Here is a 57,671-nt window from a genome sequence, read left to right on the forward strand (position 1 = left end):
ATCGTTGAACTGATTTTTCCATTCGATAATAAAGCACCTGTTTCTTTTGAGGAACACCTTCTGTAAAGCTCCAACTATGTGCGGTAAAAACAGTTGGGATACGCAGTAAACTTCCCACTATACGACCTATCACACCTGCCTTGGAGGAATGTGTGGCAACCACATCAGGTTGTATGCTTTTGAAGACGGTTCTTACTTGTAAAAATGCTTGGAAATCCTTTGTTAGATGAATAGCACGTTGCATAGCTGGAATAGGAATAACTGAAATTTTTTCCTCTTGTAAGCGCCAAAGGGATGGCTGATAGGAGCCTGTCACGACAGTCACTTCATGACCATCTTGCTTGAGCTGGATCGCTAAAGATTCCACATGCTTTTGCGCTCCACCGATTTTATCCATTCGTGTAATGAGCTGAACAATTTTCAGTACGGCCACTCCCCATCATTTAATAGGCACCCGTTCTTGCTACTACTACATAAAGAGTTTTCAAAACAATTTGGACATCCATCCAAAAGGAGTAATGATCCACATATTCAATGTCATATGAAATTTTTTGTCCATGGGAAATATTAGAACGGCCGTTAATCTGGGCAAGACCTGTTAAACCTGGTTTTACCTCTAGTCTCCTGGCCTGTAAATTGTTATAGGCATTTGTTATGGTTGGAACCTCCGGACGAGGCCCCACAATGCTCATTTCTCCTTTTAATACATTTAACAACTGAGGAATTTCATCAATACTTAGCTTTCGAAGGACAGCACCTACTTTGGTAATCCGTGTATCCTGCTCTACTTTAAAAAAATAGTCGTCGGGAATACCATTGGTACATATAGCTGGCATATTGACTGGAACTGCCTGTATACACATTGTGCGTAGCTTCCAAATAACAAAGCGGTGATGATCGAGGCCAGTTCGTATTTGTTTAAAAAAAATGGGGCGACCCGTTGAGATGAGTAAAATGAGGAATACAGCTAGCATTAGAGGAATTGTCATAAAAAGTAATAATAATGCCCCGATAATATCAAATATTCTTTTGCCATACTGACCATAGAATGTGAGATTCTTAGTTGTCGGAACGTGCACTTCACCATCCTTTGCATTTTTTTACTACTTAACACTATATATTCATTTTGAACATTTCTAGAACTATTTTAAGAAAAGTGCTTCTAGATGAAAAAAAGGAGTTATAACAGCGGCACTTGCTGAATAACTCCTTTTTTCTTATTATATGCACGCTCCTAAAATTTGGGCATCACATTCGATTACTACATTGCCTTTTAATGCCTTGCTAATCATACATGTTTGTTCCGCTTTTTGTGCGAAGCGAGCAATTTTCGTTTCAAGTTTTTCTGTTAAATTGTCCAATACTATTGTAGGCTTATGAACAATTTTTTCGTACGTAAAAACACCATTTACTACACTGACATACCCTTCAGACTGTAGGAATAAATCGTGTACAGCCACATCAGATCTTTCGAGAAGAGCAGCTAATGTAATTAAATAACAAGTCGCTGAAGCCCCTAATAACATTTCATCTGGATTGGTACCAATGCCTGGTCCATCCATCTCCTGAGGAATAGAAATTTGCGTTTTCAGATTGCTAGCATTGATCGTTCCCGTACCATTTCTTCCATCCGACCAAGTTAAGTCCATTGTAAATTTATGCTGAACCATTTTATATCCTCCTTTACGTACATATGACCATGAAAGAAGACGAGCCGTTATCCGTCAATAAAGATAAGCAAAACGCTAGAACGATAATAGCACATCCACTTTCGATACGGCTGTCTCTAACTCTACCACATTCTAAAGAGTATGCTCGAATAAGCGTACCGTTTTAAAATAGGAATATTTTACTTTACCAAACAAAAACTAACTATTATTTTACAAAAAACAATGTGACAAATTTTATGGTAGAATAGAATAAATAATTCTTTAGGAGATTTTAAAATGATTTTAACAAAGCAAGAAGCAATACAGGCACTTAAAAAGAACAAGTTTATCGGTTTTACTACTACAACAGGTAATATTATTATGAAAAAGATGAATAAAACCGATTATAATATTTTTGTTTTTGAAGAAGGAAAAGAGAAGCCATTACGTTATGTTGGTTCTATTATGAACGTTATGGCAACTATGAGTGATAAAGCATCGAATAAGGATTTTGTCATTGTAGAACAGCTTCCAACTCAAAACAACGTTGCCGAAACGCAAGCATCTGAAAACGAAGTGTCAGTCGAAGAGAAAGCTGTAGCATCAGAGGTAAAAGAAGTAGTCGTTGATGAGACAGAAAAAGTAGCAGTAGTCGTTGATGAAACAGAAGAAGTAGTCGTGGCCGTTGATGAAACAGAAGAGAGCCGTGCGATTGCAGGCTATGAAGATCTATATAAAATGACAGTAAGTGGTCGCATTATTACGGTACGTGAAAATCGTCCTTTAGCTCGTTGTAATGATGAATACGGCTTCCATATTGCGCGACTTACAAAGGACGGAAAAGCTTCCAGTCATAATGTCTTTGAACTGTGGAAACAAACATTCCCTGAGTTAGAGCAAACTCAATTCAAAGGTGCTTTAAAAGCAAAATACGGGACAGGTTGTAAGCTAATCGATAAACCTGGTATCCATTTTTAACCTCATTCACTAAAATGTCTAAACTACAACCCTCAGTTGAAAACACTGAGGGTTTACTGTTTATAAATGAAATTCTTTTCGCCAATTGAACAACTTCACGATGTTAATTTGAGCCACTTTATGAAATCCTGCATGCTTCAGCTTTCGTCGTCTGCGCCGCTCATACCATGGAACTAACGTACAGACGGATCGCCCTTCACGCTGCACTTCCACAACTATTGCCTCTAATAGCTGAGTGTCATATTCTCGAATAAAAGACATATTGGCAGATAGCTCATACGTATAGCCACTCTCTTCTTCGCGTGCTATTTGATCGTGCCTTCTATAGACGATTTGATCTCCATCACCAAAAAATTGATCTCCCTTATAAAAATGCGCTATATAAGCAGGCCGCTCATTCATCGTCATAATATCCTTCATTTGTAGCTCTTGAAAGGGCCTATATCCTTGATCTTGTTTTTGCTCCGCGATATAGATGTCTACTATATGAATAGCTAAGAATCGATGAAGGGCTCCTTTTATTACTCGGAACCATTGTCTTATTCGAGCATGCTTTAGAAAATACAATAATTCCCCTAACCTGTCTCTCTTCCATTTCACAAGCTGGTGATTGCTTGTTAATTTCCCTTTTACCCGATCTCGTAATACCATCCATGACCGAATAAAGCGCTCCGTTTTGCCTTTCGTACTCATAATAAATTTTCGTGTAAAATCAATATCGGTATACCATTGAAACTTATAGGGCTCATAGCCACTACCAAAATCATAGTAATGGAAGCCTAAATCTCGTGCCTTAAGCATATTTTCCTTTTCTATTAAACTGCCGGGGCCAAACCTATTGAAATCAGGCTCATGGCCCATAGCCTGACAAAAATTACGATCTCTACAGCATAAATCAATAGTAAAACCAATCCAATGCCCTTCAAATTGCAAGCTATCAACCTCGACTCTAAATGCTTCATTAGAGACATTAGCCAAACGTTCATAAAACAATCGAGTCTGTGCTTCGGTAAATCTGCTTTTGTCCAATTTCTTGCGCCATCTTCGCGTAAATAGCGTAAACATTTCATGAAAATGACTGACGCCAACATCCTGAAAGTCGACGTGCCCAAGTAGTTTTAATTTCTTTTCATAACGCTTAATACTTTTAAACGTCTTACGATGCTTTTTCAAAAAATCATTAAGTGTCATCGATTGAAAATCTATAAATGATGTGACGGTTCGAAATATGGAATAAGGCATTTGGTATTCTATCGCATATTTCTCAAGCTGTTGGGAAGTATCTTTACTTTCAATTAGACCATGAAATGCGAGCAAATAACGCTTATATTTTTGCATGAACACCTTTAATATATAATGAATAGCCCGCTCCAGCCATTGCTTCTCTGCTATCACTTCCATATAAGTCGCATACCCTTGTCCTAAAAAAACAAAGTGATGAATTTTACCAAACCCCACAGAATGAACTAACGGAAAAAATGCCACTGCTTTACCTTGATGTTCGACTATAACTATTTCTACGTTGTCGTGTATACCAAGCGTTGCCCACCATGTTGTCACCCATTCGTATTCAATAAAAGGGTTATTATTTTTTTCTCGTTCGAGTATACCTGACCAAGTCCTTCGATAGGGCTCTAACGTTTCCATTGAAGTGATTATTTTATAATCTAGCAACGCACTGAATCGCTCCCTTTTCCGTTATCATCATCCCTTATTTAGTAGCCACTATATTCCTAGCAAGAAAGTATTAGAACAGGAATAGTCCATCAACTTGAAACCCTCCCATTCAATTGAATAGGAAGGGTTTTGGTTTCGTCCACACTATACCTTTAAAAGTGGCTCCTCTATTTTGTTTACGGCATGGGCCATATGAGTCGTTGCTACATAGCTAAGTGTCATGCCAGGTCCAATCGTTGCGCCTGGTCCAGGATAGGTTTCTCCCATAATAGACGCCGAGCAATTACCTGATGCATACAAACCTTCTATTGGTTGGCCATCCTTTTTCACAACACGAGCAAATTCATCCACTACTAATCCACCCTTTGTACCAATATCTCCCGGATAAAGACGCAAAGCATAAAATGGAGCTTTCTTGAACTCTGCTAAATTAGGGTTCGGTAATGTCGGGTCTCCGTAGTAATTATCGTAAGCACTATCGCCCCGATAAAAGTCATCATCATGACCATTCTGTGCAAAGGTGTTAAAACGATCTACCGTTTCTACTAAGCTTTCTACTGGCACATCCATTTGCCTCGCAAGATCGTCAATCGTTTCGGCACTTTTCACGATCCCATGGTCATACCAGCTTTTTGGAAATGCTTGTCCTGGAAACAGTCCTGTAAAAATATAACGACTTTTAGCAGCAGCATCAATAAGAATCCAGGAAGGTACAGCCTGTTTCGTCTCCTCCTGATGCTTGTACATTGTATCTACAAACTCATGATAGGGTGCTGCTTCATTGACAAAACGTTGCCCTGCACTATCTATTACCATCATATTTGGAACGCCCCGATCAGCCACAAGGAAGAATGGTTGTCCTTGTGGATCAATAACAGATGGTGCTCCCCATACCTTATCCATTAAATCGAGAGTAGCTCCAATTTTCACACTAGGTGCTATGATATCGCCTGTTTGCCCCATAGGCGAAGAAGTCCATGCAGCATTAGTAGGAGCAGGCAAATATTTTTCACGCAGTGCCTGATTATGTGAAAAGCCACCTGATGACAAAACAACGCCTCGCTTTGCCTCTATCCGCTGCTCTTGTCCATTACGTTCAACTATCACCCCAACAACTCTTCCATTATTCATGATGAAATCTTTAAAGGCCGTTGATAACCAAAGCTCTCCATTTGCTTCAGCAAGTGATAATCGTAGACGTGCCACTAATGCTTCACCTAGCGCTACGGGCTCGCTCTTGGTCACCTTGGATTTCACTAAACGCATTCCTAATTTCAACGCAGTCGTTTTCCCTTTGAATGTTCGCGTCATCATATTGACCTTATGAAACTCGTAACTATTCATCGTAAAGCCTTTGGTGGATAAAGTTGCTCGACGCATATGATCGGCCAGTGAGCCCATTTTTGTTAAATCGAAAATAAGAGGTTCAATGGAGCGTCCCTGCGACAAACCGCCCAATTTTTCAGGATAATAATCGGAATAGCCCTTGGCATATCGGAAGCGCATATGATTCGTTTTATTGTATAAAAATCGCAACATTTCTGGCCCTCTTGTAATATAAGCTTCCTTTAACGCTTCAGGCACACGATCACCTATTGTGGAATCTAAATATTGGCGTGCGAGTTCATGTGAATCTGGGACACCTTCACCTTTAATAACATGATTATTGGGAATCCATAAGGCGCCACCAGAAATTGCAGAAGCACCCCCGTAACGATCTGTTTTTTCAATCACTACTGATTTCAATCCTTGTAATTTTGCTGTTAAACCTGCTGTCAATCCCGCTGCTCCAGAGCCTACTACAATTACATCAAAACTTGCATCCCACTTCATTCAACCATTCCTCCCCTATGAGCTAAATCGATGAATATAATCTTTCTATTAAAAAGTATAGAATTAAACTAATTTTCAGTCAATTTAATATGTTCGCCATTTTCCTACATAAAGCTGGCATTCCATGTCAAGAAAGTTTGCTACAAGCATATTCAACTTTACATAGCATATATTTGGAAAAACGACTTTAAGTTTATGATGAGGCGGGGGATTTTACAGGTGAGTGCAATGATACTTGGTGGATTTCTATTTTTCAGTGTGAGCATAGGTGGCGCAATTGCCTGGATTTTCTCTAAGCTATTTCAACATACAACTCAAGGGCTGTCATTATTATGCGGAGGTTTTTTAGTAGGCTTACTCGTTCTAGATATTATTCCTTCTTCATTTCAAATCTATCAATCATTCGGAATTATACTTGGGATTTTTATTGGCTATTTCATTTTCCAACTATTAGATACTTTATTTCATGCTTCTCATGCGCAAAATCCCTCTGTCTCTCTACTAACCCTTGCCATGATTATTCATACTATACCGATTAGTCTTACTGTCGGTAATTTACTTGGCAATGCAGCACTAAGTATTTCTCTCACAGCCTCCATTATTCTTCACCATGTTCCTGAAGGTTTTGCTCTATCAACCGCACTCATTGCTCAAGGCGAAAGACTATGGAGACTTTTTATTTATTTCTTTATCTTTTCTATTTTCTTCAGTATTTTTATTTGGTTTGGGCAATATTGGGCCTTACCCGAAAAGGCACAGGGTATCTTAATGGGCATTTCTATAGGTTTGATTGCCACAGCCAGCATTTCTGAGTTCATTTTACATCAACTTAAGTATGTCTCGTTCAAAGCTTTTTTTATGTATCTCATTTTAGGCTATATGCTAAGCTATATTTTCCATACACTAGTTGAATAAGCTACGAGTTGTAAGAGAAAAAAGACAAAGAACAAGCAATCCACCAGCATAAAGTGGATTGCTTGTTCTTTTTATTCCTCGTCACTTAATTTCATTAAAGTAAGTGTAAGAATTTTTGAAACCTCTGCACGAGTAAGATTTCCTTTCGGATTAAACTTACCATTCGTACCATTTAAAATGCCTAATTGCTGCAATAAGCCAATAGCCTCTACTGTTTCCTTGCGCATTTGATTTTTATCTGTAAATGTATTGTTGCTGCTTACTTGAGAAAGATCCACTTCCATGGCTTGTAAATATCTTGCTGTCACATATGCCATTTCCTCACGTGTAACAGGTTTTTTTGGCTCGAATTGACTACCATCGTAAATATCAATTAAGCCATACTCTTCTAAAATGGCTACTTCCTTCGCACCCCAAAAACCATTAAGGTCCGTATATGTAGCTGGTCCTTCATAATCTTCATTTACATTTAAGCCCGATGCTCTGAAAATAATTGCTGCCAATTCTCCACGAGTCACTTGCCCATTTGGATTAAATGTTGTGGCAGATGAGCCATTAATAATATCTGCTTGATAGAGTAATTGAATATAACTCTCCGCCCAATGTCCAATTGCATCCTTGAAGTACCCACCTGGCTTTAACTCCACATCTGCACGAGCAAATACTAGCAACATTTCATTTAAATCTGCCGCACTAATTACTTCCCATTTATTTGCTGTATAGATTTCACTCTTAAAGCCATTTCCAGTTTGCGTAATTTTAATTTGAATTGCATTACCGAATGCCTTCTTAATTTCTTCAAAGTTTTCCTTAAACTCTTTTTCTCCTTCTGGATAAAGGTTTGTACCATCTTTATAGGATTGAAGAATCGCATCTAGTGAAATTTTCACGGTTATATTTGTTTTCGTTGTAACGATTGTGACCTCATTATTTTCAAAGCCTACTTTAGATAGCAACAATATTTTATAAATATCCTGATAGGACATCGCCTGTAATTGATCAGTAGCTGCAACAGTTTGCTTTTGATGAATACTATTTGCAACACCTACTGCTTCCTGTGCATATGCCTGTCCGCCTAGTCCTCCTGTAAAACATACAATACTTAGTGCTCCCGCTAACATAATTTTTTTCATTACTATTTCCTCCTTCGATGTATAAATTCAGTGTACTAAATCAATAGTTAGCATTTCTATAAAAAAATGTAAATTCTATAATAATTATATAAAAGACCTATTTTTGTCCTATTATATTAGAACTACTCTTTTTTTCACTTACAACAAAGACCAAAGAGGAAACAAGATAAATTTTTATGGATTTAAGTATATGATGGGTCATTTACAAAACATGACTCCCCTATATATGCTACTAATGTAATAAATATGAATAATTAGGTATAAAGCAACTGGTCCTATATGTCATCACCATCCACATACAATAGTAGCAATCAAGCTTTCAGGAGGGTGCTAAATGGTTATTACCCCTGGTATTTCAGATTTGCCTTATAGGGTTCAAGTGGATGGAACAAAGTTTTTCACCTTGATTGCAGAGGAAATAACGTGGGAGCTCGTAGATGGGATATTTATTCAGGCATGGGGCTACAATGGTTCTACGCCTGGTCCGACCATTCGCGTTTTTCCTGGGGATCCTATTTGTATTCGGGTTATTAATCGGTTACCTGAAAAAACAAGTGTCCATTGGCATGGCTTAATCGTGCCGAATGCTATGGATGGTGTACCACCTATTGAACCATCACCTTTTATTGAACCAGGGCATTATTTTGATTATCACTTTACGATAAAAAATCCACCTTGGACGTATATGTATCATTCTCATGTCAATGTAGCTGTGCAAGATAATGCTGGGCTATTGGGAGGATTTATTGTTGAAGATCCGAGCAAACAGAACCTACCACAGCATAAAGATTATTTATGTTTATTACAGGAATGGGCAGTTCATCAATTGCCTTGGGGAACTCTTACAAAGGGTACGTATCCTTTAAATTTTAAGAAACCAGAATTTAATTTTTTTACAATGAATGGGAAATGCTATCCATCCACCAAATCCTTCCCCGTAAATTTCGGTGATACCGTTAAAATTCGTTTTGGCAATATTCAAATGCATCACCATCCCATCCATTTACACGGTCATCAATTTCATGTTGTTGGCGCAGATGGCTTTCCGATTGCTCGTCATACACAAATTGCCAAAAACACTATTCTTGTGGCATCTGGCGAAACGTGGGATATAGAATTTCTCGCCAATAATCCTGGTATTTGGCCTCTCCATTGTCATATGCCCCATCACGTTACCAATAATGGGGGTCCTGGTGTTGGGGGGATGTTTACAACAGTGAATTATGGTTAAGACATGGACAGCTTAGTTGCTGTTCTTTTTTATTTCTACAGTTATGTTTAGTCGATTTTGGGTACATACTTGAAAAGGAGCCGTCCCACAAACTTTATATCATTATAATAATAGAGGCTATCATTTGATTTTTTATTATCTAAAGAAGTAGTATGTAGTTGTAACGAAGGATTTTTTACATATCCACACTATTATATTAATGTAACAATTTCAAAGGAGGAATTTCGATGAATTATCAAAACATTACGGTCGCAGGTAGCGGTGTGTTAGGAAGTCAAATTGCTTATCAATCTGCTTTTAAAGGTTTTCAAGTAACCATTTACGATATTAACGACGAGGCGTTGAAAAATGCACAGGATCGTATTACAAAATTGAAACCACTTTATCAACAAGACTTAGGAGCTACACAAGAAGAAGTAGATGCTGCCTATGCTCGACTAACATTTAAAAGCGACTTAGCACAAGCTGTTGCCGATGCTGATCTTGTAATTGAAGCAATCCCTGAAGTTGTCCAAATTAAAACAGAATTTTATACGAGCCTTGGCAAAGTAGCACCTGCAAAAACAATTTTTGCTACTAACTCATCTACTTTATTACCTAGCCAATTTGCAGAAGCAACGGGCCGTCCTGAGAAGTTTTTAGCGCTACACTTTGCCAATACTATTTGGAAAAACAACACAGCTGAAATTATGAAACACCCAGGCACAGATATGAAAGTATTCGATGAGGTTGTTGCATTTGCACGTGCAATCGGCATGGTTCCACTACCATTATATAAAGAGCAACCTGGCTATATTTTAAACTCATTGCTCGTACCATTTTTAGATGCCGCTGAATCTTTATTAGTAAAAGAAGTGGCAGATCCAGAAACAATCGATAAAACATGGATGATTGGCACAGGCGCACCACTTGGTCCATTTGCCATCTTAGACATCGTAGGTATCAACACTGCTTATAATATTGTTGAAGCAAAAGCAATGGCTACTGGTGATGAAAACATGAAAAAGCTAGCCAACCTACTGAAAACAGAGTATATCGAAAAAGGTAAGCTCGGTCGTGCAACAGGTGAAGGATTCTACACATATCCAAACCCAAGCTTTGCTGAACCGGATTTCTTAAAGGGTTAATGAAGAAAGAGCAATTGTCCGAGAACAAGGATAATTGCTCTTTTTTTGGCTTATGTGAAGAAATCCCAAAAGCTAGGAGTATTGATAAATTCCTTCGTTGCAAGTTTTTCAATAATCTTTAATTTAATCTCCTGTTCTAAGTCTTCTCTTTCCTGATAGCTTGTCTGATGGAGACATTGTTTAATTTTAGGTGAAAAATTCTCGATGAATAGAAGTGACTCCTCATTATAGTTATTTTCCCTGTCCATCCGTTATCCCTCCTCTTTACGAAGCTTTTGTTGTAGTTTTTGTAATGCCTTGCGATGAAGATTCGATATATTTTGGGGTGTTGTTTGTAATGTTTCAGCAATCGCCTTTATCGAATAATCTTTCACATAAATCATTTCTAAAATTTGAAGCTGCTTATCCGTTAAGCCTTTCAAGGATTGAAATAGCTCTTCATTTTCAACAGCCTCTAGTAATCCTTCTTGAATGATTTCGTCCTTTCTCATCATCCCAGTCTCAAATAGTCCATCGTCTACAATTAATAAAAAACGGTCGTGCAATCTTCTCCTTTTTTTATCAAAATCCAAGCTATAGAAATAAATTAAATTACTGACATATTTTATTTTTTGAACATTTATATAATGTAATTGAAACGTCTCATCAACCCTTTTCATATTACAATCGGTTGGATATAAAATCGCTTTTTCAACTAAATAAAGATTTTTAGCATTAGCCAAAAAGCTTTTGATAATTGGATTTTTTATCTGTTCCATATTTCTGTAAAAAAACTCTTCGATCTTGTAGTTATCGTTTTTCATCATCATCACTCCTATCTATACGCCTTCTTGCTAAATAAAGTGACTATCATCTATCTATTATAAACCAAAATAAGAACAAATGTTCTTAAAAATCAAAATCATATTGATTTTATGTCACTTAAAATCACTTTTACATACGTAAGACACAATATTGGTGAAGGAGGAAGATGTCATGCTAACACCCGAAAATATTCAAATGTGGATAAACCTAATTGGTAATTCAGGATTCCCAATTGCCATCACCATCTATCTCTTTGTGCGATTTGAAAAGAAAATGGAAAATTTAGAAGCTGTCATCATAAGAAGGTTAAATAAAAATGAGGAATAGTAAAAAAACACGGCAGCATTCTTTTAATGAATGCTGCCGTGTGATTTCGCACTACTCGTGCATACAATATATGTAAAAATAAATATTTCTGAGATGGGAGGGGATTATGATTACTCACAATACAATGGTATCAGCCGATATAGCCATGACCATTTTTTTCATGCTAGGCATTACTTATAATTACTTTTATGATTCATTCCCCATTCAAATTGAATACTTGGGCAATCTTGTATTTTGGCTGATACTCCCATTATCAATTATTATTGTTGCGCTAAGCATATGGTTACTGACAAAGAAAGTAAGCATGGTTAGCTCTTTATTAGCATTTTCTTTTGCGGTCATTACTATTTTTATTTTATTGTTATATTGAAGTTCGTATAAAAGCCTTTGAAGATTTGATTACTTCAAAGGCTTTACATATAGAACCATATAATCTTCATCAAAGCATTGCTGGGCTATTTTTAAAGCTCTCTTCTCTGTCCCAAATATTTGAAAACCTAATGATGTGTATAGTCCTTTTGCCGATTCATTAGAAGATACTACGGTTAAATTAATTTGCTCTACATCTGCTAATTGTTTCCCTTGCTTGATTATTGCTTGCATTAAACGTTTACCTAAGCTAAGCCCTCGTTTTTCCGGAGACACATACATGGCAAAAATACTCGCCTTATGCTTTAGCTTCATTTTGCTTTCCTGCACCAATGTAGCAACCCCAAACAATTCATCCTGATCAAATGCTCCGAAAGTAAATGAACCTTGTGCTTCCAGTCTACTTGCAAACAACTCAAGCGCCATATCTCTTTCCTCTTCAAAACTTGAACCAAATGCCTCAGGATTTGTTTGTAATCCCTCTAATCTTAACTGACGATATGCCTCAGCATCTTGTGCTGTTAATAACCTAATTTCCATATATTTTCTCCTCCCCTTTTTACTAATCGACGAACAATGTTTGAAAACGGTAAAAACTTTCTAAACTAACAGCCGTAAAAACTGTTCAAAATGAACGCCTGCCTCACGAGGCACTTGCTCCTTGGATGTCGCCTCAATAGCAGCCGCTAAAAACGATTCTGCTAGCTTCACGGACTCCACTAAATCCTGCCCACGCATCATACCGCCCATAATAACAGATGCAAATAAATCACCCGTGCCCGAGTAGCTTTCACCATTATAGTCACGAATGCTATGGAAAGAACGGTTCGCATCGATAAACATATTCCCGACATAACGCTTGCTCTCCACTACAGGTGGATTTAAGCCAGTAATAATGACATGTGCCCCTGTGGCCTGCTGGAGCTGCTGCCCCGCCTCTTCTAGTGCCTGAATATAATCTCTTTCATGCTGATAGCTTTGCAACCTCTCAAATGACAAGCCTGTGAGCAAACAACATTCCGTCACATTAGGCGTAATAATATCTGCACACTTTACTAGCTCCTTCATCCGTTCCAGTAAGTCGCCCGTAAACATTTTATATACCTCACCGTGATCACCCATTACAGGATCAACTAGCAAGGTCGTATCCGTTGAGTGAAACACGCCTAAAAAACGGAAAATATTATCGATTTGCTCTTTACCTGTGACAAAGCCCGTGTGAATACCGTCAAAGCTAGCCCCAAGTTTGCTCCACTCATCCACAAAGTAGTCCATTTTTGAGGTTAAATCCTCACAATAAAAGCTCGAATACCCTGTTTGTGCCGTTAGAATGGCAGTTGGCAATGGCACAGCCTGCACGCCCATCACAGATAATACAGGGATGGCAGCCGTTAGCGAGCACTTCCCAAAGGATGACATATCCTGAATTACAGCCACTTTTTTCATCATACATTCCACCTAACTCATCCTGTTTATACTCACCTCATCGTATCACAATTAGAAAGATGCGAAAATATCCTCCAACTGACCTCTAACTATTTTATAAAATTGACACTTTTATAACAGTCAGTCCTTTGCTAAAGTAAAAATCATCAAAATATTCATCATAGTGAGGAAGATAAAGATGCAAAATATACAAAGATCATCCTATACAAGACCACGCACGAAAGCATTTGATTTAGTCATTACAGCCATTTTAGCGGCGCTTGTTTTCGTTGCTACCATGTTTATTAATCTCAAACTACCATTTGGTCAAGGTGGACTGATTCACTTAGGGACGTCCATGCTATTCATCTCAGCCATTTTATTTGGACCTAAAAAGGGGGCACTTGCTGGAGCCATCGGAATGGGCTTATTCGATATCGTAGGTGGCTGGTTAATTTGGGCACCCACTACTATTATTTCACGCGCATTACAAGGCTTTATCGTTGGTAAAATTGCTTGGTCAAAGGGATATAAAGGCGACCATATTGGTTTAAACATTTTAGGGGCTGTAGTATCCATGCCCGTAATGATTGCCGTCTATTATATCGGGCAAGCGATTATGTTCAATAGCTGGATTGCACCTTTAGCATCCATTCCAGGTGATATTATTCAAAACGTTGTTGGCCTAATTATCGCTATTCCCGTATGTGTCGTACTGAAAAAAACACCCTATTTCAAAAGGAATTTATAATAAAACACGCCATCCTGCTCTATTATTTTGCAGCACGGATGGCGTGTTTTCTTTGCTTCTACATAGAAAAATAGGTGATTTTCAGGATAAAGTGACATTCGCCTCGATCATTTTCATACTATATGGTGGAGGTGGTAAAAATGCCAAGAGTAAAATACCGCGATGCAGACGTTGCTTTAATGGCAAGGATGATGCGAGCTGAGGCTGAAGGTGAAGGACAGCAAGGCATGTTATACGTGGGCAATGTGATTGTCAATCGAGCTGTCGCATCTTGCTTGGACTTCAACGACGTGAGAACTATCGAGCAAGTCATTTATCAGGTACAAGGAGGAAACTATTCGTTCGAAGCCGTCCAAAAGGGCAATATGTTTTACCAACGTGCAAGAGAAACAGAAAAAAGATTAGCCAAACAGAACTTAGACTTCTGGCGTCAGCACCCAGCCAAATACGCCCTTTGGTACTTCAACCCATACGCCCCATGTCCCCCAACATGGTACGGCCAACCATTCACAGGTCAATTTAAAAACCATTGCTTCTATGAACCTGCACCAGATACTTGTGAAAGTGTTTATATGGGGTAGCTTTGTTTTTATTTTTAAAGGAACTGTCTAAATAACTGCTGTTACCTTTTTTTGTTCATATCTATTTCAACAGCTTATTAAAAAAAATGCTAGCACTATTCAATTCAGCCAATAACTAAAAAGGTTTCTTTATTTAATCCTACGCTATACCATTAAAATCAACCTATAATAAAGGCTGAAGAGAGTAGTAATAAAACTACTTCACTTCAGCCCCTTTCATTATTTACTTTTAACTTTTACATAGCGGCTATACACATAACCCGTTTTCTCTTTATAAGAAATTTTATACCAGCCTTGTTCTTCCCCTAGAATCGTTATTTCAGTATTTTTTGAAATTGTGCCATCTACTTTACCTGCATTCGATGGTTTCGAACGAACATTTAAGTGATACGTTGTCACAATGCCTTTAGTTGGTTGTGGTTTATTAACAGAAGGCTTTGTTTTATCTGGCTCTGGTTTGCTTGGATTTGTCGGTTTTTCCACTGGCTTGTCTGTTACTTTATCTTCCTCAGCTTTATGATGATTTATAGCTTTTACTAGCTTTTGATAAAATTCACCTGTCGTTTTTACTCCAGAAAATTGGCTTTCTTTGACGTTGGCCTTTGCTGCTAGCTCCGCTATTTCTTCCTTTGTTATGGCATCCTTGACATTAATAGATGCAATATTTGTATATTTTCCATCTTCCGTAGTAGGAATTGCTAAAATGTCTTGGTTAATTAATTCAACAACAGCAGCACGAGTTGGTGATTTTGTATCGACACCAATTATTTTCCAGTTATTTTGGATGACTGGCTCATAAACACCGTTCATCTCTTCTTTCAGGTATCGAATTGCTAGATTACGAATTGTTCCACCTGTTTCCCCATAAGCACTTTCATCTTTAGAGGACCAAGTCATATTGAACTTACGCCCTTCAAGCGCCTGACCTTTTGATACGAGAAAGTCCATTCTATATGCGTTCATACCAAGTTTTAAATGATCTTCCATTTTAATTGGCGTTCCATCTAATTTACGAAGATTTTTGATTCTGTTGCCTGGCTGCTCCGTTAAATCGATGTCATACTTTACATGACCAAAATAGTCATTTGTACTATATTTCGATGAACGTCTTGTTTTATCAAAACTAATCGTTACATCTCCATCTCGCGTACTATTAAAATAGCCAACAGCCCATTCCATATAATCTTTTAAATCTTTTCCTGTTACTTCATAAACAGATACTTCTCCGCCAGCAAATTGATAATTATAGGCAATATCCTTTTTCTTGATAGGACCTATGTTCAATGAAGCTTTGTCATTATCAATCTGATGCGCTACTACATCAGCCTTACTATAATGCAGCATTACCTCATGGAAAAAGTCTGATAAAGGTGTTTCTTGAATGTGTACTGTAGGAATTCCTTTAATTTCATTTTTCGGGACAAGATTTGTTCCTTTCAGCTGTGCCACTTCGATATTGGCATCTTCACGTGCAAACTCATGGTAAGGCTTTAATGTTTCTTCTAGTTCTTTATCAGATTCAACAAATGTGCCATCTTCGTTCTTTACAGGAATAGCCGAAGCGTCTTTTTCTTTTAGCAGCAATTGTTCGCCTTGGCGAGTAAATGTTAAATCAATTCGTGATATATGTGTTCCATATTTATTAGGCTCTGTTATAAAAACGCCATTCACTTCTTCTTTATTAATCAGGACATGATTATGACCTGCAAAAATAGCTGTTAGCTCTGGAATGGCGTTAGCCATCTCCTTCACGCCAGTCCCTGGAATACCATTTTCATTTTCCAGCCCCATATGCATGAGGCCAATCATGACATCTACTTTGCCTTCTAATTCTTTGACCGCTTTTTTAGTCTCTTCAATTGGATTTTTGATCACTAGTCCATCTAGATGATCCGTGCCTTTTTCATACTCTGTAATCAGTGGAGTTACCATCCCGATAACACCGATTTTTACCCCTTCACGCTCAATAATTGTATATGCAGGTAAATAACGATCTCCATTTTCTTTATAAACATTACCAGCAAGTCTTGTACCATTAAATTGGCTAGAAACTTTATCAAGGATGTCTAAACCAAAGTTGAATTCATGATTTCCATATGTCCAAGCCTCATAGCCCATTTCATTAACAGCAACCATCATTGGTGATTGAGGCTGATTGTTGAATAATTCTGCAGAATTATCCTGTATTAAATCTCCATTTTCCAGCAAGATTGTATTCGGATTATCGTTACGAATATCCTTAATAATTGTATATAATTGCGTTAAACTGCCTGTGAGATTTGGGCCATCCACCGCATAATCCCAAGGCATAGAACGGCCATGAATATCTGATGTAGCGAGGAGTGTAATATGAATATCTTTATCTACCTCTTGTGCATTTACAGGGGTTTGCGTAAAGAAAATCCCTGTTGCCAGTATCAATGCCACCATACTTAGTATAGATATAACTTTTCTAAATCTACTCATTTCCTAATTTGCTCCCTTTAATTCTGAATTTTAAGATTCCTAATCAGTTTAGCATTTATGGTGATCACCATCCAGGTAAAATTAATCATAAAAGTAATAATAATGAATAAATTTAACAAATTCCAGCGTGATTAAGGGGAAAAAAGCTATAGTAAAAGGATATTTAACAAGCGCTTAATGCTCGCTTAAATACCCCTAATTTAGCCATTATGATTGATATGACATTACCTTCGACTAGAGGTTTCGCCAAGTCATTGTAGGTCGGCTTTCATGTGCTGTTCCTTCAATAACAGTACTCCCATCAGGCCAATGGCGGAAAATACAACTGGGGTGATAAATCCATAGTAGTACCCATCTCCTATATAACCTGAAGTCGATTGAAAATAATCCAACACATAGCCAAAAATAATCGGTAGTAATGCAGCGCTTAAAAAGCCTCCTGTATTCGCAAAACCAGAAACGATACCAGATTCAGTGATAGGAAAAGTTTGACGAACAGCCGCGAACGTTAAGGCACTTGCTCCATATCCAAAGCCGATGATGAAGAATAGTATAATAAGAAGAATTAGGGACGGATGCCCCTTCCATAAGAGAAAGGATAACCAGCTTAATAAAACAGCCATTTGAACACCAATATAAGGCTTCTTAATCGTTTCTAACCGGCCAGCTAGCCAACTCATTAAGGGAGCCCCGATAAGTGCTCCAATGAGACCAATCATAATTAGCTGACTCGCCTCTGAACGGGTCATCTCATACATATTGATTCCGTAGGGTACAGCCCACGAACTGATAAAGCCAACATATCCCCCAACAACCCCGAAATGGCAAAAAAATAAAGCCCAAGCTTGTCGATTTGAAAATATTCTCCGTAATAAAACAGATGTTTTTTCACGTTGCACTACCTCAGCTTCAACTATCGCTTTTGCCGAAAAGATACGTTTCGTATTTTTAACAAGTACAAAATAAAGAAGAACACCACATACACATAATAAGAGTCCCGTTGAAAAAAATGAAATTCTCCAACCAAATAAAAGAATCAAAGTAGCAAAGGGAACCGTCGCCAATAAGAAACCTAGACTCCCAGTCATCCCTGCAAAGCCAATTAAACGCACAAATTCCTTCTTCTGAAACCATTGTGCCAAAATAAGCACCATATTCACCCAAATGGTTGCATCCCCTACACCAGTAAGTATTCTAGAAAAAAATAGGACGAATTCATGTGTCCCTAAACTATAAAGAATCGTACCTAGTCCTGTTAGGATAGCACCCATAATAAGAAAAAAGTTTGGCCCAAATCGATCAGCTAAAACCCCCATCGGAATTTGTAAACTCGTATACACAAAAAACAGGATACTCGTCAATAGCCCAATCGTCGATGCCGTCACCCCAAAATCCCTCATCAATTGGTCTGTAATTAACCCCGGAGCAGTTCGTTGACTGGCCATTACCAAATACGTAAACAATACAGCAACAAACACAACCCATCTATACCTGTGATGTTGTTTGTCCAATAATCACTACTCCTATTAGTTTTTTCTTTATGTATATGAATTGCTGGATGGGAGAAAGACCTGTTTCTTGTCGGAGTGTATACGCTGATGTAAAGGATACAGAAAACGCACCCGTCTACACTTTTGTCTCGACTGGGTGCGTTCATGCTCATCTATACTGCTGGCTGAGGCTGTGTTGTACTTACATGTACAGCAGGTTTACGATCTTTCCAAGGCATGGCTTCTTCTAATTGTCTACCGAGCTGTAATAATGTTAATTCATCGGCAAATTTACCTGTCATTTGTAGACCAATTGGTAAACCTGATTGACTTTCTGCCAAAGGCAATGATAATGAAGGCTGCCCTGTAGCATTAAATAAATTGGTAAATGGCGCATAGGTGAAAATTTGCTCCGTCCATTCAACTGCTGAAATGAACCTCTATCGAAAATTTCAAGTAACGAATCGCACCCAGCTACTAGCTAAATGTTTGAACTATATGGACCATGTTTAATGTCGAGAATATGGAACTCGAAAACACCCAAAGTCCTAAACCGTATGTAGAATTTTAATGGATGGTGAAAAATCTACTAAACTGGATGGTCTAAAAAATATGAAACGCTTTAATATAAGTCATGTGGGTAGCTGAACATCCCCACAGAGCTTTTTAGTAGGGAAACATATTTTGAAGCCGGAGATGATATATATATGGACTATGCAAAATTAATAGACCACACCTTACTTTCACCTAATACGACAGAAAAAGAAATCATTCAATTATGCCAAGAAGCAAGACAATACGGCTTCGCATCTGTATGCGTGAATCCTACATGGGTAAGCTTATCTGCAGAACTATTGCGTGAATCGGATGTGAATATATGCACAGTAATAGGATTTCCTTTAGGTGCAAACACGACTGAAGTAAAAGTTTTTGAGACTTTAAATGCCATTGGTAACGGGGCTACAGAAATCGATGTAGTATTAAATATTGCAGAATTAAAAAATAACAAAAACAATATGCTAGTGGAAAAAGAGATTGCAATGGTGGTAAACGCTGCAAAAGGAAAAGCGCTAGTCAAAGTGATTATAGAAGCCTGTCTATTAACGGATGAAGAAAAAATTCGTGCATGCGAATTATCCGTAAAAGCTGGTGCCGACTACCTTAAAACCTCCACAGGCTTTTCACTGCACGGCGCAACTGCTAAAGACGTTGCGATCATGAGACAAACAGTCGGACCAAATGTTGGCGTAAAAGCATCCGGCGGTGTAAGTAACTTGGAAGATATTCAATTAATGATAGATGCGGGAGCCTCAAGAATAGGCACTAGCTCGGCTGTAAAAATTTTTAGTTAAAAAGTGAAAAAACCGTCCAAATGGGCGGTTTTAAATCACTTTTTCCATATGCATAGAGAGAATACCAATCAGCTATTTGAATGTCTCACTTAGCCGACTCGTCTCATTTTCAGACGAGCTCACCATTCATCTGACCTCTTTCATAAATTCTCTTAATCCTTCAACGATTTCTTTTGCTTTAGTCCGATATAAATAATGATCCCCGTCAAATGTCACCACTTGCCCATAGACAGAATTTTTTATTTGCTTATGATGTTCAGGTGCCCACCTGTCAGTGACTGGATGATCCGCTTGGATAAAGAAAATAACAGGTAGATTTTTAGGGAATGACAAACTTTCAGCTGCTTTAAAATTTTCATACATCATTTCAGCCTCATTTAACTGAGTGGAATTATACATGTTCTTATGCTTAAGCATTCTCAATTGTTCCTTTGTTTTTTTATCATACGATAGGTCAGCATATGGGTCATCACCCAGCTTCACCTGCAATCGAGCTAAACCTGATTGTTTAAGAAACTTTATAGTTCTAATGATGGAAGAACCAATTTTTTTCTCACTGATTGATGGAACACTGCTATCAAGCCCAACAAATGCACTCACTTCATTTGGATAGGTATTCACATAATCCAGTCCATAAAGACCCGAAATTGAGTGACCCATTACAATATACTGCTCAATTTGAAGCTGCTGTAATGCTTCATGCACTTCACTAACTATATTTTCGGTACTCCGTTCCTTGTCAGTCGAATCACTTAATCCATAACCGAAGGGCTCCACAACAACAACTTTGTAAAATGGAGATAGTTCATCTACTAATGGCTGAAAATCAAGTCCCGGTGCCGCCGTCCCATAACCAGGTAAAAGCACAACCGTTTCCTCGCCCTCCCCCTGAATGAAAATATTCATATTTTTCCCATCTACTGTTACAGACTGACCATACGATTCTATTTTTCCTTGCTCCATTTTGTTGCAAACAATATTAACTACAAACACAATTAATAAAAAGAGTACTAGCGCTATCACTAAACCCGCTATCATTTTACCTATAATAGTAATCGTTTTTTTCATTCTATTTGCACGAGAATATAAAACCGCCAGTGCAGACCGCTTTAATAGCTCGTGCCACTCCTCACTTTCGTCATCAACTTTGTATCCGGCCACTTCCGCAAACCGTTTAGGATAGCTTACAAAATGAAGATGTCCTCCCTATGTCAACAATATGAACGGAGTATGAACAAATTAGAAATGCTGGGGCGTGTGAAATTCAATTAACAAGGAATAGATACCTGAAAAATAAACTCTACAATCAATTGAAAAAACATAGGGAGATTTTAACCTCCCTATGTTTTCATTCATATTATTGATCTGCTTGTTCTTGCTTCTTTTTCAAATACTCTGCTCGTATTTTCTCAAGTTGCTGCTTTTTATCAAATTGGGCAGGCTTGTGTTTCTCATGATACTTCGCCACAGCCGCCTTACCTTTAGTATCCAATTGATATTTCCCCACTTTGGTTCACCTACTTTTCCTGTCTTAAAGAAAATCTATTCAACAAATATAATATACCCTATTTTGCTGATGTATACATTTTTACTTTATTGGTGTGCCGCCTAATCTTACATATATAACCTTCATTTACTATAGCAACTGTATTCCCGTCTACAGCCTATTTTCTTTAAAGATAAAACTAACCAGTGAGAACCATCTATATAGTATCGAACGCTTAACAATACTCTAGTTTGAATTAGAAAACGGCATTTCAACAGTATATTAATATGTAATCACATCATTTTCACACTAAAAATGTCAATCTATAAAAAATTGATGAATGAATAGACATTTGCAGGACAATTAGCCTCATATAAAAAATAATTTCGATACCATTGAATTATGAAGATTACTGTCGAAATATACCTATATATAGTTGTGGGAGGAAGCAAATGATGAAGAAAAATTTACGGTTACGAAGCATCTCAGGGAAGTTAATGCTACTAATCACAATTATTATACTTGTAACAGTTGTGATTATCGGCTCAACAAGCTATTTTGTTGCTAAAGATCAGCTCTTAGAATCAGGTCAACGAGAACTCCAAAGCATTGTCAAAGGGGCCTATACTTCAATAGAATTGATTAATGAAGAAGTGGAAAGTGGCAAAATAACGCTAGAAGAAGGAAAAGAACAAGCGAGAATTCTTCTAAATGGACCCGTAAATGAAATTGGAGAGTACGATTATCAAAAATCCAATTTTACTTACAAAGAAAATGGATATATATTAGCTTTTGACGAGGATTTAGTGTTACAACTCCATCCTTCTAAAATAGGTGGAGCTCCTGCCGATGACCTTAACAGAAGTAATCGCGAAATGATCATTGCAGGCGGCAAGTCCAAAAATGAATCAGATCGCTATGTCATTTATTCTGATAAACAGCCAGATGGTTCGTTTAAAGATAAAACAGCCTATACTGAATATTTTGAGCCTTGGGGTTGGACTATTGGAATTGCTGTCTTTCAAGATGAATTTTATGAAGGGTTAAACATTTTACAATATATTATTTTTGGTGCAACAATCGTACTTATTATTTTAAGCTCACTTGTGTTTTATTTAGGTATTCGGAAGAAATTAAATACTTTAAAAGAAGTAGCTGAAGCCGCAACAAAAATTTCTAATGGTCATATAATGGTTACCCAACTTCCTGAATCAAATGACGAAATTGGACAACTTGCGACCGCTTTTAATGAAATGTCACAGCAATTACGCACGCTCGTCGAAAAGACTAAAAATACAAGTGAACATTTATTGGATTCAGCGACTAACTTATCAGCCGTTTCAGAAGAAACATCTGCTAGTAGTGACGAAGTTGGTAGAGCCATTACTGAAATTGCTACTGGTACACAAGAACAAGCCAATGATTTGGACAACATAAACCAAACAGTAGAGCTATTATCAAATTCTATAGAAACCACGGAAAAACAAAGTAAAGTTATGTATGACATTACAAAACATGCAGAAAAAATATCATCCGAGGGAATTGAAATAGTACAACAATTACAACAGTCCAATACTATTTCATTAGCAGCCTCACAAGAAGTCAGTGATGAAATTAAAAAATTAAATGATCAAATAAATCAAATCACACAGGTGATGGAAACCATTGAAACAATCGCAGAGCAGACCAATCTACTAGCTTTAAATGCGAGTATTGAAGCTGCAAGAGCAGGTGAGTATGGTAGAGGATTCTCAGTGGTTGCCGATGAAATAAGAAAACTAGCAGAACAATCGAAAATGGCCACCCACCAAGTACAAGGCGTGGTTTCATCCATTGTTTCAGAAACGACTAAAACAGTTGAAACTGTAGAAGGAACAATGGAAACTGCTAAAAAGTTAAATGATGATGTAGTGCTAACACAAAGTAAATTCAATCAGATGTCTGCTTCTGTAAAACAAATTGTAGAATCCATATTAGCCGTTAATAAAGAAATGGACGTGATGACATCTTATAATAAGTTGATGAGTGAAGGAATCGAAAGTGCATCCAGCGTATCAGAACAGACAGCCGCTTCCGTACAGGAAATTGCTTCTTCCATCGATGAGCACATTAAAGCAATTACTGATGTAGCTCATGCTGCTGAAAAACTAACGGAATTAAATCGTGAATTAAATTCTTTAATGGAGCGATATACAATATAAAAGCTAGCAAGCATTTGCGCTATTGCCCTTGATGATTAGCATTGATTAAAAAAAGGAGAGAAAGACAACTTAACGTCTTTCCCTCTAGGGCATGAAGATATTTAAAGTGGAGTTGAAATACCATATATGAATAACTCTCAATTAGGCAGTTAGTACGTTCTTTAAGCAAAGAAAAAGATTTAAGTAGGAGCGATCTTGATCAAAAATCAGATATTTCTCAAGCATCTATTTCACGATAGAAAGCGGCATTCAGGAAATGAAATTTACACTGTTAGCAATTTACACTAACGCATTTTCATACTCTTTTATCATCCCTCTAATATTTCAACATCATCTTGTATCATACTTAATCAGTTTCGCTAATTATGTATTTGCAATTTCCATCAATAGCCTTTCAAAGTACCCTCTCCCTTTATTAATTACTTCAAATATACCATCTCTCGAATATACAAAAGTAGATTCCATTAAGTTGATAAGGACTTAATCTTTATCATGTATACCATTCCAAATGGTTGTAGTTTAAATCTATTTACTTATCAACAAAATCTAATTTGCCTTCAAACTATTTACATAATATGATAAGCATGGAAGGTATTTCTCTTACACTATGCTTCTATAAGCAATGCATTATAGAATTGTCAGTTGCACTTATAATGCCATCGACGATGTGTGCTGGAGGAGAAACAAATCTTGGTTATATTTTAACGCATAATTCGGAGGTTATTGACAATGGAAAAGAATAACGTTTACAAAGTAATAATTGCAATTTTAACATCTATTATAGTGATGGGTATTATAGTTATAAGTTATCTCCTATCAAACGATAGTAATCTTACAAAGACTAAACAAAAAAGTTTGAGCGCTGAAGGTGAAAATACAGAAGTTGTAGAAACCGAAGAGGTAGAAGCAGTTGAGGTGATCCACAAGCCTGCTACTGATAAATCCTGTCTGTCACCTGAAAACGCAATAGCTTTAGACGAAATGTATTCGAATTACCTAGCATTTAAACGTGTAGCGCTTAATGAAGATGGATTACTAAATTTCGATAATGCAATTGGCGCTTACAACGGCATCACACAGAACTTAGCTACATCAGTCCTTATGGCCCATACAACGGCTTATGACAAAGAAGTATACAAAGTGGTAAACGAATGGGCTGAGGATGCTTCTAACGTCTCAGATGACATGCTAGGATTCATTCAGGGTACGGTGGAGGTGAATGACTATAATTTAAATATCTTCAAAGCTTCGTTTGATGATCTGGATAACTTCTACGGAAATAAACAGAAGTGGGAGAATTGTCAATGATTCTGTAGGACATGGAGAGAGTAATTCTAATGATTATTTGCCAGGATGGGAGGACGGAGAATCCCCCTGTTTACTTTGAAAAAGTATGGTAACCCAGTAGCGGTATTGTAGGAAAGTAGCATGCTAACATCTTAGATCCACACTGGCAAACACAAGAGATACTTATTCTTTCAGCCGTTTCAACCATAACGTGCATAATCATATTTGTTAATGTCCATTACATACTTTTGAAATTCGATTAACTCAGCACAATTAATCATAGTTTCTTCTGATCGATTCCTTTAAGAAAACAATTAACAATAGCTTCATTCACTATCGGAAGGTCATTGTCTAGTGGATGAAGCTTTTTCACATATGCACCTTTAGCTGATATGTCTTAGACATGGTGATGTTACAACCACCTTAAACATTTAAAGTCATTAATACCCTACAACAGAAAAGAAGCCGTTCTCGACATGGAAAACGACTTCAAGCCTGCTCAATTTATTGAATTTGATGCTAAAGAAAAGTGAATGGTTACCGCAATTATTATCACTCTTTTCAAAAGCCTTGATACATCTATATTTTGAACAACTATATGGAGACGGCGGGAGTCGAACCAACCGTTTCATGAAATGCTATAATTCTAGGCTTTTCGAGGATATATGGCTACTATTAATTTTGTTTGACTACGTATTTGACTACATTTAATAAAAATCTATGTTGCGGGGGAGAATAAAAAGTAAGTAAGTTTTCCCATCTATATCATTTTTTATTATTTATATTAAAGTATAAATAAATAGCTGTTAAACAAATTTTATATTAAAATATAGTTTATCGTATTTTTTAATCCAAGTGCCTTTGAATTGAAAAATATATCGGGAGGAATATAAATGCAATTAGAGTTATTTGAAGAAATAGAACATGATTTTCAAGAATTTAACAATAAACATAGAATTACAAATTATGTCGACACTTTTAACGTAGATAAATCTGGCGATAAATTTACTGTTTTATCACTATTTTCAGGTTGCGGAGGACTTGACCTAGGTTTTAAGGGTGGATTTGAGTTTTTGTCTAAAAAATATCCAAAAAACAACTTTGAAATTATCTGGGCTAATGAAATTGTTGAAAAAGCTGCCGAGACATATGAACATCATTTTGGTAAGCATATTGTTTGTGAAGATGTCAATAATATACCTTCTGAAAAATTCCCTAAAGCAGATATAGTAATTGGTGGGTTTCCATGTCAAGATTTTAGTCTGGCAGGGAAAAGACAAGGGCTATCTGTTGAACGAGGTAGATTATATTTACAAATGAAAAGAGTTATTGATAGCGTTAAACCAAAAGCGTTTATCGCTGAAAATGTAAAAAATTTATTAATGATGGAAGATGGGTTAATTTTAAAAACTATAATAGAGGATTTTAAAGAGAGTGGTTATCAAGTTTATTTCCATTTATTCCATGCAGCTAATTATGGTGTACCTCAAAATCGAGAAAGGGTTATTATTTATGGAATACGTAATGACCTGAAAGGCGTAGAGGCTTATTTACCAAAAGAAACACATTCTCAGGAAAATTGGGTTACCTCGTCCCAAGCCATCGATGATTTATGGGATAAATTAGATGATCCAAAAGTTTATAATCATAGAACTAAAGATTATTCAAAAGCAAAATTTTATGAAGGTAAAAAAACGCAAGGAAATACAAGAATAAAAGCTAATAGTATTGCACCTACTATACGCTCTGAGCATCATGGTAATATTGAAGGTCATTATAGAACTATAGGCGATGATGAAAGTGATATGACAACTTGGAGAAGACTATCTGTTAGAGAATGTGCTCGACTTCAATCTTTCCCCGATAATTTTGACTTCCCATGCGCAGCATCAAGTGCATATAAGCAAATAGGAAATGCTGTACCTCCCGTATTAGCATGGCATATTGCAAATGCTCTTTATTATTCTTTAACTAAATAAAACAATATATAAAGAGGTGGATGAAGTCTTTCATCCACCTCTTTTACTATATTATTCCCATTAATCTGTACCTTTTTCATTTTCAATTTCAGTTTTTAATTTAATTAATAATTGTTTTTGTTCTAAAGGACTTAATTGTTCGTATCTCTCCAATAGATTTAAAGTAAATTTTTTTATTGTATGGTTGAACCAAGAAACTTTCTTTTTAGTATTAGGTATTGCAATTACATCTAACCATCTATTCACTAATACATTCTGCCAATCATTAATAAGTTCCTGTTTTTTATCTATCAAATCTTTGGGATACTTTATTTTTAGACTTTCTGTTTCATGATTAATAAATTCGTCGTTCCAATCCAATATAGTTTTAAAAGAAACTGACGGACGAGGACTTCTATCGGGAAACTGCATGTTCTCATTTACTGCCCATAAGTATCTTCCAATAGTTACGTTAAAACTTTTATTTGTATGTTTTACAAAAATAACCCATTCATCCCCCTGTATTTGCTGAACACTTGAACCAGGAATACTATTATCTTTTGTTGATTTTAATTCTAATGGTACTAAGTAATGACTTTTGCCATCGGTAACAATTAGTAGCAAATCAGGATGAGTATAAACAACATTTGGTCTACGTAAATGAATTTTTAATTCTTCTGTAATTTCATTGGGTAAAAGAATCCTTGAAACTTTAAAATTACAATAATCTTTATATTCATAAGTCGATAAAAGGTTTTCATCTTGATCGTATACCTCAAGTGTTTTATTGTATAAGTTGTTCGGAATACTATTGAATTTTGTTTGTAAAATATTTTTTATAGATTCTTTTAGAGGTCTATCAGTATTAGCTTCATCAGAATGGAATGTAACCTTTTTTAACTCTTCAAGGCAAAACTCATTTAAGTATCTTTCTAATTCAAAAAAATAGATATTTAAAAATACACTTATTTGATCTTTAGGAATCAAATTTAAAACCACCTTTCTTTATATAAAATTATATAATAGAAAAATAGTAATAAATAGAGGGGAATGAAAAATTTGGACGATTGTATAATAGTTAGCATAAAACCTAAATATAAACCTTTATTATTCTCTAAAGAGAAAATTCACGAATTCAGGAATGTTATACCAAAAAAAAGAGTGAAATATATATGCGTTTATGAAACCTCACCTATTAAAGAATTAAGTTATGTTTTAGTAGTGGGTGAACCAATTATATTACCAAATTTAATTATAGAAGATACATATGGAAAAGAAAGATTTAATAGTGGTGAAATGAATTGTAAGATAGCCTATCCAATTACCAACATATACAAATTTAACCCAATTAGTTTAGAGGATCTAAAAAGTAATTTTAATTTTATAATACCGCAGTCGTTTATATACTTGGATTCAAACCCTAAATTGAAGTCATATTTGAACAATGTTGATATGAAAAAGATATGGTGAGTATTTCCAATGTGTATAAATTTACTTATTAATATGTACTACTTTTATGTAGTCGATGAAGAATATGTACTATGAGTAATTATAAATATATATTATCAACTGGAAGAAGCCATAACATCTAGAACATAGATGTTATGGCTTCTTCTATTGAGTTAAACCATTAAAAGGAGGAATTATATGAAGGTATATGAATCACCACAAACAAAGCAATTAGAACTACTAGAAAGAGGCCTCTGCACAGAAAGTAAAATAAAAGTATTGCCAGCGAAGCGTGTAAATATTGTACAAGTAAGGTTGGTAAGAGAAAAAACAATACTTTACAAAGATCGTAAAATACGTTCGCCTCGTTGTGCCTATGAACTGATTCGTGATTTTTTAGGTGATGTAGATCGAGAGCATTTCGTTATTCTTTGCCTTGACACAAAGAACCAACCAACATGCATACAAGTAGTGCATATTGGAAGTCTTAACGCTAGTATAGTTCATCCTAGGGAGGTATTAAAGCCTGCTCTGCTAAGTAATGCAGCTTCAGCAATTGTTGCTCATAACCACCCAAGCAATGTATCTGATCCAAGTCCTGAAGACATTGAGGTTACAAAGCGCTTAGTTCACGCAGGAGAAATTCTTGGGATAGATATACTTGATCATCTTATCATCTGTACAGATACATTCCATTCCCTTAAAGAATCTGGAAATATGTAAAGTACTATAAAGTAAAGACTATGAAAATAAAGCCACTATTCATTTATGTCAACTCCAAAACGATTTAGACCAAATGGATTTTTATCTCCTTTAGATTTTTAAGTAAGAGAATAAGATTTTAAGGTGGTGATAAATATGCTTGAAAGAATTCTTGTGTCCGTTGCTGTTGTGATAATTAATGAAGTAAGGGAAATTATTCAAAACAATAAATCAAAGAATTAATAATAATTATATTAGCCCCCTTTTAATTTACACCGAAATTATTTAAAAGAAGAGTTATTAATGCTGAGAATTTGCATTAATAACTCTTTCCATTTATATCTTTCGTATTTTTTACTTAATAGTAATCATTCCCAATATAATAACCATCCTTTGCATATTTTAGAGCAATAACCAGAAAAATACTCATTCATCATCACTGATTATTTATTATTACTCAGTAGTATATTCAAAAACTTAATAACCCAATTCCAACAATTATCGCTAGTAACACTCCTAATATTATAAGTATCTTCTTAACAAAAAGCCATTTGTCATAACGTAAATCAAACCATAGATCACTAATAAAATCTACGGACAAAACAAATGCCTTTCGTATTAGCTTAAATGAAATCCAAAGAAGTGTAATTGGCCAGAACAACCACATTATCCAAAACTTAAATGATTTTGAAGGCCTTGATTGCGAAAATATCTGCGTCTGCCTTTTTGTTTCTATGTATCTGTTCTGATACTCTTCTTGATAATTCCTTGAAACAGCTTTTGGATATTGTGGATTTTGTCTATAATAATTATCATCCACGCCAATGTCTTGGGCTGTTATCTTTCCAGTTAAGAATAATTTAATTTGAGACTCATTATATTCACATGATTTGTATTCATCGAAATACTCTCGATAGATACAATAGTGTCTTTCATACTGTCTAGCATCTATTTCTATTTCCGCTTGATAATATTCTTTCGCATTTGTAATTCGATCTCCAAAAAATAAATCAGGTAAATATATGTACTGATAAGCATGTCTCATTTCATGAGCTAAAGTAGAGATAAGATAATATGCATCAACAATTTGTATTTCATGTAAGCTACTCGAATAAAAACCACTATGTCCACCAGGTAATTTTGTACCGCGTTGATACACTACCACTGTTGGATATACTTTTAAATTCTCCGCAATAATTTCATAATTTTCATAAAGTGTTTCTTTTGTAAATGGATCAACTGGCCCCAAAAATCGAATTTTTTCTTTTGCATATCCAGGGCTATTTATTCCATTCATATCATTTTGCTTTAAAAAACCATTACGCTGCTCCGAAAAAGCAAATTCAACTAAATTATTTCTATTGGCATTTACTATTACTGATTTTTTTACAGGGCGACTAGATTTAGATGGAGGTTTCCTTTTTGTAAAATTATAACCACACTTTCTACAATTTTGCGAAAAGGGTCCACAATATTCAGAGCAAATAGGACAAGACCTCCCTTCATCTTGTATAATTGTCTGCCCACATTGTTTACACGTTTTTGTCCCTAAACTATTATGACATTTACATTGACCACAAACTGGCATATACTACCTCCGATTTTATAAAATATATTGAGCAATTATTTTTCAAATAAAAAAAAGAAGGATAAATAAACTACTAAATCTCTTATAAAACTTCTGGTTTCACCTTTATATTTTCACATAAGTTATATTATATTACAACAAAAATAAGAATATAGTCTCTAATGTTTAACTAAAATAAAACGTTCATCACTGATTTTAATCAAGATGAACGTTTTAAAATGTATAAGAATTAATACAATTTATTCTGTTTTTTTATTTCTAGATTCATAAAACTTTTTATACGCATCAGCATATGCATTATACAAATAGTTTTCTTGGTTGTTATCGGCTGAAGGAGCGTAGATGTTCAATTCTCCTTCAAGAACATTCTCAACAATATCTTCAAAGGGTTCTTCTTTTGAAAAAATACGATATATAGCAAAATCTAAACGTATCTTTTCTGGTATATGTTTGAGGGCTAAAAGAAAATCTTCTTGAATTTTATTCAATAAATTACTTTTACAGAAATTAAAAATTTGATTATAAATATCCCAGATTTCTTCATTATTAAATAACTTTTTACTTTCAAATTCATTAATAAGTAGAGTTTTGACACCAAAGCTATTTATATTTGCCATCCTACTTACCTCTTGAAAATTCGCTTCCCTAATCGTATACCATTCTCCACTCTTCAAAAACTCTGAAAAGAGTGTTTTAAAATTTTCATCCTCTATTGCTTCTTTTTTGTTGTTAACTAAATTAAAAATATCATATAAATTCGTTGTTTCATTGAATAAATACAAATTAAGTGATTGGTTATAAATAGTATTAACTTTTAAAGATTTAATAAATGATTTAAAATCTCTCTGCGATTTATCAAGTAATTCCATCTCTTGAGCATTTCTACTTCTAATCTGTTTTAAAGGTATGTATCTCTCTTGAACTATATTAATTTCTTTATCTGAATATTTAGGTAATACTTTATAAGTGTTAGTTAAAGCATATATATACCATGGGAAAATTATTTTAGGTACTTTTAAATTGATATTAGTCCTATTCATATGAACTACTTCCAATAAATCCTCTGTTTCTTGAAAATTAATTTCCGACATATATTGGTTAATTTTTTCTTCGAAAGTTTTAAAATCAAAAAATAATTCTTTAACAATTTCAGGATTATGATTCAGATGTATGTCTTTTTTATTACTAAAGAAATTTGTTAAATTAACTAAAGCATCATTTAATATCGACATTTTTACATCAGAAAAAAATTGATTTAAAAGATTTTTTTTATTTTGCTCTAGTTCTTGTTTAAATTCTTTATCTTCTGAAAAATTATAGGTGTATTCAAAATAATGAAAAGTAATAAGTAATTCAAAGAATGCATCAATCTCTTCATTAACTATTTCTGCATTAAGACCCCCATTATCTAATTTCCATTCAAAAAGAGGATTCTCTTTACTATCAATAGTTAACTTTATTTTAGGTATTATTTGTTGAGTAACGTCCAACAGCATCTTCCTCCCAAAAGTTTCGTTCAACTTGTTCAATGTAATTTAATTATCTTTATTATACATAATAACTACACATATTTTTATTAACTAAAAAGTAATATTTATACTTATTTTATATACTTTTAATGAACACTATGAACAACTTGAACGTTATTAACGAATCTCTTTACCATAAGTTCTATACTTTTGCAATACCCCTAGATTACAAATCACAAATACAGACCTGTAATCAACATACCTTTTTTTAAAATCTTTAAAAATATAAGATTTTTATAGTTCTAATGAACAAAAAAGAAAGGGCTGTTAAATATGAAACCAACAAAATATTATAAACAATTTAAAGACCTACAAAGTTACAGTTTAGAAAATACAGGAAATGCATTTTGTGTGCAAATTCAGGATGAAATACTATTATCAGGGCTTACTAAAACGCCAGTAAAGCTTCATACTGCTCTTTTAATACTTCAAAAAGATACCCAATCTTTTGTTAAAGGTTGCTTTGATGAAAAAACATTTGAATTCTCCTCAATTGGGGGTTTTAAGTCTTCATCTAATATTTATATCGGTGTCGATTGTAGAAAAAAAGAAAACAACGTCATTTACGTTTCATCTGAAGATTTTAATTTAAAAATTTCATCTAAGAGAAATCTTAACAGTAGTGATAGACTTTATATTTACTGGGAATATGAAAATACAGCAGCATTAACATTATGTACACATGATCCAGTAACTAATGACACTGTGAGAGAGCATGTTTTCGCTACGACAAAACCCTTACATCGTTTATTGAAATCTATAGTTAGAGATGCACTCCCAAGGTTTCAAGAATTAGATGAAGAAGGTCATTTTGAAAACGGCCAAGAGAAGGGGGAACAAGACGATGGATTGGAATAAAAATAAAAGAAATTCCATGAATCTTTTTGGAGATACATTGGAACAAAGTTTCAAGAAAATTGAACCTAAAGAACTTGACATTAAAATCAATACTTTTGGAGATATGTTGTTCCCAAATCTAAAACTTCTTAACCAAGACATACAGGAATCACAATCTAAAGAAGTTACTTCCTCAAAAAAACACTATAATCATAGAAAATCAATAAAAATTTCAGACCAGAATGATTACAATGACAATTTATTAAATATAAAAACTTTTGGGGATAAACTTAGTAAAGAATTCACTCCGCTGAACTCAGACTTACAAGGTTCACAATCTAAAGAAATTATTGATAAAATGTCAAATCAACAAGCTTCATCTACCCTTAAAAATAAAAGTCAAGTAAAAATGTCAAATTATTTACTAGCAGAACTATTAATGAATACTCATAGGTTTGCAGTTATAGAAGATAATTTGTACTACTGGAATCAAACGTTAGGGTATTTTGTAGGTCTTACAGGTGAAAATGCAGATATTTTTATTCGACAAAATACACCGGAAAAATATAAAAATCAAATTTCGTTTAACACTGGTCAAGAGATACTTCGGTGGATAATAGCTAAAGATGAAATGAAAGTAAATGAAGAGCTATTGGCACCACGAAAGTCATTTGTTGCATTTTCTAATTGTATTATTCGCATAAAAGATTTTTCAGCCCATCCACATAATCCTGATTATTTCTTTACATCTGTATTAAATGCAGAATATCCGCTAAGGTGTAAACCTAATGGACCAGTATTTGAAAACTTTATGAGTCAAATCACTGGTGGAGACCAAAAGCTATATATGAGGTTACAAGAGCTTTTTGGTTATGTGATTTCTGAGATAAGAGATGTTAAGGTTATTCCTTATCTCGTGGGAGTAAAGGATTCAGGTAAATCCATTATTTTGAGACTTTTAGAATACTTAGTTGGTCCAGATTTTTTTACTAATCTTAGTTTTAGTGAACTTAATCAGCAAAGTTTTTTATGTCAACTTTTCGAAAAAAAGTTAAATACCTGTGGTGAAACATCTGAAATAGCCCTTAATCGTTTAGATAATTTTAAAAAATTATCTGGTGGGGACTATGTTATGGCTCGTTACTTATACGGACAAGCTTTTAAATTTATTAACAAAGCGGCTCTTATATTTGCGGGAAACCATTTACCTACAATAAAAGGTATTGATAAATCAAATGCTTTTAGTGAAAGACTTGTAATTTTTCCATTTAATCATCAAGTACCAAAAGGAGAGCAGGATATTCATCTATTTGACAAGCTAATAAAAGAAACCTCATATATTGCTCATTGGGCGTTAACGGGCTTACAACGTTGGATTGATAATAATTATCAGTTTACTTCATGCGAGCAAGTTGAAAAGATGGCAAAGGAATATTCTGAACAAACTAATTCAATTGATAGTTTTATAAAATCATGTTGTTATATGAATCCTGATTCAAAAACACATAATGACGTTTTAGAAACTGCATATAAAAAATATTGTCGTAGCTACGGTATGTTTGAAGAAAGCTCTAGAATGTTTCATAAGCATATGAAAACAATAACCAATTTAAGCTATTCTCGTTTTAGACTAAATAACGAAAATAAGTATGGATATATTGGTATAGGGCTAAAAGATACAACTTACGAAGTGTAAAATATTAAACTCTTCATAAAATACATGTAAAAATCTGGTAAATAAATAAATTTTGCTAAAAACAATGTACAAAATATTTCTAATACACTTTAAGGAGACAATATTATGTTAAAAGAAAAAGAATTTGAAGAAAAACTCAAACAAATTATTGTATCAGAGACTAAGAATTTATTAGAAAAAAACCCGAAGCCCTTAACATTACAAGAATGGTTTAGTCTAACAGACGGAGCGAAGTACACTGGTGTATCTTATAACACCTTTATAAAATTTAGAACTTTAGGGTTAAAAGTATGCGAAATTGAAGGCATCAAACGCGTATCAAAAAAAGAAATCGACCGCTTCCTAGAAGAACACAGCTTTTAAATACTACTAGAGGATTTTTCCCCAGTTAAATTATATATTATAACTGTGAGGATTAATCCTCTCTTTATATCTTGCCCCCGCAACGATATTAGGAGGATCACTATGACAAAAAATAATTCTTCACCCATCAAAAGTTATGAAAACAAAGATGGTAAAATGTTATATAAATTCCAAGTTTATTTAGGTGTAGACGAGCTTACAGGTAAAGCTCGCAGTACTACCCGTAGAGGTTATAAAACGAAAAAAGAAGCTGAACTTGCTTTAGCACGTATCAAACTTCAAGTTTCTGAAGGCACATACAAACAAAAAAGCACAGAGACATATCAGGAAGTATACGATCTTTGGATCACTCAATACGAAAAAACTGTTGAAGAAAGTACATTTGTTAAAACAGTCGGCTACTTTAAAAATCATATCTTACCTTCTATGAGCAACTATCGTATCGAAAAAATTACGATTGCTATTTGTCAAAAACATTACAATGAATGGGCTTCAAAGGTTAAAAAGGCTCGTACCATCAAGTCTTATGCTAAAAAGGTATTAGATTTCGCTATTGTGCATGGCTTTATTCAAACGAATCCCTTCACTCATGTTGAGACAAAAGTTAAGAAGGCTTTTACGGAGAGTGCTGAAGATAAAAATGAAAACTTTTATACGAAGGAAGAGTTAAATTTATTTTTAGAGAAAGCAAAAGATCACCTTAACTATAAAGCATATGCGCTATTCCGTTTGATTGCTTATACAGGTATGCGTAAAAGCGAGGCCTTAGCTTTAACATGGAATGATGTGAACTTTGTGGAAAGTGAGTTAACTATTAATAAAGCTATTGGACGTGGTAAACAAACACAGCTTTATTTGAAGACCACTAAGACTGGTAAACCTCGCATGATCAAATTAGATGAAACAACTTTATCGATCTTGAAAGAATGGAATAAGCTTCAAAAGCAGCAATATATTCAGTTCGGCATTAATACGCTGAAGAAAAATCAATTGATGTTTAGTAATACAAAAAACGATTTTATCCAGCCTGGTCAAGTTCAGAAGTGGATGTATAGTGTTCAAAACAAATACACTTTGAAGAAAGTATCACCACATGGCTTACGCCATACGCACTGCTCACTTTTATTCGAAGCTGGTGCAAGCATTAAAGAAGTTCAAGATCGACTTGGGCATTCTGATGTAAAAACTACTTTAGACATTTATACACACGTCACGAAAAAGGCCAAAGAAGGAGTTATACAGAAGTTTGTTAGCTATTTAGAAGGTTAAGTTTTTGACTTAGTTTTGACTAGAAATTGACTAGATTTGAATGAAAACAGGTGAAATTGGATGAAATTAAAAAAGTGCCAAAACCCTGTATTATCAAGGGTTTTGACACTCTGTGAAATCATTTGATTCCATAAAATGGAGACGGCGGGAGTCGAACCCGCGTCCAAAGACTCCAATACTTCAGCTTCTACGCGTGTAGTTTGCCTATTTACGATTCGCGTAACATTATGCCGACAAACAGGCGTCCTGTACGCTAACCTGGAAATCTCTTGCCGATGACTCAGGTGGCACCATCGACCGTATCCCACTAAAGTTGGGCCCCACGTTCTCTACATGGGCGATAGAGAGGCAGAGCGCTTACGAGCTTACGCTGCGAAAGCTAAGTTTTGTTGTTTGCCAGTTATTATATAACTGTCGTTGATGACGGAGCCGAGCCCTCCGACGCGCGACTAAAGCTTGAACCATCCCTGTCGAATCCGTAACGTCCCCTTGATATATGAATCGAAGCGGTTGAGCCTCGTTCAAACAAAGAGCTAGAATTGCTTCTAGTACGGTGGGAGCTTAAAAGTACGCTTCCATGAAATCTGGCAATCAGTAATTCATATTATAAAACATAATGAGCGATAGTTCAAGTGTACCGCTCTAGTAGGAAACATGGGCTTGGACTTAGAGGCTATCCATCGCTTTCTCTGTTCTATTCCACCATACTTTAACTTCTATCCGTCACTTTCACGATTCTATCCATCACTTCCCCAATCCTATCCACTACTCCAGCTCACCCCGCCCCCCGCAACTCCCCCAACCAAAACAAAAAGCTCACCAACAACTAGGTGAGCTTTCTGATAATCTATTAATATTGGTTATTGGATTTGAAGGTGCGTTCCATTTCGCGTTTGGCTTCTTTTTTGCGCATGTCGTTGCGTTTATCGTAGTCTTTTTTCCCTTTGCCGACGCCGATTAAGAGCTTGGCATAGCCGTCCTTGATGTACATTTTCAATGGGACGATTGTGTAGCCGTCACGTTTGACGGCACCGACTAGCTCGCCGATTTGCTTTTTATGGAGAAGCAATTTGCGGGCGCGTAGTGGGTCGTGGTTGAAACGGTTCCCTTGATCGAACGGGCTGACATGCATATTGCTAATCCATGCTTCGCCATTGGTAATGCGGACGTAGGAGTCTTTTAGCTGGGCCTTGCCTGCACGAATGGATTTGATTTCTGTACCGGTTAGGACCATGCCTGCTTCGATTGTCTCTTCAATAAAGTAATCATGTCCAGCTTTTTTGTTTTGTGCTAATACTTTTCCTGAACCTTTTGCCATTTGATTCACCCTCTACTTAAAGGTTGAGCTTGAGCGAAAGTATCCGTACTTAGGACACTTTCGCTCATGCTTATTTACGTTTTGATTTTTTCTTTTTGTTTTTCTTTGCAATGCCTTCATAGAATTTTTGCTTTTGTTTCACGCGTTTTTTAGGACCTGGGCTGCTAGAGTCATCTTTGCGACGTCCACGTGGATCACGGTCACCTTCACGGCGTTCACCGCGTTTAGTATCTCGACTTCCGCTTTCCTCTTCTTGGCGACTGCTTCTACGGCTGCCACCACGCCCGCCTTTTTCGTCATCGCTACGTGTGCTTCTGCGACTGCGTTCACCTTTATTGTCGTTATAATTTTTACGTGCGTGAATAACAGTCGGCGCGGCTTTGCGTGTTCGTCCATATGAAGTTACCATTCCAACGATTTCAAAGTCAATGGATGACTCCTCAATAATGACATTGGCAACACGGACTGTTACTTCATCACCAATACGGAATTGACGATTTGTACGTTCACCGATCATGATCATTTGACGATCATCGAAACGGTAGTAATCATCTGTCATATTACTAATATGGACAAGTCCTTCAATCGTGTTTGGCAACTCCACGAAAATACCGAAGTTGGTAATGGATGATACGATTCCTTCGAATTCTTCGCCAATTTTATCAGACATATATTGTGCCTTTTTCAAAGCATCTGTATCACGTTCTGCATCAACCGCACGGCGTTCACGCTCGGATGTGTGGTCAGCAATTTCATCCATTGCCATTCCCCACTGTGCAACCGTTTCTCGAGAAGTATCCTTATTAATTAAATACGTACGGATTAATCGGTGTACGATTAAGTCCGGATAACGGCGAATTGGTGATGTGAAGTGTGTATAGAAATCAGTTGATAGGCCAAAGTGACCTAGGCTTTCTGGGTAATATTTCGCCTGTTGCATCGAGCGTAGCAGCATCGTTGAAATAACAGGCTCCTCTGGCATACCTTCAATGGCTTTCAGAACATCCTGTAATGCTTTAGGATGCACAGTATTGCCTGTACCTTTAATTAAAATCCCGAAGTTCGTAACAAATTCAAAGAATCGTTGAAGCTTTTCTGGCTTTGGATCTTCGTGAATACGGTATATGAACGGTACATTCATCCAGTGGAAGTGCTCCGCTACTGTTTCATTAGCAGCTAGCATGAAATCTTCAATTAGCTTCTCCGCTACTGTACGTTCACGTATCTCAATATCAACTGGCCAACCTTCCTCATTCACGATGACTTTAGATTCTTTAAAGTCAAAGTCAATGGCACCTCGAGATTCACGTTTACGACGTAAAATGCCAGATAGCTCTGCCATATTTTTAAACATCGGAACAAGTGGCTCGTAGCGTTTGATTAACGCTTCATCTTGCTCCTCTAAAATTTTGTAGACATCCTTATACGTCATACGTTCAGTTGTTTTAATAACACTTTGGAAAATTTCATGTGAAATAACATTCCCACTCGCATCAATAATCATTTCACAGGATAGTGTTAAACGGTCAACCTGTGGATTTAATGAACAAATACCGTTTGAAAGTCGATGCGGAATCATTGGGATCACACGATCTGTTAAATAAACACTTGTTGCACGGTCATAGGCTTCAAGATCGATGACAGAGCCTTGCGTTACATAATAACTAACGTCTGCAATATGTACGCCAAGCTTATAAGTACCATCTACATTTTTTATGACGGTTACTGCGTCATCCAAGTCCTTTGCGTCAGCCCCATCGATGGTTACAATCGTTTCATGACGTAAATCACGACGACCTACTAAATCAGCCTCTGTAATATCATCTGGCACACGTTGTGCAGCAGCGATGACTTCGTCTGGGAATTCAGGTGGAATATCGTGCTTATATAAAATTGATAAAATATCCACGCCTGGATCATTTTTATGCCCTAAAATTTTTGTAATATAGCCTGTAGCCGATTTTAAATCTTCAGGCCATGTGGCTACTTCGACCACAACCTTATGGCCATCAACAGCGCCTAATGTATCTCCTTTTGCAATAAAGATATCCATTGGCAGCTTTTTATCGTCTAAGACAACAAAGCCAAAGCCACGATTAGCTTGGAATGTGCCGACAAAGCTTGTTTGACCACGTTCAACGACCTTAGTTACAGTCCCTTCACGGCGATCACCAAATGATTCTTTTAACACACGAATAAGAACGATATCTCCATTTATAGCCCCATTAATTTCATGCGGTGGAATGAACACATCATCCATGCCCTCAACATCAGGCGCTACAAAGCCGAAACCCTTCGCGTGACCGATAAATTTACCTCTTAGTAAATTCATACGTTCTGGTAGGCCATAACGATTGGAGCGAGAACGAACAACTAAGCCCTGTCCTTCCATACGGACTAATGTTTTGACAAGCTCCTTAAATTCTTCCGCATCCTCAAAGCCAAATTCATCCTCTATTTCACCGACAGTTAATGGTTTGTAATCATCTTGGCCGAAAAAAACGAGTAACCGACTTTGTAGTGTATCTTTTTGGTCTTTCATACATATTCCCTCCTTCATGAGAAAATCCTATTTATAATTTTATTGTGCCCAATTTAGGCTTTCTAAAAAGCGATAAATATCTTCATGTAATTGATCTTTTTCTTGATCTAACGTAATAACATGTTTTGAGTTTTCATACCACTTCATATGCTTATCAAGTGACTCAGTTTGATTATATATAATGTTGGCAGATTCTGTCTCTATTACCTCATCATTTGTAGCTTGAACGACAAAAATAGGGGCATAAATCATGTCGATTTCTTGACGAGTATGCGTAATAAATTCACGTAACTCTTGGAGAGACGGCATGCCTTTTTCAGCAATGAGTGCTACTTCTGTTTCGATTTGTTCCTCCTGTTTACCTTGGAACTTTTTATAGTCTTTAGCATATTTCAAAACACCCTCAAACATGACGTCTGTTGTACGCATAGTCATAGGTGCACACATCGTAACAATTCCTTTAACAGGGTTGTTTAAGGCTACATTTAATGCCATTACACCGCCTAATGAAAGGCCAGCAACAGCAATTTCTTCATAGCCAGCATCCTGTAACTGTTTATAGGCGGCCACGACATCTTGCCACCAGTCTGCTGGACCTGTTGTGATAAGTTCCTCAGGTTCCACACCGTGACCTTTATAGTGAGGTGCTAAAGTAGTATACCCTTTTTTCTCTAAAAATCTACCAAGCATGCGAACGTCTGCCGAGCTACCTGTAAAGCCATGTAGTAATAAAACGGCACGTGGTCCTGCTTGAAAGAAAAATGGCTGTGATAATGATTTATTCATGGTAAGCACTCCTTCATCCTAAAACGCTCATATATACTATACCCATTATAGCCCTCTCGATGATGCCTCGAGCATAACATTAGGCTATAACATTACATTTCAATTTTTACTCCATCGAGAAAATTTTCCATTTGGTTATGATAAAAGAAAACGCCCAACCAATGTGGTTAGGCGATAGATCTTCAACTATTAGATTTTTGTAATAGCGATTGCTAAAATAAAGAATAGTATAGCTAACACAATTGTTGCACGGTGAAGGATTAAATCCATACCACGCGCTTTTTGCTTTCCAAATAGTTGCTCAGCTCCACCCGAGATGGCACCTGATAAGCCTGCACTTTTACTAGATTGAAGTAATACCACCACGATCAACGCTAATGATACGATAACTAATGAAACTAATACTACTGTATGCATTCACTGCACCTCCCGAACTTTGAAACATCACAACAGACTATATTATAACAAAAAAAGGTTGCCATGACAAACTTAGCTTTCTGTTTAGTAGGAATTTTTCCTCTTCACGTACATCTATTTGTCGGATTATCCGACTATTTGTGGATAACACCTCCTCTAATTTTAGATTATAATGGAAAAAATTATATTTTATTGGAGGATTTATGTATTGAATAAAAAAATAGCACTGCTTTTATTATGCTGCACCATTCCCTTTTTTACAGCATGCTCAAAGGCAATCGACATCCTACTACAAGATGAAGAGGATGTCACAATGACAACCACCTTAACAGAAGAACCAAATGAAACAAATACTGATATAAAAATACCAGAAAGCAAAGCATTATCTGCCTCATTTTCACCTACCGATTTATTTTCAACCACTTTATTTAAGGATGATCCCGCTTTACTACAATTTGCAAAAAAAGTGGAGAAGCAGGTTGCTCAATTTGAAGAGCACTTTGAGGTTTCTTATACAGGGAAGCTGAATTTTGAGGATTTTGAAGTACAGCTCAATGATTTAAATAACCTGATTACCTTCGTTGACCCTTATACAGCTGGTTATTTCTTATATTATGAATGGAGCGCTTGGGAAACCGATAATGGTTATTCAGTAGAATTGTCCATACAATATTTAACTGATGCGAAGAAGGAAAAAAAGGTAGACCAATATGTGGAGACGTTCGCGAATCAATATATTACCAAAGACATGACAGACTTTGATCGTGCGAAAGTCATTAATGATTATGTTGTACAGCTAGCCACATATACGGAACAGGGCTCTACTGAAGGTCAATCCGTTTTCGAATTAATTAATGAAGAAACTGCTGTATGTCAGGCTTATGCTTTACTTACTTACCGTCTATTAGTAGCATCTAATCTCGATGCGAAATACGTCTATGGCTATAGTGAAGATCAGCTACATGCCTGGAATTTAGTCCAGGTTAATGGCAATTGGTATCATCTCGATACAACTTGGAATGACGTTGCACCTACCGAGCCCTTTACAATTTCCTACGAATACTTTTTGGTCAATGATGAAAAACTAAGTCAAGATCATTTATGGGCCAATGAAAACTATTTTGCCGCAACTAGTAATGCTTATGATTTTATGCATGATATGTGGTATGCCAATACAGTAGATAATGTGATCTATTATAACAGCATGAGCGATAGTACCGTTTATTCCTATGACTTAACGACAAATGAACATAAACAAATTTCTGCAACTGCCTGCTATTATTTAGTGACTGACCAACAATCTATTTATTGTAGTGACTATGATAATGCTGGCTATTTAACAAAAATAAATGTCCAGGACGGTTCCGAGGAGGTATTATTCGAAGACGAGGTACTGAACTTGAACATCCAAGATGGTATTTTGTATTACGAAACACTTGACGGCTCCATGCATCAACAAAATTTGTAACCTACATAGAATCTGTGTGCGGATTTCACACAGATTCTATCTCCCTCTGCTTCAGTTGGCCAACCACACCGCTTTCCCTTCACATTTACAGTATTACCATATTTTATTAACAATTTTTTAACGGTGGCTTTACACCCTTCCTTTACACTTACAGTTGATCATTCATTCATCTAAAGGAGGAAAATCATGAAATACGCAAAAAAATGGGCTTCATTATTTTTAGCAAGTGCAGTGACTTTATCCGCAGTTAGTATTCCACAGCAAGATGTACAAGCAGCTAAAGTAAAAAAACCGACAAATGTCATCATGCTAGTGATGGATGGAAGCAGTAATAATGCTGTAACACTTTCCCGTTGGTATAAAGGGGAAAGCTTAGCAATGGATGAAATTTTATCGGGTGCAATGCGCACTTACTCTGCTGAATCAGCCATTACTGACTCTGCCCCTGCCGCTACTGCATTAGCGACGGGACATAAATCGAATGATAAATATATAGGGGTGCTCCCATCGGAGATTACTTCACCTGGATTAGCGCAAATAGATAAGAAGGAAGCCTTTAGACCCGTAGCCAATGTATTAGAAGGTGCTAAACAGCAGGGGAAAGCGACTGGCTTGATCTCTACCTCTGAAATTCAACATGCAACGCCTGCCGGTTTCTCAGCACATGCGAACAATAGGAGCCAATATGGAGATATTGCGGAACAACAGGTTTATCAAAATATTGACGTTGTCTTAGGTGGCGGTTTAGAATCGCTGACACCAGGTACGTCTAAAAATGCCCGCAAGGACGGCGAGGATTTAATGAAGGTATTGAAGGATAATCAATATGATTTAGTGCATACTCGTGATGAGTTATTAAATAGTCCATCTTCAAAAATTTGGGGAAGCTTTGCACCAAGTGCCTTGGCGTATGATTTAGATCGTGCCAAAACTAGGAAATCAGAGCCTACACTTGCTGAAATGACGAATAAAGCAATTAACACGCTTAAAAAGGATAAGGATGGCTTCTTCCTTTTTGTTGAAGGTAGTAAGGTAGACTGGGCTGCACATGCCAATGACACCATCGGTATAATAAGCGATATTTTGTCGTTTGATGATGCCGTAAAAGAAGCCGTTGATTTCGCAAAGGAAGATGGGAATACATTAGTCATCGCAGTTACAGACCATGGAAATAGCGGAATTACGATGGGGAACGCCAATACTACTAGTACCTATTCAAGCATTCCTGTTTCAGCTTATATTGATCCATTAAAAAAGGCTTCCATGACCGTTGAAGGGGCTTTAAGCCAACTAAAAGAAGACCGTTCCAACATTGTGGAGGTAGCTGCTCTGTATGGATTAGATCCATTAACGAAGGACGAGCTTTCTACATTAAAATCTGCGAAAGATGTCGGTAGCGAAATGGTAAAAATGCTAGCAAACCGTGCGAACATTGGTTATACGACGGGTGGTCATACGGGAGAAGATGTTTTTCTTTATTCATTTGGTCCTTCTAAATTAACTGGACTCGTTGAAAACACGGATTTAGCTCATTCAATGGCGCAATTTATGGGCTTCGACCTAAAGTCTTTAACAGATGATTTGTATGTGCCAGCTACAAAGGCATTTACAGAGAAAGGCTTTACAACAAAAATAGATCTATCCGATAAAGAAAACCCAACCTTCGTTGCTCAAAAGGCAGATGTGACGGTGAAAATTCCTGTTAACAAAAACGCAATGATTTATGAACACACTTCAAAAAATACAACAAAAACCCACACATTCAATACCATTAATGTTTACAATGGTTCTGAATTTTATGTTTCTAAAAAAGTTATAGAGGCCGTGAAATAAAAATAAGGGCACGAACATAAGTTGAGATTATTCCCTTATGTTCGTGCCCTTTTTACATAAAAATAGCCATCCAACAGTTTGTAATTCTTGTACATTCCCCCAGAACCTTAAATTTACCTTAAATTAATCTTATGATTTAATGAATTCACCTTAATCCAGCAACATTTTTCTCCACATTCCGTCAAATCAGTGTTAAAAACATAAGGTAAGGATTTTTAACTAGTAAATTAGTATTTTTTGAAAGTTTAATCCTATACTTTTTTTCATTGGAGGTGGACAAATGGAATCCATCAAAAATAATGAGTATCTACGCTTTATCGGATTCACGTTATTTTATTTGATCGTTTTGGTGCTGTTGTTTCTTATACATGGCTTTCATGATATGAACGCTGGACCATTTATATATACGGAATTTTAAATAAAGGAGTTTTACTGATGTTAAGTATTTTAGCAGCTATCGAACGTGTGGCCATCCAACAGCCACAAAAAACTGCTTATCAAACCCACAATGCCTCCTTAACATATGGTGAGCTTTGGCATTATTCGGATTGTATAGCCGATTATATCATGGCACATCATTTGCAGAGACAGCAGCCCATTGTCGTTTATGGACATATGTCCCCTTTACAGATTGCTGCCTTTTTGGGCGCAGTAAAGGCGGGACACCCATATGTACCCGTTGACTCGTCAACACCGTCTGAAAGATTACAGTTAATTTTGGAGGCATCGAAAGCTTGTCTAGTATTCACGACAGAACCATTACAGATGCTAACAAACATACCTGTAGTAGCAGTGAGTGAAGTGTTAGACTCATCCTCCCTCCAAGACAGTCCAGCAGCAACAAGCTGGGTGCAGCAGGAGGACATTCATTATATCATTTACACTTCTGGCTCAACTGGGCAGCCAAAGGGCGTCCAAATAACTGCCAATAATTTAGCTCATTTCGTTACTTGGATGCAGGATAATTTTCCCATACAGGAATCAGGCGTATTTTTAAATCAAGCTCCCTATTCTTTTGACTTATCCGTCATGGATCTCTATCCAGCTCTTGTAGGAGGGCATACACTTTATGCAATTACACAACAAGAAATCGCCAACCCGCGAGCTTTATTTGACTCATTAGCGTTGTCCAACACTCGTGTTTGGACGTCTACCCCTTCCTTTGCCAAGATGTGCTTAATGAACAAGGAATGGGAGCAAAGGCTCATGCCTGCATTAGATACCTTTTTATTCTGCGGTGAGGTTTTACCAATACCTGTCATTAAAGAGCTCATGCAACGTTTTCCACAGGCCACTATTTATAATTTATACGGACCTACGGAAACGACTGTCGCTGTATCCTATGTAAAAGTAACTGAAGCATTAATAGAACAATTTGAGCAATTACCGATTGCTCCTATTTCTGAGGGAAACGTTTCTTTATTAGATGATGGAGAAATTGTTATTTCGGGGCCAACTGTCAGTGCAGGCTATTTAGGAGCACCCGAGTTAACAGCTAAAGCCTTTCCAACCATAGCTGGTCATCGCATCTATCAAACAGGAGATATGGGCTATGAGCAAGATGGGTATTTGTTCTTTTTAGGTCGCAAGGATTTCCAAGTAAAATTACATGGTTATCGCTTAGAGATCGAGGAGATTGAGAAACAAATTAGTAACCTGCCACCTGTTTCAAGCTGTGTAGTTGTTCCTGTCCATAAAGATAATGAAATTGTTTCTCTAAATGCTCATATCGTTTTGCGTGAGCCTTTAGCGGACTCTGCTTTTAAAATGACTAAGCAGTTGAAGACCCTATTATCGGAGTATTTACCAGCCTATATGATACCTAGAACGTTTAAATATATGGATGCTTTACCGCTAAATCCAAATGGTAAAGTCGATCGTAAAGGATTGGCGGTTATGGAAACAGTATGACGCCTTATGGAAATATAGCATTCTTTCTCATTATTGGACTATTATTGCTACCTACTATTTTATTAGGTTTACGTGGCAAGTCTGCGAAGCATTATAATTTATTGGTATCGTTGATTGTTTTAGCTCTTATCTTTGGACACTCCTTGAACGGATCAATTTCGTTAATATTGTTTACGGTCTTTCAAATAGTGCTTATTACGGCTTATCAACGCTATCGACTGCAGCAAAATAATGGACCCGTTTTTGTCATGGCTGTGCTCCTGTCGATTTTGCCGCTTGTGCTAGTGAAGATTTTGCCTATCCTTGGTCTGCATCATTTATTCGGCTTCCTTGGTGTGTCCTACATTACATTTAAAGCAGTGCAAATGATTTTAGAAACACGCGACGGCTTAATGAAGGAAAAAGTCTCTATCGTCGAACTGGCCTATTTTTTACTGTTCTTTCCTACAGTATCGTCGGGTCCTATCGATCGTTGGCGCCGTTTTACGAAGGATTTTCATTCGGTTCCCTCTTCGGAAGACTATCAAAAGCTGTTACTAAGTGGCATTAACTATATCTTTGTGGGCTTTTTATATAAATTTATATTGGCTTATTTAATCTACAACTACACACTTATTTATTTGCCAAACCATACGTATAACTATTTGACACCTTTCCAAGGACAGTTAGCGTATATGTATATGTATAGCTTTTACTTATTCTTTGATTTTGCAGGCTATAGTGCATTCGCAGTAGGTGTAAGCCGAATAATGGGCATTCAAACACCTATTAACTTTAACCGTCCATTTGCCAGTCGCAATATTAAAGACTTTTGGAATCGTTGGCATATGAGTCTTTCCTTCTGGTTCAGAGATTATGTTTATATGCGCTTTGTTCTTTGGATGACGAAGAAAAAATGGCTGAAAAATAAATTCGCCATTTCATATATAGGGTTCTTTTTATTATTCTTTTTAATGGGCATTTGGCATGGCCTCGAATGGCATTTTGTCGTTTATGGTCTCTATCATGCCTTATTAATTATTAGCTTCGATAAATTCGAACGCTGGAATAAAAAGCATAAGCTTTGGCCAAAAAATAAATGGACGCATGCCATTGGTGTATTTATCACGTTCAATGCCGTATGTTTTGGCTTCTATATCTTTTCAGGGAAATTATTTTAACTAAAGGCTTTCTACAAATAAAGCCTGTTCAATAAAGGAGAATTATTAATGGAAAAACAACAAGTTTTAGAAATGCTAGTGGAGTTATGTGAAGATGAAATTATTGTAGAAAACCCAGATATCGATCTATTCGAGGAAGGTCTTCTTGATTCCTTTGGTACCATTAATTTATTGGTAGAAATTGAGAACCGTTTTAATATTTCTGTACCTATTACTGATTTTAATCGTGAAGAATGGAACACGCCGAATCGTATTGCAGGGAAGTTAGCTGAAAGACAATGATAAAAAAAGGCTTTCTATCACTATTTATTGCCTTAGCCCTGTTTTCCGGCTTTGTCTTCTTTCCAAATTCTTGGATCAAAGCATGGATATCAGAAGATGATGTGGAGCAAGCCAAAACAAATATGTCTCCACTCGTCTTTCAAGGCACGTATTTACAGGAGCGAATGTTACAGGAGCCTACTTCCATGCCTTTATACGGTTCCTCTGAATTAAATCGATTTGACCCGTTTCACCCTTATAATTATGCTCGAGCAACAGATGCCCCGTATACGACATTTATGATTGGTCGTGGTGGGATGCAGTCCATTACGCATTTCTTAAACTTTGCTGCGCAAGAGAAAAATTTAGAGGGCAAAAAATTAGTTTTTATTATTTCACCCCAATGGTTTACGGAAAAAGGTATGGGTGAATTCCATTTTTCACCGAATTATTCTATGTTACATGCCTATGACTTAGCGTTTAATCGTGACATGGATGCTCATCTCCGTAAACAGGCTATGGAGCGCCTGCTAGAATTTGATACCGTTGAGCGAGATCGTCTCTTAAAAACGATGTATCAATATCAAATGTCTAATGGCAAAAAACATCCTGTTACAGGACGTATGGCTATGATAGCGGGCCGCTTTCACAAGGAATTACTAGAAAAAAAGGATCTCTACTATTCGCTATTCCCTCGCAAGGGGCATTCATTAAAAAATAATGATAAGCTCGTTGCGGACCAAAGCTTTGAACAGCAAATACAGCATGCTGAAGCCTATGGGGAGAAACGTGTCTCCAATGAATATATGATTGAAAATAGAGCTTACAAGCGACTGGTTAACGCTAATTTTTCAAAGTTTAAGAATATGCGAAAGCATGAAGATTATACGGAATCTCCTGAGTACAAGGATTTTCAGCTAGTTATGGATGTGTTAAAGGATGCTGGTGCTAAGCCATTATTCGTCTCTATTCCCGTTAACGGCTATTGGTATGATTATAATGGCTATTCTAAAGAACGACGACAACAATATTATGAGAAGATGGCACAACTATTAAAGGATGCCAATGTCGACTATGTTGATTTTACAGACCATGAGTACGACCCTTATTTTATAATGGATACGATTCATATTGGCTGGAAGGGCTGGGTTTATTTAGACCAGAATATGGATAAATACTGGGCACAGCAGTAATGTAATAGCAAATGGAGAGTCAGTCTGTAGTGAGCTAACACTTCAGACTGACCTTTTTATATTCATTAACTTTCATCATCTAATGAGAACAGTCTAAGTTCCTCAGAATCATTGGAAAATTGGATGACCTTTTCAAACTGCAAGCCTATTCTTTCGAGTAACTTAGCTGACGCATGATTATCTTGGGTAGTAATAGCCACAATTCGATTAAATCCTAGTGTCTCTAGACCATAGGCTAAAACGGCTGATGCTGCTTCATAGGCATATCCCTTTCCCCAATAATCAGGGAGAAACGCGAAACCAATATCTACATCCTCTAAATTATCTCTTTTGACGAAACCGCATATTCCTATCGGGGTTTGATCTTCCGTTTTTTCCACTACATATAGGCAAAATCCGAATTGCTCATACATCCGTATTGCACCATTTTCTATATAACGAGCCGCCTCCTCTACGGTCTTCACACCGCGGTCACCGATAAATTGTATCCACGAGGGATCATTCACTAGCTCAAGAATAAATGGCGCATCATCCGTTGTTTGTAAGCGCAATATTAGTCGTTCTGTTTCAAGAATGTTCATTGTCACGCTGCTCTCCTTTCGTCTGAAGCTTACAGTCAAATTTACTGCTCTCCCATTCAGACGCTAAAATAGAATATTGATATTCATCCACCCATTGTCCCTTGGACATATAGTTTTGTAAGAAATGACCTTCGCGTCTCATCCCTATACGCTCAAGTACGGCAATAGAATTGTTATTTCTCACATCCGTAAAGGCAATGACTTTATGTTTCTTTAATGAATGGAAAAGATAATTTATTAACGCGCAAACCGCTTCCTTTGCATATCCCTTCCCCTGATGTTCCGGAGAAAGGGTAAATCCAATTTCTACAATGCGTGGTTCACTTAAAGGCGTGTGAAGTGCGCAATCTCCAATAAGCTCATTCGTTTCCTTCAAAGCAATGGCGAATTGGTACCATGTCCCTGGCTGATTAGGAACATGATTTATTTGGTGATGCACGAACGTTTTTGCTTCGTGATATTGATAATTCTCCCACGATTGATATTTAGCAATTTCAGGATCAGCCCGATATGTGTAAAAACTTTCAATATCATCCGTCTGAAATTTTCTTAATAGAAGACGATCTGTTCCAGCAAATACTTCCATATTTTTCTCCATAGTATTTTCCCTTTCATAACTTTCTTCCATATATATTATTATAATCATTTTAAACGATGGATGCTTTGTTCATTTTTCATGACAACATCCATAAAAAATCGCCCCAAAAGTATGTTTAACTTTTGGGACGAAATACGTATTAGTCGCTTATTTTAAGTTATAGAATGATTTTAAACCAAGGTACTCAGCCGTTGAACCAAGTTGATCTTCGATGCGAAGAAGTTGGTTGTATTTAGCTACGCGGTCTGTACGTGATGGCGCACCCGTTTTAATTTGGCCTGCATTTGTTGCTACGGCGATATCAGCAATTGTTGCATCCTCTGATTCACCAGAACGGTGAGAGATAACTGCTGTGTAGCCTGCACGTTTCGCCATTTCGATCGCTTCAAATGTTTCTGTTAATGTACCGATTTGGTTCACTTTGATAAGGATTGAATTTCCAACTCCTTGCTCAATACCTGCAGATAATTTTTTTGTATTTGTTACAAATAAATCATCACCTACTAATTGAACACGACTACCAATACGTTCAGTTAATAGCTTGTGTCCAGCCCAGTCATTTTCATCTAAACCGTCTTCAATTGAAATGATTGGGTATTTGTTTGTTAACTCTTCGTACCAATCAACCATCTCTTCTGAAGTTTTAACAACACCTTCACCATCTAAGTGGTATTTACCATCTTCTTTATTGAAAAGCTCTGATGAAGCTACATCCATTGCAAGCTTCACTTCTTCACCTGGTTTGTAGCCTGCTTTTTCAATTGCTTCTAAAATGACTGTAATTGCTTCTTCGTTGGAGCCAAGGTTTGGTGCGAAACCACCCTCGTCACCTACTGCTGTATTATAGCCTTTAGCTTTTAGTACTGCCTTTAAGTGGTGGAAAATTTCAGCACCAATACGTAGTGCATGACGGAAAGATTCTGCACCGACAGGCATAACCATAAATTCTTGAATGTCTACATTGTTATCTGCGTGTGCTCCACCATTTAAAATGTTCATCATTGGTACTGGTAATTGTTTAGAATTAAACCCACCAAGATATTGATAAAGAGGTACATCTAAATAATCTGCCGCAGCATGTGCAACTGCCATGGATACACCTAGAATTGCGTTAGCACCTAGCTTGCCTTTATTTTCTGTGCCATCAAGCTCTATTAAAGCTTTGTCAATGACAACTTGGTCAAGAACAGAATAGTTACCTTCTAATTCTTGTGCAATAATTGTGTTAACATTTTCAACTGCTTTTAATACACCTTTGCCTAGGTAACGAGAGTTGTCACCATCGCGTAATTCTACAGCTTCGTATTCACCTGTTGATGCACCTGATGGTACGATTGAGCGTCCGAAAGCGCCTGACTCTGTAAATACTTCAACCTCTACTGTTGGGTTCCCACGTGAATCTAAAACTTCGCGAGCATAAACTTGTGTAATAAATGGCATAATTAATTCTCCTCTTTTTCAATTAATGATTGACCTGTCATTTCAGTAGGCTGTGACACCTGTAATAATTCTAACATGGTTGGAGCCAAATCGGCTAAAATACCACCATTTCGTAAAACAACATTTGGTTTTGTCACAATTACTGGAACAGGATTTGTTGTATGAGCTGTCATAGGCTCCCCAGCTAGTGTTACCACTTCATCAGAGTTCCCATGGTCAGCTGTAATAATAGCTGCACCACCTTTTGCAAGAAGCGCATCTACTACTTTCCCTAAGCATTCATCCACTACTTCAATGGCCTTAATTGTTGGTTCAAGCATTCCACTATGACCTACCATATCAGGGTTGGCAAAGTTAAGAAGAATACCATCAAATTTTTCAGCCTCAATTTCTGCAAGTAAGGCTTCTGTCACCTCATAAGCAGACATTTCAGGTTTTAAATCGTATGTGGCAACCTTTGGGGATGCGATTAATAAACGTTCTTCACCTAAGAATTTCTCCTCACGTCCACCGCTCATAAAGAAAGTAACATGTGGATATTTTTCGGTTTCGGCAATGCGTAGCTGTGTTTTACCATTCATCGCTAACACTTCACCGATTGTATTTTTCAGGTTGTCATTTTCATAAGCAACCTGTGCATTAACTTCATCACTATAATGAGTAAAGGATACAAATTTCAAGTTTTTTGGATGCTTGGCAGATACTGCAAAACCATCAAAGCCTTCATTTGTGAATACTTTTGACAACTGTATAGCACGGTCCGGACGGAAGTTAAAGAAAATGACTGCATCGTTATCACCAATCGTTGCCACTGGCTCTCCATGCTCTTGAATGCTAAATGGGATGACAAATTCATCTGTCACTTCACGCTCATACGATGCTGCTACACCACTTTTTGCACTTTCCGCTGTTTGACCAACGCCATCTACCAGTACATTATAAGTAAGCGCGACACGATCCCATCGTTTATCGCGGTCCATTGCATAGTAACGACCGTGAATAGATGCAAATTGACCTACTCCCATTTCAGTCATTTGTTTTTCAGTTTCTTCAATATAGTCTAAAGCTGTTGTAGGTCCAACATCTCGACCATCTAAGAAGCCATGAACGAAAACGTCCGTTACATCTTGCTGCTTTGCAAGCTTTAATAGAGCAAACATATGCTCATAATGACTATGAACACCACCATCTGATAACAGCCCCATAATATGCAATTTAGAATTATGAGCTTTCACATGTGCCACCGCATCTAAAAATGCTTGATTTGTAAAGAAGTCTCCTTCACGTATCGATTTATTTAATCGTGTTAAGCTTTGATAAACAATACGACCAGCACCAATGTTTAAGTGACCCACCTCGGAATTACCCATTTGTCCTTCTGGTAGCCCAACGGCTTCTCCAGATGCTGTTAATGTAGCGTGTGGGAATTGGCTCCAATATCGATCAAAATTTGGCTTTTTAGCCTGTGCTACTGCATTTCCGAATGTTTCATCACGAAATGCAAAGCCATCTAAAATAATTAAAGCTACTGGCTTTTTAGGCATTTGCTGCCGCCTCCAATAATGTTAAATAAGATTCTGGTTGTAAGCTTGCTCCACCTACTAATGCTCCATCAATATGCTCTTTTGATAAAAGCTCATGAACGTTGTCAGGCTTAACGCTGCCACCGTATTGGATGCGAACTGCATTGGCCGTTTCAGCATCAAATAATTCCTCAACGACCGAACGAATCGCTCCGCAAACTTGATTGGCATCATCGGCTGTAGCCGTTTTACCTGTACCGATTGCCCAAATTGGTTCATAGGCAATGACCATATGCTCTACTTGCTGCGCTTCGAATCCAGCAAGTGCCGCTTTAATTTGGCCCGCAACCTTTTGCTCTGTCGTTCCCGCTTCTCGTTCCTCTAGCGTTTCACCACAGCAAATAATCGGTACAATATTATGTGCAAGTGCTGCTGCTACTTTTTTATTAATAGCCTCATCTGTTTCATTGTAGTACTCGCGACGTTCTGAGTGTCCTAATATAACATAGTCCACGTCCACATTTGCTAGCTGTGCAGGACTAATTTCACCAGTAAAGGCACCTTCATTTTCATAGTGCATCGTTTGGGCACCAATAGCTAGCTCTGATTCACTAGCAACTTGCACAAGTGTAGGTAGGTAAAGTGCTGGTGCGCAAATTACAGCATCTACTTTCTCATTAGAAGGAAGTTTATCCTGTACGGCATCTACAAATTGTATAGCTTCTTCAAATGTCTTAAACATTTTCCAGTTACCTGCAATAATTGGTTTACGCATCGTCTTGCCTCCGATTTTTTATTTGGCTTATTTATCGTTTAGTGCAACAATTCCTGGAAGCTCTTTACCTTCCATTAACTCAAGTGAAGCACCGCCACCTGTAGAAATGTGATCCATTTTAGTAGCTACTTCAAACTTTTCAACTGCCGCTGCAGAGTCACCACCACCGATTACTGTATAACCGGATGTAGTTGCCATTGCATCAGCCACTGTTTTTGTACCATTCGCAAATTTATCCATTTCAAAGACACCCATTGGTCCGTTCCAAATAATCAATTTAGAATTTTTAATGACCTCTGCATAGTGAGCTGCTGTTTTTGGCCCAATGTCTAGCCCCATCCAATCGGCAGGAATAGCATCAACATCCACAACTTTTGTTTCCGCATCTTGTGAAAATTCATTAGCCACTACCGCATCAATTGGCATATGTAATTGCACGCCTTTTGCTTTTGCCTTTTCAATAAATGATTTTGCTAGCTCAATTTTATCTTCTTCTAATAAAGATTTCCCAATATCGTAGCCTTGTGCCTTAATGAACGTGAATGATAATCCACCACCAATAATTAAGTGGTCTACTTTTTCTAATAAACTTTCAATTACACCAATTTTATCTTTAACTTTGGCACCACCGATAATCGCTGTAAATGGATGTTCAGGATTCGATAGCGCTTTACCAAGTACATCTAATTCCGTTTGCATAAGGAAACCTGATACTGCAGGAATGTGCTTGGCGATTCCTTCTGTAGAAGCATGTGCACGGTGAGCTGCACCGAAAGCATCATTGACATAAATATCTGCTAGCTGAGCAAATTGCTGTGCTAAAGCTGGATCATTTTTTTCTTCGCCTGCATGGAAACGAACGTTTTCAAGAAGTAAAATGTCTCCATCCTGCATGCTCGCAACAGCTTCTTCCACTGCTTGCCCAATAGATTCATCTAGCTTCGTAACTGGTTTGCTCATTAGGTCCGCTAAGCGGATACCAACTGCTGTTAGACGCATGTCCTCTTTTACTTCACCTTTTGGACGACCTAAATGAGAAGCTAAAATGACTTTTGCACCTTGCTCTACTAAGTATTCAATTGTTGGAATAGCTGCTCGAATACGTGTTTCATCTGATATGGCCCCATCCGCCATTGGAACATTAAAATCAATACGTACAAAAACGCGTTTACCTTTTACATCAATATCTTTCATTGTCTTCTTATTTAACATGAAGAAACTCCCTTCAAAGCTGTTTTAGTCTTACATCATTGTGTTTTACCCATCTTGGCTCCACACCATGCTTCCTAAATCGAAAAGTCATCTTGGTACTTTTTCGGGGTCACCATCTAATGTGCATATGATTCTCCAACTTTTGATAATGAACCCTAATACTTGTTTTTATAGTAGCAAAAGTACCCTTTTATGTCTTGCAAACACCATATATGAATTACGCATTAGTGTTGGAGTCCCAACAAAATCTGTGACATCCGCTAGGCTATTATCTTGATGTAGTCGGTGTTTGGACACCCACTCCATTAAAGAGAGCCATTTGTGTATTCATCTCATTACCTATAGAGGTGGGTATTTCCTGCTGAATTTAGACAAAAAGGGAGTAAGGGTTAACCCTTACTCCCATTACCCTTGTATATTATATCTATTCGATATTATAAAGGCTATACTTTTTGTGCATAAAAAGCAGTATTATGTCACACTTTTTACTCAAAATGTTGAAATATGATACTTATTTATTGTTTAACCCTTGTTCAGCAATGTATAAAGCTAAGTCCATTAAGCGAGTAGAGTAACCAATTTCGTTATCGTACCAAGCTAGAACCTTCACCATTTTGTTTTCTAATACCATTGTTGAAAGACCATCAACAGTAGAAGAATGGTGGTTACCGTTATAATCAATAGAAACTAATGGTAGTTCGTTGTAGTCTAAAATGCCTTTTAATTCATTTTCAGATGCTTCTTTTAATACCGCATTAATTGCTTCTTTCGTTACATCTGCTTTTAATTCTACAACTAAGTCTACACATGATACGTTAGGTGTTGGTACACGCATAGAGAAGCCATCTAATTTACCTTTTAATTGTGGTAATACTTTAGAAACGGCTACCGCTGCCCCCGTTGTTGTTGGAATCATAGATACCGCTCCTGCACGTGCACGACGTGGGTCAGAGTGTGGGAAGTCTAAGATTCGTTGATCGTTTGTGTAAGAGTGGATTGTTGTCATCATACCGCGTTCAATGCCAAATTTCTCATCAAGTACTTTCGCTACAGGCGCAAGACAGTTTGTTGTACAAGAAGCATTTGAGATAACATCATCTGTTGCTGGGTTATAGTCTGTATGGTTAACACCCATCACAAATGTAGGCATATCTCCTTTTGCTGGTGCAGAAAGGATTGCTTTTTTAGCTCCTGCTTCAATATGCTTCCCTACTTCTTCCACTGAACGGAAATGACCAGTACATTCAAGAACTACGTCTACTCCTAATTCACCCCATGGTAATTGTGAAGGATCTTTTTCAGCATATACTTTTATACGTTGACCATTTACTACGAAAGAATCTTCATCTGCATTGACTTCAGCATCATAGATACCGTGGACTGAATCATATTTCAATAAGTGTGCAAGCTGACCTGCGTCTGTTAAGTCGTTTACAGCTACTACTTCAAATTCATTTTGCTTCATTGCCTCACGAAATACTAAACGTCCAATACGTCCAAATCCATTAATTGCTAATTTTAATACCATTGTTAATTCCTCCAATAATGTGTAATGTCTGCCTCCATTGAAATAGAGACGTTAAATTGCTTTTATGCTCATTCAAAAAATGCTTCAACATTTTTTGAGATCGAGTGACATGGTAATGCTCACACCCATCAATCAAAATGGCTGTCAGTAGATAAAGTAGCGGCAATGGCTTTTGCGGCTGCTTCATCTGTAATAAAAATCGTTTGCTTTGGCGCTACTTTAAAATAAGAAAGCATCGCATTGACCTTTTGTTTTCCTGCTGCCACGGCAATAACTTGCTGGCTATTTTTTACCTGTTCAAGCTGAATACCAATCGTGCGGATACGATGTACGATTTCACCATCGGCATTAAAGTAATAACCAAATGCCTCACTTACCGCGCCCTTCTCCTCAAGAATTCGCAAATCCTCAGAAGATGAATTACGTCGAATCGCCATTTCCTCTGCCGATCCAATGCCATGGATCACGCAATCTGCTCGATCATAATACGCCATCATTTCAGTTACCATAGGCTCTGTTAGCATTGCTTGATATGCTTGCTCACTTAAATGCTCAGGTAAAAATAATGTACGGTATTGTTCCTCCATCTGCATGGCAAATGTTGCAACAAGCGTATTCGCTTGCATTTGCATTTCATGACCAATTCCTCCGC

The 57,671-nt window shown here is 36.8% G+C and carries 54 protein-coding genes and 1 other RNA gene (2 of these 55 cut by a window edge); 24 read left to right on the top strand and 31 right to left on the bottom strand.

Features of this window, described 5'->3' with window-relative positions:
- The 3 genes from MKX57_RS19485 to MKX57_RS19495 all read right to left on the bottom strand — a co-directional run.
- A protein-coding gene (locus MKX57_RS19485) for a glycosyltransferase family 4 protein (RefSeq protein WP_008179977.1) crosses the window boundary here: on the bottom strand, window positions 1–433 show its beginning. 698 nt of this gene lie to the left of the window's left edge; only the first 433 of its 1,131 coding nucleotides appear in the window; its start codon is at window positions 431–433; the stop codon falls past the left edge of the window.
- Between the two features lie 10 nt (window positions 434–443).
- Entirely contained in the window at window positions 444–1,079 is a 636-nt protein-coding gene (locus tag MKX57_RS19490; protein WP_008179979.1) for a sugar transferase, read from the bottom strand.
- A 141-nt stretch (window positions 1,080–1,220) separates the two neighbouring features.
- The gene (locus MKX57_RS19495; protein ID WP_008179981.1) at window positions 1,221–1,670 is read right to left on the bottom strand and encodes an SACOL1771 family peroxiredoxin; all 450 of its coding nucleotides are present in this window, start codon (window positions 1,668–1,670) and stop codon (window positions 1,221–1,223) included.
- Window positions 1,671–1,946: 276 nt separating this feature from the next.
- Here MKX57_RS19495 and MKX57_RS19500 point away from each other — a divergent pair, with 276 nt between their 5' ends.
- Window positions 1,947–2,627, top strand: a complete 681-nt coding sequence (locus MKX57_RS19500) for a 3-ketosteroid-delta-1-dehydrogenase (protein ID WP_089986196.1) — start codon at window positions 1,947–1,949, stop codon at window positions 2,625–2,627.
- 60 nt (window positions 2,628–2,687) lie between these two features.
- Here the strand turns inward: MKX57_RS19500 and MKX57_RS19505 are convergent, their stop codons facing one another.
- A complete protein-coding gene (locus MKX57_RS19505; protein ID WP_342550527.1) occupies window positions 2,688–4,301 on the bottom strand; it encodes a GNAT family N-acetyltransferase in 1,614 nt (537 codons plus the stop codon).
- 147 nt (window positions 4,302–4,448) lie between these two features.
- Complete coding sequence (locus MKX57_RS19510) at window positions 4,449–6,137, bottom strand: FAD-dependent oxidoreductase (protein ID WP_342550528.1); 1,689 nt, start codon at window positions 6,135–6,137, stop codon at window positions 4,449–4,451.
- A 228-nt stretch (window positions 6,138–6,365) separates the two neighbouring features.
- On the opposite strand from MKX57_RS19510, the gene MKX57_RS19515 reads away from it, so the two are divergent.
- Window positions 6,366–7,052, top strand: a complete 687-nt coding sequence (locus MKX57_RS19515) for a zinc transporter family protein (RefSeq protein ID WP_233301568.1) — start codon at window positions 6,366–6,368, stop codon at window positions 7,050–7,052.
- 71 nt (window positions 7,053–7,123) lie between these two features.
- Here MKX57_RS19515 and MKX57_RS19520 read toward each other — a convergent pair whose 3' ends face one another.
- Window positions 7,124–8,185, bottom strand: a complete 1,062-nt coding sequence (locus tag MKX57_RS19520) for an S-layer homology domain-containing protein (protein WP_089986199.1) — start codon at window positions 8,183–8,185, stop codon at window positions 7,124–7,126.
- Between the two features lie 334 nt (window positions 8,186–8,519).
- Between MKX57_RS19520 and MKX57_RS19525 the strand changes: the two genes are divergently transcribed.
- Entirely contained in the window at window positions 8,520–9,416 is an 897-nt protein-coding gene (locus tag MKX57_RS19525) for a copper oxidase (protein ID WP_342550529.1), read from the top strand.
- Between the two features lie 227 nt (window positions 9,417–9,643).
- Window positions 9,644–10,543 (top strand): 3-hydroxyacyl-CoA dehydrogenase, encoded by a 900-nt coding sequence (locus tag MKX57_RS19530; RefSeq protein ID WP_089986201.1) that lies wholly within the window; start codon window positions 9,644–9,646, stop codon window positions 10,541–10,543.
- A 50-nt stretch (window positions 10,544–10,593) separates the two neighbouring features.
- On the opposite strand, the gene MKX57_RS19535 is transcribed toward MKX57_RS19530, so the two are convergent.
- Together MKX57_RS19535 and MKX57_RS19540 are read right to left on the bottom strand one after the other, a co-directional pair.
- The gene (locus MKX57_RS19535; RefSeq protein WP_008179990.1) at window positions 10,594–10,791 is read right to left on the bottom strand and encodes a hypothetical protein; all 198 of its coding nucleotides are present in this window, start codon (window positions 10,789–10,791) and stop codon (window positions 10,594–10,596) included.
- A gap of 3 nt (window positions 10,792–10,794) precedes the next feature.
- A complete protein-coding gene (locus MKX57_RS19540) occupies window positions 10,795–11,352 on the bottom strand; it encodes a sigma-70 family RNA polymerase sigma factor (protein ID WP_008179991.1) in 558 nt (185 codons plus the stop codon).
- A gap of 166 nt (window positions 11,353–11,518) precedes the next feature.
- On the opposite strand from MKX57_RS19540, the gene MKX57_RS19545 reads away from it, so the two are divergent.
- A complete protein-coding gene (locus MKX57_RS19545; RefSeq protein WP_081936992.1) occupies window positions 11,519–11,674 on the top strand; it encodes a YvrJ family protein in 156 nt (51 codons plus the stop codon).
- 106 nt (window positions 11,675–11,780) lie between these two features.
- Window positions 11,781–12,044 carry a hypothetical protein gene (locus MKX57_RS19550; protein ID WP_139150975.1) on the top strand — a complete coding sequence of 88 codons (264 nt, stop codon included), beginning with the start codon at window positions 11,781–11,783 and terminating at the stop codon, window positions 12,042–12,044.
- Between the two features lie 29 nt (window positions 12,045–12,073).
- Here the strand turns inward: MKX57_RS19550 and MKX57_RS19555 are convergent, their stop codons facing one another.
- Both MKX57_RS19555 and MKX57_RS19560 read right to left on the bottom strand, forming a co-directional pair.
- Window positions 12,074–12,583: a GNAT family N-acetyltransferase gene (locus MKX57_RS19555; RefSeq protein ID WP_342550530.1), complete on the bottom strand. Its 510-nt coding sequence runs from the start codon at window positions 12,581–12,583 to the stop codon at window positions 12,074–12,076.
- Between the two features lie 60 nt (window positions 12,584–12,643).
- On the bottom strand, window positions 12,644–13,492 hold the full coding sequence (locus MKX57_RS19560) for a pyridoxamine kinase (protein WP_342550531.1): 849 nt from the start codon (window positions 13,490–13,492) through the stop codon (window positions 12,644–12,646).
- Window positions 13,493–13,667: 175 nt separating this feature from the next.
- Between MKX57_RS19560 and MKX57_RS19565 the strand changes: the two genes are divergently transcribed.
- Window positions 13,668–14,219, top strand: coding sequence for an ECF transporter S component (locus tag MKX57_RS19565; RefSeq protein WP_342550532.1), 552 nt, complete (start codon window positions 13,668–13,670; stop codon window positions 14,217–14,219).
- A gap of 140 nt (window positions 14,220–14,359) precedes the next feature.
- Entirely contained in the window at window positions 14,360–14,800 is a 441-nt protein-coding gene (locus MKX57_RS19570) for a cell wall hydrolase (protein ID WP_025116607.1), read from the top strand.
- 219 nt (window positions 14,801–15,019) lie between these two features.
- Here MKX57_RS19570 and MKX57_RS19575 read toward each other — a convergent pair whose 3' ends face one another.
- The 3 genes from MKX57_RS19575 to MKX57_RS19585 all read right to left on the bottom strand — a co-directional run bounded on the left by MKX57_RS19575 (window position 15,020) and on the right by MKX57_RS19585 (window position 19,190).
- On the bottom strand, window positions 15,020–17,266 hold the full coding sequence (locus tag MKX57_RS19575; RefSeq protein ID WP_342550533.1) for a 5'-nucleotidase C-terminal domain-containing protein: 2,247 nt from the start codon (window positions 17,264–17,266) through the stop codon (window positions 15,020–15,022).
- A gap of 251 nt (window positions 17,267–17,517) precedes the next feature.
- Window positions 17,518–18,777, bottom strand: a complete 1,260-nt coding sequence (locus MKX57_RS19580; protein ID WP_342550534.1) for an MFS transporter — start codon at window positions 18,775–18,777, stop codon at window positions 17,518–17,520.
- A 152-nt stretch (window positions 18,778–18,929) separates the two neighbouring features.
- Complete coding sequence (locus MKX57_RS19585; RefSeq protein WP_342551136.1) at window positions 18,930–19,190, bottom strand: amidase family protein; 261 nt, start codon at window positions 19,188–19,190, stop codon at window positions 18,930–18,932.
- 273 nt (window positions 19,191–19,463) lie between these two features.
- Between MKX57_RS19585 and deoC the strand changes: the two genes are divergently transcribed.
- Window positions 19,464–20,108: a deoxyribose-phosphate aldolase gene (deoC, locus tag MKX57_RS19590; protein ID WP_342550535.1), complete on the top strand. Its 645-nt coding sequence runs from the start codon at window positions 19,464–19,466 to the stop codon at window positions 20,106–20,108.
- A gap of 126 nt (window positions 20,109–20,234) precedes the next feature.
- On the opposite strand, the gene MKX57_RS19595 is transcribed toward deoC, so the two are convergent.
- Window positions 20,235–21,176, bottom strand: a complete 942-nt coding sequence (locus MKX57_RS19595) for an alpha/beta hydrolase (RefSeq protein WP_342551137.1) — start codon at window positions 21,174–21,176, stop codon at window positions 20,235–20,237.
- A gap of 289 nt (window positions 21,177–21,465) precedes the next feature.
- The gene (locus tag MKX57_RS19600; protein ID WP_025116598.1) at window positions 21,466–21,615 is read right to left on the bottom strand and encodes a hypothetical protein; all 150 of its coding nucleotides are present in this window, start codon (window positions 21,613–21,615) and stop codon (window positions 21,466–21,468) included.
- Between the two features lie 431 nt (window positions 21,616–22,046).
- Between MKX57_RS19600 and MKX57_RS19605 the strand changes: the two genes are divergently transcribed.
- The 3 genes from MKX57_RS19605 to MKX57_RS19615 all read left to right on the top strand — a co-directional run bounded on the left by MKX57_RS19605 (window position 22,047) and on the right by MKX57_RS19615 (window position 27,061).
- Complete coding sequence (locus MKX57_RS19605; protein WP_342550536.1) at window positions 22,047–23,795, top strand: methyl-accepting chemotaxis protein; 1,749 nt, start codon at window positions 22,047–22,049, stop codon at window positions 23,793–23,795.
- 729 nt (window positions 23,796–24,524) lie between these two features.
- Window positions 24,525–25,103: a hypothetical protein gene (locus MKX57_RS19610; RefSeq protein WP_036220028.1), complete on the top strand. Its 579-nt coding sequence runs from the start codon at window positions 24,525–24,527 to the stop codon at window positions 25,101–25,103.
- Between the two features lie 872 nt (window positions 25,104–25,975).
- Window positions 25,976–27,061: a DNA cytosine methyltransferase gene (locus tag MKX57_RS19615; RefSeq protein WP_342550537.1), complete on the top strand. Its 1,086-nt coding sequence runs from the start codon at window positions 25,976–25,978 to the stop codon at window positions 27,059–27,061.
- 60 nt (window positions 27,062–27,121) lie between these two features.
- Here the strand turns inward: MKX57_RS19615 and MKX57_RS19620 are convergent, their stop codons facing one another.
- Window positions 27,122–28,027, bottom strand: coding sequence for a hypothetical protein (locus MKX57_RS19620; RefSeq protein WP_342550538.1), 906 nt, complete (start codon window positions 28,025–28,027; stop codon window positions 27,122–27,124).
- A 660-nt stretch (window positions 28,028–28,687) separates the two neighbouring features.
- Here MKX57_RS19620 and MKX57_RS19625 point away from each other — a divergent pair.
- Window positions 28,688–29,212 (top strand): JAB domain-containing protein, encoded by a 525-nt coding sequence (locus tag MKX57_RS19625; RefSeq protein ID WP_342550539.1) that lies wholly within the window; start codon window positions 28,688–28,690, stop codon window positions 29,210–29,212.
- Between the two features lie 448 nt (window positions 29,213–29,660).
- On the opposite strand, the gene MKX57_RS19630 is transcribed toward MKX57_RS19625, so the two are convergent.
- Window positions 29,661–30,779: a hypothetical protein gene (locus tag MKX57_RS19630; protein ID WP_342550540.1), complete on the bottom strand. Its 1,119-nt coding sequence runs from the start codon at window positions 30,777–30,779 to the stop codon at window positions 29,661–29,663.
- 239 nt (window positions 30,780–31,018) lie between these two features.
- Window positions 31,019–32,269 carry a hypothetical protein gene (locus MKX57_RS19635; protein WP_342550541.1) on the bottom strand — a complete coding sequence of 417 codons (1,251 nt, stop codon included), beginning with the start codon at window positions 32,267–32,269 and terminating at the stop codon, window positions 31,019–31,021.
- Between the two features lie 312 nt (window positions 32,270–32,581).
- Between MKX57_RS19635 and MKX57_RS19640 the strand changes: the two genes are divergently transcribed.
- From MKX57_RS19640 to MKX57_RS19655, 4 genes are all read left to right on the top strand, one after another.
- Window positions 32,582–33,166, top strand: coding sequence for a hypothetical protein (locus MKX57_RS19640; RefSeq protein WP_342550542.1), 585 nt, complete (start codon window positions 32,582–32,584; stop codon window positions 33,164–33,166).
- On the top strand, window positions 33,153–34,841 hold the full coding sequence (locus MKX57_RS19645; RefSeq protein ID WP_342550543.1) for a phage/plasmid primase, P4 family: 1,689 nt from the start codon (window positions 33,153–33,155) through the stop codon (window positions 34,839–34,841). Before MKX57_RS19640 ends, MKX57_RS19645 begins: the two co-directional genes overlap by 14 nt.
- A gap of 105 nt (window positions 34,842–34,946) precedes the next feature.
- Complete coding sequence (locus tag MKX57_RS19650; RefSeq protein ID WP_342550544.1) at window positions 34,947–35,204, top strand: DNA-binding protein; 258 nt, start codon at window positions 34,947–34,949, stop codon at window positions 35,202–35,204.
- 102 nt (window positions 35,205–35,306) lie between these two features.
- Window positions 35,307–36,473 carry a site-specific integrase gene (locus MKX57_RS19655; RefSeq protein WP_342550545.1) on the top strand — a complete coding sequence of 389 codons (1,167 nt, stop codon included), beginning with the start codon at window positions 35,307–35,309 and terminating at the stop codon, window positions 36,471–36,473.
- Window positions 36,474–36,606: 133 nt separating this feature from the next.
- Here the strand turns inward: MKX57_RS19655 and ssrA are convergent.
- The 5 genes from ssrA to secG form a co-directional block, all read right to left on the bottom strand.
- Window positions 36,607–36,962, bottom strand: a transfer-messenger RNA (tmRNA) gene (ssrA, locus tag MKX57_RS19660).
- A 361-nt stretch (window positions 36,963–37,323) separates the two neighbouring features.
- Window positions 37,324–37,791, bottom strand: coding sequence for an SsrA-binding protein SmpB (smpB, locus tag MKX57_RS19665; protein WP_008181258.1), 468 nt, complete (start codon window positions 37,789–37,791; stop codon window positions 37,324–37,326).
- A 70-nt stretch (window positions 37,792–37,861) separates the two neighbouring features.
- Complete coding sequence (rnr, locus tag MKX57_RS19670; protein WP_096364832.1) at window positions 37,862–40,333, bottom strand: ribonuclease R; 2,472 nt, start codon at window positions 40,331–40,333, stop codon at window positions 37,862–37,864.
- Between the two features lie 39 nt (window positions 40,334–40,372).
- Window positions 40,373–41,119 carry a carboxylesterase gene (locus tag MKX57_RS19675; RefSeq protein ID WP_342550546.1) on the bottom strand — a complete coding sequence of 249 codons (747 nt, stop codon included), beginning with the start codon at window positions 41,117–41,119 and terminating at the stop codon, window positions 40,373–40,375.
- 189 nt (window positions 41,120–41,308) lie between these two features.
- On the bottom strand, window positions 41,309–41,536 hold the full coding sequence (gene secG, locus MKX57_RS19680; RefSeq protein WP_008173196.1) for a preprotein translocase subunit SecG: 228 nt from the start codon (window positions 41,534–41,536) through the stop codon (window positions 41,309–41,311).
- Window positions 41,537–41,744: 208 nt separating this feature from the next.
- Here secG and MKX57_RS19685 point away from each other — a divergent pair, with 208 nt between their 5' ends.
- The 7 genes from MKX57_RS19685 (at window position 41,745) to dltD (ending at window position 49,362) form a co-directional block, all read left to right on the top strand.
- The gene (locus MKX57_RS19685) at window positions 41,745–43,004 is read left to right on the top strand and encodes a DUF5050 domain-containing protein (RefSeq protein ID WP_342530674.1); all 1,260 of its coding nucleotides are present in this window, start codon (window positions 41,745–41,747) and stop codon (window positions 43,002–43,004) included.
- 186 nt (window positions 43,005–43,190) lie between these two features.
- Complete coding sequence (locus MKX57_RS19690; RefSeq protein ID WP_008173199.1) at window positions 43,191–44,837, top strand: alkaline phosphatase; 1,647 nt, start codon at window positions 43,191–43,193, stop codon at window positions 44,835–44,837.
- 280 nt (window positions 44,838–45,117) lie between these two features.
- Window positions 45,118–45,255 (top strand): teichoic acid D-Ala incorporation-associated protein DltX, encoded by a 138-nt coding sequence (locus MKX57_RS19695; protein ID WP_025116578.1) that lies wholly within the window; start codon window positions 45,118–45,120, stop codon window positions 45,253–45,255.
- Window positions 45,256–45,272: 17 nt separating this feature from the next.
- On the top strand, window positions 45,273–46,748 hold the full coding sequence (gene dltA, locus MKX57_RS19700) for a D-alanine--poly(phosphoribitol) ligase subunit DltA (RefSeq protein ID WP_089986243.1): 1,476 nt from the start codon (window positions 45,273–45,275) through the stop codon (window positions 46,746–46,748).
- Complete coding sequence (dltB, locus tag MKX57_RS19705) at window positions 46,745–47,908, top strand: D-alanyl-lipoteichoic acid biosynthesis protein DltB (RefSeq protein WP_036221103.1); 1,164 nt, start codon at window positions 46,745–46,747, stop codon at window positions 47,906–47,908. The genes dltA and dltB overlap by 4 nt, the downstream gene beginning before the upstream one ends.
- 48 nt (window positions 47,909–47,956) lie before the next feature.
- Complete coding sequence (dltC, locus tag MKX57_RS19710) at window positions 47,957–48,190, top strand: D-alanine--poly(phosphoribitol) ligase subunit 2 (protein ID WP_008173205.1); 234 nt, start codon at window positions 47,957–47,959, stop codon at window positions 48,188–48,190.
- On the top strand, window positions 48,187–49,362 hold the full coding sequence (gene dltD / locus MKX57_RS19715; protein WP_089986244.1) for a D-alanyl-lipoteichoic acid biosynthesis protein DltD: 1,176 nt from the start codon (window positions 48,187–48,189) through the stop codon (window positions 49,360–49,362). The genes dltC and dltD overlap by 4 nt, the downstream gene beginning before the upstream one ends.
- Window positions 49,363–49,427: 65 nt before the next feature.
- Here dltD and MKX57_RS19720 read toward each other — a convergent pair whose 3' ends face one another.
- From MKX57_RS19720 to MKX57_RS19755, 8 genes are all read right to left on the bottom strand, one after another.
- Window positions 49,428–49,943, bottom strand: a complete 516-nt coding sequence (locus tag MKX57_RS19720) for a GNAT family N-acetyltransferase (RefSeq protein ID WP_008173208.1) — start codon at window positions 49,941–49,943, stop codon at window positions 49,428–49,430.
- Entirely contained in the window at window positions 49,930–50,541 is a 612-nt protein-coding gene (locus MKX57_RS19725) for a GNAT family protein (RefSeq protein WP_089986245.1), read from the bottom strand. Before MKX57_RS19725 ends, MKX57_RS19720 begins: the two co-directional genes overlap by 14 nt.
- Window positions 50,542–50,688: 147 nt before the next feature.
- A complete protein-coding gene (gene eno, locus MKX57_RS19730; protein ID WP_069482559.1) occupies window positions 50,689–51,981 on the bottom strand; it encodes a phosphopyruvate hydratase in 1,293 nt (430 codons plus the stop codon).
- A 2-nt stretch (window positions 51,982–51,983) separates the two neighbouring features.
- On the bottom strand, window positions 51,984–53,525 hold the full coding sequence (gene gpmI / locus MKX57_RS19735; RefSeq protein ID WP_090003056.1) for a 2,3-bisphosphoglycerate-independent phosphoglycerate mutase: 1,542 nt from the start codon (window positions 53,523–53,525) through the stop codon (window positions 51,984–51,986).
- The gene (gene tpiA / locus MKX57_RS19740) at window positions 53,518–54,279 is read right to left on the bottom strand and encodes a triose-phosphate isomerase (RefSeq protein WP_008173216.1); all 762 of its coding nucleotides are present in this window, start codon (window positions 54,277–54,279) and stop codon (window positions 53,518–53,520) included. The genes gpmI and tpiA overlap by 8 nt, the downstream gene beginning before the upstream one ends.
- A 27-nt stretch (window positions 54,280–54,306) precedes the next feature.
- The gene (locus tag MKX57_RS19745) at window positions 54,307–55,491 is read right to left on the bottom strand and encodes a phosphoglycerate kinase (protein WP_342550547.1); all 1,185 of its coding nucleotides are present in this window, start codon (window positions 55,489–55,491) and stop codon (window positions 54,307–54,309) included.
- Between the two features lie 511 nt (window positions 55,492–56,002).
- Window positions 56,003–57,019, bottom strand: coding sequence for a type I glyceraldehyde-3-phosphate dehydrogenase (gene gap / locus MKX57_RS19750; RefSeq protein ID WP_342550548.1), 1,017 nt, complete (start codon window positions 57,017–57,019; stop codon window positions 56,003–56,005).
- A 128-nt stretch (window positions 57,020–57,147) separates the two neighbouring features.
- Window positions 57,148–57,671 carry the 3' portion of a sugar-binding domain-containing protein gene (locus tag MKX57_RS19755; RefSeq protein WP_089986249.1) on the bottom strand. Its footprint extends 523 nt past the window's final position, so only the last 524 of its 1,047 coding nucleotides appear in the window; its start codon lies beyond the right edge, outside the window; it ends in the stop codon at window positions 57,148–57,150.

Origin of the sequence: Lysinibacillus sp. FSL M8-0216, from assembly GCF_038595555.1 — a bacterium.
GTDB classification, from domain to species: Bacteria; Bacillota; Bacilli; order Bacillales_A; family Planococcaceae; genus Lysinibacillus; species Lysinibacillus fusiformis.

Excerpts from the sequence above, each read along its gene's own strand:
- MKX57_RS19495 (WP_008179981.1), bottom strand. The coding sequence starts at position 1,670 with ATGGTTCAGCATAAATTTACAATGGACTTAACTTGGTCGGATGGAAGA.
- MKX57_RS19500 (WP_089986196.1), top strand. The coding sequence starts at position 1,947 with ATGATTTTAACAAAGCAAGAAGCAATACAGGCACTTAAAAAGAACAAG.
- MKX57_RS19510 (WP_342550528.1), bottom strand. The coding sequence starts at position 6,137 with ATGAAGTGGGATGCAAGTTTTGATGTAATTGTAGTAGGCTCTGGAGCA.
- MKX57_RS19515 (WP_233301568.1), top strand. The coding sequence starts at position 6,366 with ATGATACTTGGTGGATTTCTATTTTTCAGTGTGAGCATAGGTGGCGCA.
- MKX57_RS19520 (WP_089986199.1), bottom strand. The coding sequence starts at position 8,185 with ATGAAAAAAATTATGTTAGCGGGAGCACTAAGTATTGTATGTTTTACA.
- MKX57_RS19525 (WP_342550529.1), top strand. The coding sequence starts at position 8,520 with ATGGTTATTACCCCTGGTATTTCAGATTTGCCTTATAGGGTTCAAGTG.
- MKX57_RS19530 (WP_089986201.1), top strand. The coding sequence starts at position 9,644 with ATGAATTATCAAAACATTACGGTCGCAGGTAGCGGTGTGTTAGGAAGT.
- MKX57_RS19535 (WP_008179990.1), bottom strand. The coding sequence starts at position 10,791 with ATGGACAGGGAAAATAACTATAATGAGGAGTCACTTCTATTCATCGAG.
- MKX57_RS19540 (WP_008179991.1), bottom strand. The coding sequence starts at position 11,352 with ATGATGATGAAAAACGATAACTACAAGATCGAAGAGTTTTTTTACAGA.
- MKX57_RS19545 (WP_081936992.1), top strand. The coding sequence starts at position 11,519 with ATGCTAACACCCGAAAATATTCAAATGTGGATAAACCTAATTGGTAAT.
- MKX57_RS19550 (WP_139150975.1), top strand. The coding sequence starts at position 11,781 with ATGATTACTCACAATACAATGGTATCAGCCGATATAGCCATGACCATT.
- MKX57_RS19555 (WP_342550530.1), bottom strand. The coding sequence starts at position 12,583 with ATGGAAATTAGGTTATTAACAGCACAAGATGCTGAGGCATATCGTCAG.
- MKX57_RS19560 (WP_342550531.1), bottom strand. The coding sequence starts at position 13,492 with ATGATGAAAAAAGTGGCTGTAATTCAGGATATGTCATCCTTTGGGAAG.
- MKX57_RS19565 (WP_342550532.1), top strand. The coding sequence starts at position 13,668 with ATGCAAAATATACAAAGATCATCCTATACAAGACCACGCACGAAAGCA.
- MKX57_RS19570 (WP_025116607.1), top strand. The coding sequence starts at position 14,360 with ATGCCAAGAGTAAAATACCGCGATGCAGACGTTGCTTTAATGGCAAGG.
- MKX57_RS19575 (WP_342550533.1), bottom strand. The coding sequence starts at position 17,266 with ATGAGTAGATTTAGAAAAGTTATATCTATACTAAGTATGGTGGCATTG.
- deoC (WP_342550535.1), top strand. The coding sequence starts at position 19,464 with ATGGACTATGCAAAATTAATAGACCACACCTTACTTTCACCTAATACG.
- MKX57_RS19595 (WP_342551137.1), bottom strand. The coding sequence starts at position 21,176 with ATGAAAAAAACGATTACTATTATAGGTAAAATGATAGCGGGTTTAGTG.
- MKX57_RS19605 (WP_342550536.1), top strand. The coding sequence starts at position 22,047 with ATGATGAAGAAAAATTTACGGTTACGAAGCATCTCAGGGAAGTTAATG.
- MKX57_RS19610 (WP_036220028.1), top strand. The coding sequence starts at position 24,525 with ATGGAAAAGAATAACGTTTACAAAGTAATAATTGCAATTTTAACATCT.
- MKX57_RS19615 (WP_342550537.1), top strand. The coding sequence starts at position 25,976 with ATGCAATTAGAGTTATTTGAAGAAATAGAACATGATTTTCAAGAATTT.
- MKX57_RS19625 (WP_342550539.1), top strand. The coding sequence starts at position 28,688 with ATGAAGGTATATGAATCACCACAAACAAAGCAATTAGAACTACTAGAA.
- MKX57_RS19630 (WP_342550540.1), bottom strand. The coding sequence starts at position 30,779 with ATGCCAGTTTGTGGTCAATGTAAATGTCATAATAGTTTAGGGACAAAA.
- MKX57_RS19640 (WP_342550542.1), top strand. The coding sequence starts at position 32,582 with ATGAAACCAACAAAATATTATAAACAATTTAAAGACCTACAAAGTTAC.
- MKX57_RS19645 (WP_342550543.1), top strand. The coding sequence starts at position 33,153 with ATGGATTGGAATAAAAATAAAAGAAATTCCATGAATCTTTTTGGAGAT.
- MKX57_RS19650 (WP_342550544.1), top strand. The coding sequence starts at position 34,947 with ATGTTAAAAGAAAAAGAATTTGAAGAAAAACTCAAACAAATTATTGTA.
- MKX57_RS19655 (WP_342550545.1), top strand. The coding sequence starts at position 35,307 with ATGACAAAAAATAATTCTTCACCCATCAAAAGTTATGAAAACAAAGAT.
- smpB (WP_008181258.1), bottom strand. The coding sequence starts at position 37,791 with ATGGCAAAAGGTTCAGGAAAAGTATTAGCACAAAACAAAAAAGCTGGA.
- rnr (WP_096364832.1), bottom strand. The coding sequence starts at position 40,333 with ATGAAAGACCAAAAAGATACACTACAAAGTCGGTTACTCGTTTTTTTC.
- MKX57_RS19675 (WP_342550546.1), bottom strand. The coding sequence starts at position 41,119 with ATGAATAAATCATTATCACAGCCATTTTTCTTTCAAGCAGGACCACGT.
- secG (WP_008173196.1), bottom strand. The coding sequence starts at position 41,536 with ATGCATACAGTAGTATTAGTTTCATTAGTTATCGTATCATTAGCGTTG.
- MKX57_RS19690 (WP_008173199.1), top strand. The coding sequence starts at position 43,191 with ATGAAATACGCAAAAAAATGGGCTTCATTATTTTTAGCAAGTGCAGTG.
- MKX57_RS19695 (WP_025116578.1), top strand. The coding sequence starts at position 45,118 with ATGGAATCCATCAAAAATAATGAGTATCTACGCTTTATCGGATTCACG.
- dltA (WP_089986243.1), top strand. The coding sequence starts at position 45,273 with ATGTTAAGTATTTTAGCAGCTATCGAACGTGTGGCCATCCAACAGCCA.
- dltB (WP_036221103.1), top strand. The coding sequence starts at position 46,745 with ATGACGCCTTATGGAAATATAGCATTCTTTCTCATTATTGGACTATTA.
- dltC (WP_008173205.1), top strand. The coding sequence starts at position 47,957 with ATGGAAAAACAACAAGTTTTAGAAATGCTAGTGGAGTTATGTGAAGAT.
- dltD (WP_089986244.1), top strand. The coding sequence starts at position 48,187 with ATGATAAAAAAAGGCTTTCTATCACTATTTATTGCCTTAGCCCTGTTT.
- MKX57_RS19720 (WP_008173208.1), bottom strand. The coding sequence starts at position 49,943 with ATGAACATTCTTGAAACAGAACGACTAATATTGCGCTTACAAACAACG.
- MKX57_RS19725 (WP_089986245.1), bottom strand. The coding sequence starts at position 50,541 with ATGGAGAAAAATATGGAAGTATTTGCTGGAACAGATCGTCTTCTATTA.
- eno (WP_069482559.1), bottom strand. The coding sequence starts at position 51,981 with ATGCCATTTATTACACAAGTTTATGCTCGCGAAGTTTTAGATTCACGT.
- gpmI (WP_090003056.1), bottom strand. The coding sequence starts at position 53,525 with ATGCCTAAAAAGCCAGTAGCTTTAATTATTTTAGATGGCTTTGCATTT.
- tpiA (WP_008173216.1), bottom strand. The coding sequence starts at position 54,279 with ATGCGTAAACCAATTATTGCAGGTAACTGGAAAATGTTTAAGACATTT.
- MKX57_RS19745 (WP_342550547.1), bottom strand. The coding sequence starts at position 55,491 with ATGTTAAATAAGAAGACAATGAAAGATATTGATGTAAAAGGTAAACGC.
- gap (WP_342550548.1), bottom strand. The coding sequence starts at position 57,019 with ATGGTATTAAAATTAGCAATTAATGGATTTGGACGTATTGGACGTTTA.